Origin of the sequence: Microvirga sp. 2TAF3 (genome assembly GCF_052114965.1) — a bacterium.
Lineage (GTDB): Bacteria > Pseudomonadota > Alphaproteobacteria > Rhizobiales > Beijerinckiaceae > Microvirga.
Genome location: NZ_JBFRFT010000015.1, coordinates 1 through 57,671 on the forward strand (window position 1 = coordinate 1; position 57,671 = coordinate 57,671).

Annotated in this window: 46 protein-coding genes, 1 tRNA gene and 1 riboswitch; of the genes, 22 read left to right on the forward strand and 25 right to left on the reverse strand. The window is 62.2% G+C overall.

From position 1 onward, the window contains the following. The first annotated feature begins 405 nt into the window (after positions 1-405). Positions 406-1,782, forward strand: a complete 1,377-nt coding sequence (gene glmM / locus AB4Y97_RS14840) for a phosphoglucosamine mutase (RefSeq protein ID WP_441999816.1) — start codon at positions 406-408, stop codon at positions 1,780-1,782. Between the two features lie 236 nt (positions 1,783-2,018). Beyond that, positions 2,019-2,762, forward strand: a complete 744-nt coding sequence (locus AB4Y97_RS14845; protein ID WP_441999817.1) for an outer membrane protein — start codon at positions 2,019-2,021, stop codon at positions 2,760-2,762. 682 nt (positions 2,763-3,444) lie between these two features. On the opposite strand, the gene AB4Y97_RS14850 is transcribed toward AB4Y97_RS14845, so the two are convergent. Continuing rightward, a complete protein-coding gene (locus AB4Y97_RS14850) occupies positions 3,445-6,582 on the reverse strand; it encodes an efflux RND transporter permease subunit (protein ID WP_441999818.1) in 3,138 nt (1,045 codons plus the stop codon). Between the two features lie 162 nt (positions 6,583-6,744). Next, positions 6,745-8,013, reverse strand: a complete 1,269-nt coding sequence (locus AB4Y97_RS14855) for an efflux RND transporter periplasmic adaptor subunit (protein WP_441999819.1) — start codon at positions 8,011-8,013, stop codon at positions 6,745-6,747. Positions 8,014-8,268: 255 nt separating this feature from the next. Between AB4Y97_RS14855 and AB4Y97_RS14860 the strand changes: the two genes are divergently transcribed. Together AB4Y97_RS14860 and serA are read left to right on the forward strand one after the other, a co-directional pair. Further along, the gene (locus tag AB4Y97_RS14860; RefSeq protein WP_441999820.1) at positions 8,269-9,441 is read left to right on the forward strand and encodes a phosphoserine transaminase; all 1,173 of its coding nucleotides are present in this window, start codon (positions 8,269-8,271) and stop codon (positions 9,439-9,441) included. A 153-nt stretch (positions 9,442-9,594) separates the two neighbouring features. After that, the gene (serA, locus tag AB4Y97_RS14865) at positions 9,595-11,187 is read left to right on the forward strand and encodes a phosphoglycerate dehydrogenase (protein WP_441999821.1); all 1,593 of its coding nucleotides are present in this window, start codon (positions 9,595-9,597) and stop codon (positions 11,185-11,187) included. A 47-nt stretch (positions 11,188-11,234) separates the two neighbouring features. On the opposite strand, the gene AB4Y97_RS14870 is transcribed toward serA, so the two are convergent. Further along, positions 11,235-12,140, reverse strand: a complete 906-nt coding sequence (locus tag AB4Y97_RS14870; protein ID WP_441999822.1) for a DMT family transporter — start codon at positions 12,138-12,140, stop codon at positions 11,235-11,237. Between the two features lie 78 nt (positions 12,141-12,218). On the opposite strand from AB4Y97_RS14870, the gene AB4Y97_RS14875 reads away from it, so the two are divergent. The 4 genes from AB4Y97_RS14875 to AB4Y97_RS14890 all read left to right on the forward strand — a co-directional run bounded on the left by AB4Y97_RS14875 (position 12,219) and on the right by AB4Y97_RS14890 (position 17,068). Further along, positions 12,219-13,082 (forward strand): type 1 glutamine amidotransferase, encoded by an 864-nt coding sequence (locus AB4Y97_RS14875; protein WP_441999823.1) that lies wholly within the window; start codon positions 12,219-12,221, stop codon positions 13,080-13,082. Between the two features lie 80 nt (positions 13,083-13,162). Then, positions 13,163-14,356: a low temperature requirement protein A gene (locus AB4Y97_RS14880; RefSeq protein ID WP_441999824.1), complete on the forward strand. Its 1,194-nt coding sequence runs from the start codon at positions 13,163-13,165 to the stop codon at positions 14,354-14,356. Between the two features lie 199 nt (positions 14,357-14,555). Next, on the forward strand, positions 14,556-15,848 hold the full coding sequence (locus AB4Y97_RS14885) for an adenylosuccinate synthase (RefSeq protein ID WP_441999825.1): 1,293 nt from the start codon (positions 14,556-14,558) through the stop codon (positions 15,846-15,848). A 32-nt stretch (positions 15,849-15,880) separates the two neighbouring features. After that, positions 15,881-17,068: a histidine kinase gene (locus AB4Y97_RS14890; protein ID WP_441999826.1), complete on the forward strand. Its 1,188-nt coding sequence runs from the start codon at positions 15,881-15,883 to the stop codon at positions 17,066-17,068. 46 nt (positions 17,069-17,114) lie between these two features. Here AB4Y97_RS14890 and rpoH read toward each other — a convergent pair whose 3' ends face one another. Continuing rightward, positions 17,115-18,002: an RNA polymerase sigma factor RpoH gene (rpoH, locus tag AB4Y97_RS14895; protein ID WP_441999827.1), complete on the reverse strand. Its 888-nt coding sequence runs from the start codon at positions 18,000-18,002 to the stop codon at positions 17,115-17,117. Between the two features lie 195 nt (positions 18,003-18,197). Continuing rightward, positions 18,198-19,190 (reverse strand): RluA family pseudouridine synthase, encoded by a 993-nt coding sequence (locus AB4Y97_RS14900; protein WP_441999828.1) that lies wholly within the window; start codon positions 19,188-19,190, stop codon positions 18,198-18,200. Between the two features lie 94 nt (positions 19,191-19,284). Between AB4Y97_RS14900 and AB4Y97_RS14905 the strand changes: the two genes are divergently transcribed. Continuing rightward, positions 19,285-19,360, forward strand: a tRNA-Glu gene (locus tag AB4Y97_RS14905). An 806-nt stretch (positions 19,361-20,166) separates the two neighbouring features. Continuing rightward, positions 20,167-20,985 carry a molybdate ABC transporter substrate-binding protein gene (gene modA / locus AB4Y97_RS14910; RefSeq protein ID WP_441999829.1) on the forward strand — a complete coding sequence of 273 codons (819 nt, stop codon included), beginning with the start codon at positions 20,167-20,169 and terminating at the stop codon, positions 20,983-20,985. Here modA and AB4Y97_RS14915 read toward each other — a convergent pair. The 12 genes from AB4Y97_RS14915 to ggt all read right to left on the reverse strand — a co-directional run bounded on the left by AB4Y97_RS14915 (position 20,904) and on the right by ggt (position 33,824). Beyond that, entirely contained in the window at positions 20,904-21,329 is a 426-nt protein-coding gene (locus AB4Y97_RS14915; protein WP_441999830.1) for a hypothetical protein, read from the reverse strand. The genes modA and AB4Y97_RS14915 overlap by 82 nt on opposite strands. Positions 21,330-21,448: 119 nt before the next feature. Further along, the gene (locus AB4Y97_RS14920; protein ID WP_441999831.1) at positions 21,449-22,879 is read right to left on the reverse strand and encodes an aldehyde dehydrogenase family protein; all 1,431 of its coding nucleotides are present in this window, start codon (positions 22,877-22,879) and stop codon (positions 21,449-21,451) included. A 186-nt stretch (positions 22,880-23,065) separates the two neighbouring features. Beyond that, on the reverse strand, positions 23,066-23,989 hold the full coding sequence (locus AB4Y97_RS14925) for a GNAT family N-acetyltransferase (RefSeq protein ID WP_441999832.1): 924 nt from the start codon (positions 23,987-23,989) through the stop codon (positions 23,066-23,068). A 192-nt stretch (positions 23,990-24,181) separates the two neighbouring features. Next, positions 24,182-25,000: a metallophosphoesterase family protein gene (locus AB4Y97_RS14930; protein ID WP_441999833.1), complete on the reverse strand. Its 819-nt coding sequence runs from the start codon at positions 24,998-25,000 to the stop codon at positions 24,182-24,184. Continuing rightward, positions 24,997-26,184: a carboxylate--amine ligase gene (locus tag AB4Y97_RS14935; RefSeq protein ID WP_441999834.1), complete on the reverse strand. Its 1,188-nt coding sequence runs from the start codon at positions 26,182-26,184 to the stop codon at positions 24,997-24,999. The genes AB4Y97_RS14930 and AB4Y97_RS14935 overlap by 4 nt, the downstream gene beginning before the upstream one ends. Before the next feature lie 587 nt (positions 26,185-26,771). After that, positions 26,772-26,939 carry a hypothetical protein gene (locus AB4Y97_RS14940; RefSeq protein ID WP_441999835.1) on the reverse strand — a complete coding sequence of 56 codons (168 nt, stop codon included), beginning with the start codon at positions 26,937-26,939 and terminating at the stop codon, positions 26,772-26,774. A 310-nt stretch (positions 26,940-27,249) separates the two neighbouring features. Beyond that, positions 27,250-28,440: an O-succinylhomoserine sulfhydrylase gene (locus AB4Y97_RS14945; protein WP_441999836.1), complete on the reverse strand. Its 1,191-nt coding sequence runs from the start codon at positions 28,438-28,440 to the stop codon at positions 27,250-27,252. A 58-nt stretch (positions 28,441-28,498) separates the two neighbouring features. Next, on the reverse strand, positions 28,499-29,368 hold the full coding sequence (gene rfbA, locus AB4Y97_RS14950) for a glucose-1-phosphate thymidylyltransferase RfbA (RefSeq protein ID WP_441999837.1): 870 nt from the start codon (positions 29,366-29,368) through the stop codon (positions 28,499-28,501). Next, the gene (gene rfbD, locus AB4Y97_RS14955; RefSeq protein WP_441999838.1) at positions 29,365-30,273 is read right to left on the reverse strand and encodes a dTDP-4-dehydrorhamnose reductase; all 909 of its coding nucleotides are present in this window, start codon (positions 30,271-30,273) and stop codon (positions 29,365-29,367) included. The genes rfbA and rfbD overlap by 4 nt, the downstream gene beginning before the upstream one ends. A 13-nt stretch (positions 30,274-30,286) precedes the next feature. Then, entirely contained in the window at positions 30,287-30,844 is a 558-nt protein-coding gene (gene rfbC, locus AB4Y97_RS14960; RefSeq protein ID WP_441999839.1) for a dTDP-4-dehydrorhamnose 3,5-epimerase, read from the reverse strand. Positions 30,845-30,906: 62 nt separating this feature from the next. After that, positions 30,907-31,965: a dTDP-glucose 4,6-dehydratase gene (rfbB, locus tag AB4Y97_RS14965; protein ID WP_441999840.1), complete on the reverse strand. Its 1,059-nt coding sequence runs from the start codon at positions 31,963-31,965 to the stop codon at positions 30,907-30,909. A 101-nt stretch (positions 31,966-32,066) separates the two neighbouring features. After that, the gene (gene ggt / locus AB4Y97_RS14970) at positions 32,067-33,824 is read right to left on the reverse strand and encodes a gamma-glutamyltransferase (RefSeq protein ID WP_441999841.1); all 1,758 of its coding nucleotides are present in this window, start codon (positions 33,822-33,824) and stop codon (positions 32,067-32,069) included. A gap of 207 nt (positions 33,825-34,031) precedes the next feature. On the opposite strand from ggt, the gene AB4Y97_RS14975 reads away from it, so the two are divergent. Together AB4Y97_RS14975 and AB4Y97_RS14980 are read left to right on the forward strand one after the other, a co-directional pair. Further along, positions 34,032-34,277 (forward strand): hypothetical protein, encoded by a 246-nt coding sequence (locus AB4Y97_RS14975; RefSeq protein ID WP_441999842.1) that lies wholly within the window; start codon positions 34,032-34,034, stop codon positions 34,275-34,277. A 155-nt stretch (positions 34,278-34,432) separates the two neighbouring features. Beyond that, entirely contained in the window at positions 34,433-35,773 is a 1,341-nt protein-coding gene (locus AB4Y97_RS14980; protein ID WP_441999843.1) for an MFS transporter, read from the forward strand. Here AB4Y97_RS14980 and AB4Y97_RS14985 read toward each other — a convergent pair. Together AB4Y97_RS14985 and cobD are read right to left on the reverse strand one after the other, a co-directional pair. Further along, positions 35,728-36,903, reverse strand: a complete 1,176-nt coding sequence (locus tag AB4Y97_RS14985; RefSeq protein ID WP_441999844.1) for a transglycosylase SLT domain-containing protein — start codon at positions 36,901-36,903, stop codon at positions 35,728-35,730. The two genes, AB4Y97_RS14980 and AB4Y97_RS14985, sit on opposite strands and share 46 nt — an antisense overlap. Before the next feature lie 128 nt (positions 36,904-37,031). Then, positions 37,032-38,069 carry a threonine-phosphate decarboxylase CobD gene (gene cobD / locus AB4Y97_RS14990; RefSeq protein ID WP_441999845.1) on the reverse strand — a complete coding sequence of 346 codons (1,038 nt, stop codon included), beginning with the start codon at positions 38,067-38,069 and terminating at the stop codon, positions 37,032-37,034. Positions 38,070-38,089: 20 nt separating this feature from the next. On the opposite strand from cobD, the gene cbiB reads away from it, so the two are divergent. Beyond that, the gene (cbiB, locus tag AB4Y97_RS14995; RefSeq protein WP_441999846.1) at positions 38,090-39,067 is read left to right on the forward strand and encodes an adenosylcobinamide-phosphate synthase CbiB; all 978 of its coding nucleotides are present in this window, start codon (positions 38,090-38,092) and stop codon (positions 39,065-39,067) included. Between the two features lie 5 nt (positions 39,068-39,072). Here the strand turns inward: cbiB and AB4Y97_RS15000 are convergent, their stop codons facing one another. Beyond that, positions 39,073-41,043, reverse strand: coding sequence for a TonB-dependent receptor plug domain-containing protein (locus AB4Y97_RS15000; protein ID WP_441999847.1), 1,971 nt, complete (start codon positions 41,041-41,043; stop codon positions 39,073-39,075). Between the two features lie 37 nt (positions 41,044-41,080). Further along, positions 41,081-41,297: riboswitch (cobalamin riboswitch) on the reverse strand. Positions 41,298-41,312: 15 nt separating this feature from the next. Between AB4Y97_RS15000 and AB4Y97_RS15005 the strand changes: the two genes are divergently transcribed. Beyond that, positions 41,313-42,167 carry an ABC transporter substrate-binding protein gene (locus AB4Y97_RS15005; RefSeq protein ID WP_441999848.1) on the forward strand — a complete coding sequence of 285 codons (855 nt, stop codon included), beginning with the start codon at positions 41,313-41,315 and terminating at the stop codon, positions 42,165-42,167. On the opposite strand, the gene AB4Y97_RS15010 is transcribed toward AB4Y97_RS15005, so the two are convergent. From AB4Y97_RS15010 to AB4Y97_RS15020, 3 genes are all read right to left on the reverse strand, one after another. Further along, complete coding sequence (locus tag AB4Y97_RS15010) at positions 42,168-43,634, reverse strand: cobyric acid synthase (RefSeq protein WP_441999914.1); 1,467 nt, start codon at positions 43,632-43,634, stop codon at positions 42,168-42,170. Beyond that, on the reverse strand, positions 43,634-44,179 hold the full coding sequence (gene cobU, locus AB4Y97_RS15015) for a bifunctional adenosylcobinamide kinase/adenosylcobinamide-phosphate guanylyltransferase (protein ID WP_441999849.1): 546 nt from the start codon (positions 44,177-44,179) through the stop codon (positions 43,634-43,636). The genes AB4Y97_RS15010 and cobU overlap by 1 nt, the downstream gene beginning before the upstream one ends. Before the next feature lie 189 nt (positions 44,180-44,368). Then, a complete protein-coding gene (locus tag AB4Y97_RS15020; protein ID WP_441999850.1) occupies positions 44,369-45,766 on the reverse strand; it encodes a sensor histidine kinase in 1,398 nt (465 codons plus the stop codon). A gap of 339 nt (positions 45,767-46,105) precedes the next feature. Between AB4Y97_RS15020 and AB4Y97_RS15025 the strand changes: the two genes are divergently transcribed. Next, positions 46,106-47,056, forward strand: coding sequence for a lysylphosphatidylglycerol synthase domain-containing protein (locus tag AB4Y97_RS15025; RefSeq protein ID WP_441999851.1), 951 nt, complete (start codon positions 46,106-46,108; stop codon positions 47,054-47,056). 73 nt (positions 47,057-47,129) lie between these two features. Further along, positions 47,130-48,440 carry an ATP-binding protein gene (locus AB4Y97_RS15030; RefSeq protein ID WP_441999852.1) on the forward strand — a complete coding sequence of 437 codons (1,311 nt, stop codon included), beginning with the start codon at positions 47,130-47,132 and terminating at the stop codon, positions 48,438-48,440. Positions 48,441-48,452: 12 nt separating this feature from the next. On the opposite strand, the gene AB4Y97_RS15035 is transcribed toward AB4Y97_RS15030, so the two are convergent. Then, entirely contained in the window at positions 48,453-51,248 is a 2,796-nt protein-coding gene (locus AB4Y97_RS15035) for a PAS domain S-box protein (RefSeq protein ID WP_441999853.1), read from the reverse strand. Between the two features lie 275 nt (positions 51,249-51,523). Here AB4Y97_RS15035 and pstS point away from each other — a divergent pair, with 275 nt between their 5' ends. Genes pstS through phoB form a run of 6 tightly spaced genes read left to right on the forward strand, consistent with a single transcriptional unit; the run spans position 51,524 to position 56,746 of the window. Next, positions 51,524-52,567, forward strand: coding sequence for a phosphate ABC transporter substrate-binding protein PstS (pstS, locus tag AB4Y97_RS15040; protein ID WP_441999854.1), 1,044 nt, complete (start codon positions 51,524-51,526; stop codon positions 52,565-52,567). Between the two features lie 35 nt (positions 52,568-52,602). Beyond that, entirely contained in the window at positions 52,603-53,574 is a 972-nt protein-coding gene (gene pstC / locus AB4Y97_RS15045) for a phosphate ABC transporter permease subunit PstC (RefSeq protein WP_441999855.1), read from the forward strand. A gap of 11 nt (positions 53,575-53,585) precedes the next feature. Next, entirely contained in the window at positions 53,586-54,479 is an 894-nt protein-coding gene (pstA, locus tag AB4Y97_RS15050) for a phosphate ABC transporter permease PstA (protein WP_441999856.1), read from the forward strand. Then, positions 54,476-55,294 (forward strand): phosphate ABC transporter ATP-binding protein PstB, encoded by an 819-nt coding sequence (gene pstB / locus AB4Y97_RS15055; protein WP_441999857.1) that lies wholly within the window; start codon positions 54,476-54,478, stop codon positions 55,292-55,294. Before pstA ends, pstB begins: the two co-directional genes overlap by 4 nt. Positions 55,295-55,319: 25 nt before the next feature. Continuing rightward, positions 55,320-56,030 carry a phosphate signaling complex protein PhoU gene (phoU, locus tag AB4Y97_RS15060; RefSeq protein ID WP_441999858.1) on the forward strand — a complete coding sequence of 237 codons (711 nt, stop codon included), beginning with the start codon at positions 55,320-55,322 and terminating at the stop codon, positions 56,028-56,030. A 2-nt stretch (positions 56,031-56,032) separates the two neighbouring features. Further along, positions 56,033-56,746 (forward strand): phosphate regulon transcriptional regulator PhoB, encoded by a 714-nt coding sequence (gene phoB, locus AB4Y97_RS15065; protein WP_441999859.1) that lies wholly within the window; start codon positions 56,033-56,035, stop codon positions 56,744-56,746. A 150-nt stretch (positions 56,747-56,896) separates the two neighbouring features. Here phoB and AB4Y97_RS15070 read toward each other — a convergent pair whose 3' ends face one another. After that, positions 56,897-57,430: a GcrA family cell cycle regulator gene (locus tag AB4Y97_RS15070; RefSeq protein WP_441999860.1), complete on the reverse strand. Its 534-nt coding sequence runs from the start codon at positions 57,428-57,430 to the stop codon at positions 56,897-56,899. Positions 57,431-57,671: the final 241 nt, after the last annotated feature.

Genomic DNA, 57,671 nt, shown 5'->3' on the forward strand with positions numbered 1-57,671 from the left:
CTGCTCGAATACGAGACCCTGACCGGCGACGAGATCCGCAACCTGCTCGACGGTCAGCCGCCGATCCGGGATACCGGCGACACGGTCTCGGCGAGCCGCGGCTCGGCCGTGCCGACCGCCGGACGCGGACGGCCCAAGGAAAGCGGCGGCGGGATGGAGCCCCAGCCGCAGGCCTGACCCTTCGGAGGCACCTCCTAAGCATTAAGACGCCCGCCACTCGGCGGGCGTTTTGTTGTGGAGCCTTCAAGTTTTAACTTTCTCAAAGTCCTTTTGGTGTGTGCAGTGTAACAATTGCTCATCACTTGTGATGGCCGGTCCGGTGCGAAAGCCTTGACCCGATTCATGGAGGTTGCTTTGAGAAAATCAAAGCGCGCATCGGCGCTACGGAATGCGGAGAAACAACACGTGCGCAAATACTTTGGAACCGACGGTATCCGCGGCCGCGCCAACGGGATCATCACGCCGGACCTTGCCCTCAAGGTGGGACAGGCGGCGGGTCTCATGTTCCAGCGCGGCGATTATCGCCACCGGGTCATCATCGGCAAGGACACCCGCCTGTCCGGCTACATGATCGAAAATGCGCTTGTTGCTGGGTTCACCTCGGTCGGCATGGATGTGCTGCTTCTCGGGCCGATGCCGACGCCGGCCGTGGCCATGCTCACGCGCTCCATGCGCTGCGATCTCGGCGTCATGATCTCGGCCTCGCACAATCCTTACGAGGACAATGGCATCAAGCTGTTCGGCCCCGACGGGTTCAAGCTCAACGACGACGTAGAGCACGAGATCGAGTCGCTCATGGATTCCGACCTGGCGCATCGCCTTGCCGGCTCCTCCTTGCTCGGCCGCGCCAAGCGCATCGAGAGCGCGGATGCGCGCTATATCGAGTTCGCCAAGCGCACCCTGCCGCGCCAGCTCGATCTCGAGGGAATGCGCGTGGTGATCGATTGCGCCAACGGCGCGGGCTACAAGGTCGCTCCCGAGGCCCTGTGGGAGCTGGGCGCCGAAGTCATGTCCATCGGCGTCGAGCCCAATGGCTTCAACATCAACCACGAGGTCGGCTCCACCGCACCCGAGGCCCTGGTCCACAAGGTGCGCGAGTTGCGCGCCGATGTAGGCATCGCGCTTGACGGCGATGCGGATCGCGTACTCATCGTGGACGAGAAGGGCCAGAAGGTCGACGGCGACCAGCTCATGGGCGTCGTGGCCCGCTCCTGGCAGGAGGACGGCCGCCTGACTCAGGCCGGCATCGTTGCCACCATCATGTCCAATCTCGGCCTCGAGCGCTATCTCGGCGGTCTCGGTCTCAATCTCGTGCGTACGGCGGTCGGCGACCGTTACGTGCTCGAGCACATGCGCGCCCATGGCTTCAATCTCGGCGGCGAGCAATCCGGCCACATCATCATGTCGGATTACACCACCACCGGCGACGGCCTGATCGCGGCGCTCCAGCTTCTCGCCGTGGTGAAGCGCCTCGACAGGCCGGTCTCGGAAGTCTGCCACTGCTTCGAGCCTCTGCCGCAGGTTCTCAAGAACGTGCGCTACAAGGCGGGCCAGCCCCTGCAGGCCGATTCCGTCGTCAAGGCGATCGAGGCCGGACGCGCCCGTCTTGGCGCCAACGGCCGCCTGGTGATCCGCCCCTCCGGCACAGAGCCGGTGATCCGCGTGATGGCCGAGGGCGACGATGGCGATCTCGTCGCCCTCGTCGTTGACGACGTGGTCGATGCCGTTTCCCGCGCCGCGACGCAGGTTCTGGCCGACGCCCCGGTCAAGGGCGCTGCGTAAGATCCGGCTGCGTTCCTTGTCATCCCCGGCGATCCGCAGGGCCAGGAAGGGGATCCGGTGTCCAGCGTGGCGCGATGGATTCCCTTTCGCTCCAGACGGGAATGACGGAGGGCGCCTGCGATACGATCCGTTAAGGTTAAGCGCCACTTAACCTCTCCGCATTAGGGTCACGGCAAACGGCATCCGGCGCCTTTCGCCGGGTGGATGCATAGTGACACCAACTGCGGAGATACCGCTTGCGCCTAACGATATTCGCGCCGGTCGGCCTGGCCCTGGGACTGGCTGGCCCCGCCGCCCATGCCGCCGATCTGCCACCAGCTCCGGTTCTCGACGACAGCGACGAGTCCGTCGGGTCAGGCTGGTATCTGCGCGGCGATATCGGGGCCGTCGATCCGATCACGGTCCGCCATGGACGCGACGGCGGCACGGCAGCCGTGCCACCTCTGGTCAAGGCGCGGTTCGACCGAGGTTTCGTTCTCGGCGTCGGTGCCGGTTATCAGGTCTCGCCCTGGTTCCGCACCGACCTGACCATCGATCACCGCTTCGGAGCGAGCTATAAGGGAGTGCGCTTCGGCACGGATTCTGGCTTTGCCCTCGACCGGGCGGATTTCGAGACCACGACCTTCCTCGCCAACGGCTATATCGATCTTCCGCTCTGGAGCGGCGTCACGCCCTATCTCGGCGCTGGCATCGGCGTCGGCCTCAACCGGTTCGACAATGCCGAACGCGCGCTCGTCGTCGCGGGCGCGTCCCCTTCCGCCTCCATGCTCCTGCCTTCGCGCACCGAGACTGTCCTGGCCTGGGCCCTGGTGGGCGGCATCGCCATCGATCTTACCGCCAATCTCAAGCTCGATTTCGGCTATCGCTACAGCCATCTTGGCGCTGTCCGCACGCAATCGGACGGCACCGAACCGTCGATCCGCGCACGAGGAATCAGCACTCACGAATTCCGCATCGGCGCGCGCTACATGTTCGACTGAGCAAGAATTTCGAACAGGTTCAGCACCCGATCGAACCGGTCGGGCAGGTAGGGTTTACGAGGGCCGGGCCGGGTGACGTTCCTAACGCTGGAACACCAGTCACGCGTGGCCCCGCAAGGATATTGGTCTGGTTCGTGTCGAACTGGGCTTGCTCGTCGGACTGGAGAGTTTGCTCCATCTGTTGGAGCGAGCTGTTGATGCCTGGAATCAATTGATCGGCTGTAAGGGGATTAGTGCTTGTCGTAGGCGCCAGCACGTTAGGCGTGGGCGTAACGGTGGACAAGGGCGTCGTTGTCGTCGTTGGTGCAGGTGTAGTCGTGGGCGTAGCGGTCTGAGCGACGGCGGCACCAGCCGTCAGGGCCGAGGCTCCGAGCGTTGCGGCGAGGATGAGCATGCGCATAGCGGCATCTCCTCTGGTCTGCCCCCATCCATTCTCAATCTTCCAACATGCGCGTATTCCAAGACGACACCCGGTCGAGGCGATAGTTCCGCCTCTCGGTCGGTTGAGAAAATCCGTCGCAGGCGGACAGGGGCGCGCCTTGCTTCCAGCGGTCAAACGCTCCCTTTGCTGACCTGGATCAGTGCACAGGACAGCCCAGAATTGATCCCGATCCGCGAGTCGGGCCTCGCTCTTTCGAGCGAGGCTGCCGTCGGATCCTGCACCGGAAAACCCTTGCGCTTTCTACTCCGCCGGATGGGCCGGAGTCCGTTCCTCGCCGTGAGGCCTGAGGCCGGTCTTCTGGCGCAGCTCCTCGAGCAGTTCGCTCACATATGTGGCGGGCTTGGTGAAGCCGCCGAGGAGCAGATAGATCGATGGCACCACGAGCACGGTAAGAAGCGTGGAGAGCGTCACGCCGCCGACGATCACTGAGCCGATGGCGTTACGCGCTTCCGCGCCGGCGCCCTCCGACCAGGCGAGCGGGATCGCGCCGCCGATCATGGCGATCGAGGTCATCAGGATCGGGCGCAGACGCAGCACGGAAGCCTCGACCACCGCATCCCTCACCGAATAGCCGCGCTCGCGCAGCTGGTTCGAGAATTCGACGATCAGGATGCCGTTCTTCGTCATCAGGCCGATGAGCAGGATCATGCCGATCTGGCTGTAGATGTTGAGCGACTGCCCGGTGATCGCGAGCGCCGCGAGACCGCCGGTAACGGCGAGCGGCACCGTGAGCATGATGATGAACGGGTTGATCCAGCTTTCGAACTGGGCCGCCAGCACCAGGAACACCACGAGCAGCGCCATGGCGAAGGTGACATAGATCGCGTTCGAGGACTCGCGGAAATCCTTCGACTGCCCGGTATAGCCGATGCGAACCTCCGCCGGCAGGTTTTCCTGCACGATCTTCTCCAGGGTCGCGAGACCTTCGCCGATGGAAACGCCCGGCCGCAGCGACGACTGGATCGTGATCGAGCGCAGGCGGTCGAACCGGTTCAGGGTCTGCGGCGCGGCGGATTCCGTCAGCGTCACGAAGGAAGAGAGGGGGACGAGATCGCCGGTCCCGGAGCGGATGAAAGTATTGGTCAGGTCGTTCGGGGTCGCCCGATCTTCCGGACGGCCGCGGATGATGACCGCATATTCCTCGCCGCGATTGACGAAGGTGGAAATCTGCGTTTCGCCGAACATCAATTCGAGCGTACGACCGATATCTTCGATCGACACACCGAGATCGGCGGCGCGGGCACGATCTATCTGCACGCGGATATCGGGCTGGGATTCCTTGTAGTTCGAATCTATGTTGACGAAGAGGCCCGTTTCCTGCGCCTTCTGCATCACGATATCGCGCCAGTCGCGCAAGGTATTGTAGTCCGGCCCGCCGAGCACGAACTGGATCGGCTGCGAGTTGCCGCGCTGTCCGAGCGAGCCCGGATTGGTCGGGAAGGCGCGCGCGCCGGGGAAGTTGGAGACTTTCGCGATGAGTTCCTGCGTCAGGTCCTGCTGCTTCATGCTGCGCTGGTCCCATGGCACCAGACGCACGATGATGAAGCCCGCATTGACCGGCGAGGGACGCGCGAAGCCGGGCGCGACCTGGCTCGTGATCGAGGCGACGATGCCTTTCTCCTGATAGGGCAGGAGCTGGCGCTCGATTTCCTTGATGCGCTCGCGGGTATAGTCCAGGCTCGCGCCTTCGGGCCCGTTGACCTGGATGATGATCGCGCCGCGATCCTCCGTCGGTGCGAATTCCTTCGGAATCATCTGGAACAGCCCATAGGCCGAGAAGGATACCGCGACGCCCATCGCCAGGATCACGAGGGGGGCTTTCAGCGCCCGCGACAGGATGCGGCGATAGACGTTGTTCATGCCCGTGAAGAACGGCTCGGTCATAAGCTGGATGCGGCCATGGGCGGGCACCATCAGCTTGGAGCAGAGCATCGGGGTGAGCGTGCGCGCCACCACGCCGGAGAAGAAGATCGCGGCGGCGAGCGTGATCGCGAATTCGCGGAACAGCTTGCCCGTATTGCCGGTCATGAAGGCGAGCGGCACGAACACGGCCATGAGGGTCGCCGTGGTGGCGATGACGGCGAAGCCGATTTCGCGCGCGCCGTCGAACGAGGCGAGAAGCGGCGGCTGTCCTTCCTCGATGCGGCGATGGACGTTCTCGATCTCGACGATGGCGTCATCCACCACGATGCCGATGGCGAGCACGATGGCAAGGAGCGTCAGCACGTTCACGGAGGCGTTGAAATAGCTCATCACCATGAAGGCGGCGGTGATCGAGACCGGGATCGCCACCATGGCGACGATGGTCGAACGCCAGTCACGCAGGAAAAGCAGGATCACCAGGATCACGAGCACGAGACCCTCGATGAGGGTGTGCAGCACACCGTTGATGGAGGCGCGAATGAACTGGCTCTCGTCGTAGGATACATCCGCCGACGTGCCGGGCGGCAGGGATGTCTTCAGCCGGCTCAGCTCCGCGCGCACGTCGTCGGCGACCGAGAGGGTGTTGGCGGTCGACTGGCGGACGATGCCGACACCGACGGCAGTCTTGCCGGAATCGTAGAACTCGAAACGGGTATCCTCCGCGCCGACCTCGACTTTCGCGACTTCGCCGAGACGCACGAGATAGCCGTTCTTGTTGGAGACGATGACCTGCTCGAAATCGCGCGGGCTGGCGAGGCGCGAATCCGTCTTTACGGTAAATTCGCGCTGGGACGATTCGATGCGTCCGCCCGGCAGTTCCACGTTCTGCTTCTTGATGGCGGTTTCAATGTCCTGAACCGTCAGGTTGCGTGCGGCGAGCGCGGCGCGATCCACCCACACGCGCATGGCATAGCGCCGCTCGCCGGCGAGATAGACGTTGGCGACGCCGGGCACGGTCGAGAGGCGGTCCACATAGACCCGTTTCAGAAAGTCGCTGAGTTCGAGCGCATCGAGCGTCGTGGAGGTGACGCTGATCCACAGGATTGCGGAGGCGTTGTCGTCCACCTTGCGAATGACGGGTTGATCGACGCCGTCCGGCAGGCGGCCTACCACGCGGAACACGGCGTCGCGCACGTCCGAGGTCGCGCCTTCCGGATCACGCGACACGTCGAACTCGATCGAGACCGAGGAGCGCTCGTTCTGGCTCTGCGAGTTGATCTGGCGGATGCCCTCGATGCCGGCGACCGCGCCTTCGATGACTTCGGTCACCCGGCTTTCGATAACCTCGTTCGACGCACCGCGATAGATCGTGGAGATGGAAACGACGGGCCGGTCCACGCTCGGATATTCCCGCACCGGCAGGTTCATGAGCGAGGCGAGGCCGCCCACGATCAGCAGCATGCTGACCACGATGGCGAAGACGGGGCGGCGGATGAAGAGGTCGGAAACCTGCATGGCTCTGTTCGATCCGGGTTAGAGCAGATCTTCTAAAAACTCGACGTCCCTGTCATCCTCAGGCCAAGCCGAAGGCGATGGAAGAGGATCCGTAGCGTTGAGCCCGATCATGGATCCCTTTCCCCTCACTGCGTTCGGCCGGGGATGACATGGGGTGCATTCTCAATTCCGCTCGGCCGCGATGGCGCTGCCGATGGCCTGCGGAAGATTCAGCGAGCTGCGGGACGGCTGCTCCCGGTTGGCGGCGGGCGGCTGCTGGACCGGCGCGCTGGAGCCGAGAGGGCGGGCGATGACTTCAGCGCCCGGACGCACGCGCTGAACGCCCAGAACGACGATGGTTTCGCCGGCTTTCAGCCCATCCACCACCTCGACCTTGCCGCCCTGGCGCTGGCCGATCCGGATGACGCGGCGCTCCACCTTGTTGTCCTTCACGGGATAGACGAGCTGGCGCAGGCCTTCGCTGACGATCGCCTCCTCGGGCACGACGACGGCATCCTCCTTGATCGTCACCTGGAGGGCGACGGACAGGAACATGCCGGGCTTGAGCGCTTCGTCCGGATTGTCGAAGTCGGCGGTGAGCCGCACCGTGCGGGTGGTCTGGTCGACGCGGGTATCGATCGTGGAGACCGTGCCCATGAAGGTCCGGCCCTGATAGGCGGGGGAGGTGGCATTCACCGTCTGGCCGGGCTTGAGGCGGCCGAGAAGGTTTTCCGGCACCGAGAAATCGAGCCGGACGCGGGAGAGGTCGTCGAGAGAGGTAATGCGGGTGCCGGGCGAGATATAGGCGCCGAGCGAAACCGAGCGGGTGCCGACCCGGCCCGCGAAGGGCGCACGGATCGTCAGATCCTCCAGGCGGGCTTCCGCCGCCTTGCGCTGGGCCTGTGCGGAAGCGATGGAGCCCTCGAGCGACTTCACCTGGGCGGTCAGGTCCTCGACCTGGGCCCCGGTGCCGGAGCCGGTGCGATTAAGCGCCTGAGCGCGTTCGAGCTTGATCGCTACTTCGTTGCGCAGGGCGACGGCCCGGTTGGCCTCCGCGGTCGTCTGTTCGATATCGGCCTTGCGCTCGGCGGCATCGAGCTGGACCAGCATGTTGCCGGCCTTGACCTTCTGCCCCTCTTCGAAACCGATTTCGCTGATGACGCCTGCTATTTTTGCGGTCACCGTGATGGATTCGTAGGCACGGACCGTACCCACCGATTCACGGCTTTCCACGATCCGCCCGGTCTTCACCGTATCGACCTCGACCGTGGCCGGGCCGGATGCGCCGCCGCGCCCTCCGCGTCCGGAAGGTGTGGCAGGGCCGCCCGTCGTCGTAAAATAGGAGCCGATCACAGGTGTTTTTGCGAGGTGGCCGCCCTGATAGGCGTACCAGCCGCCAAACCCTGCTGCCCCCAGCACGGCGATGACGGCGAGCTGACGGGAAACACGCATGCTCGCTCCTTGAAGCTTTTTTATATTGGAGTTCCCTAGCACATATTATGCCAGTCTCAGCCAGCATAGCGCAGGCTATGCGAGATTTTGAATTACGATTTCGTAATCTGGCGTGGCCGCGGGTATCATTGCGGGGCGCTGTCATTCCCGGCCTGGCGCCGCCGAATTGTCTTGACCGGCGAGTTCCGCTCCGTCATACCCGTCGGCGGGACACCTCTCCCCACCGAGAGGCGCCCATCTGTAAGGATGGATCACATGACAGACCTGCCCGCCGCGCGTCCGCGCGCGCCTTTCTTTTCGTCCGGCCCCTGCGCGAAGCGCCCCGGATGGTCTCTCCAAAATCTCAAGACCGATAGTCTCGGCCGCTCGCATCGCGCGAAGCTTGGCAAGGCGCGCCTGAAACTCGCCATCGATCTGACACGCGAAATTCTGGAAGTGCCGGCCGATTACCGCATCGGCATCGTGCCCGCTTCCGATACCGGCGCCGTCGAGATGGCCCTATGGTCGCTCCTCGGCGCGCGCCCGGTGGACATGGTTGCATGGGAAAGCTTCGGCGAGGGCTGGGTCACCGACGTGGTGAAGCAGCTCAAGCTTCCCGATGCCCGCGTCATCACTGCGCCTTACGGCGAACTGCCGGATCTCACGCAGGTCGACACCAGGACCCGGGACGTGGTCTTCACCTGGAACGGCACGACCTCCGGCGTGCGCGTGCCGAATGCGGACTGGATCGCGACGGACCGCGAGGGGCTGACCATCTGCGACGCCACCTCGGCGGCCTTCGCGCAGAAGCTCGACTTCTCGAAGCTCGATGTGGTCACCTTCTCCTGGCAGAAAGTGCTCGGCGGCGAGGCGGCCCACGGCATGCTCATCCTCTCGCCCCGCGCCGTCGAGCGGCTCGAGACCTACAAACCCGCCTGGCCGCTGCCGAAGATCTTCCGCATGACCAAGGGCGGCAAGCTGATCGAGGGTATCTTCGAGGGCGAGACCATCAATACTCCGTCCATGCTGGCGGTAGAGGATTACATCGATGCGCTCGAATGGGCGAAATCCATCGGCGGCCTGAAAGGTCTGCTCGCGAAGGCCGATGCCAACGCCAAGGTGATCCTCGACTGGGTCGCCAGGACGCCGTGGATCGCCAATCTCGCGAAGGATCCGAAGAACGCCTCCAACACCAGCGTGTGCCTCGTGGTCTCCGATCCCGACGTCGTCGCGAAAGGTCCCGAGGCTGTGGCGCAGGTCGCCAAGGGCATTACTTCCGCGCTCGACAAGGAAGGCGTCGCCTTCGATATTGGCGCCTATCGCGATGCGCCTCCCGGCCTTCGCATCTGGTGCGGCGCGACGGTGGAAGCCTCCGACCTCGAAGCCCTGACGCCCTGGCTCGATTGGGCCTTCGCACAGGAAAAGGCGAAGCTCGCGAAAGCGGCTTGATTTAACCCCTCTCCCCTTGCGGGAGAGGGTGGCCCTCGCGTTAGCGAGGGTCGGGAGAGGGGGGCGGCTATCTCCTTCTCCACGGCCCCTCTCCCGGCTCACTTCGTCCGCCACCCTCTCCCGCGAAGGGGGAGGGGCTATCCGGAGCCCATCATGCTTAAACCCCGCGTACTTATTTCCGACGCTCTTTCGCCCGCCGCCGTTCAGATCTTCAAGGATCGCGGCATCGAGGTCGATTTCCAGCCGGATCTCGGCAAGGACAAGGACAAGCTCGCCGCCGTGATCGGCGAGTATGACGGCCTTGCCATCCGCTCCGCCACGAAGGTGACGGCGAAGATCCTGGAAAAGGCGACCAGGCTAAAGGTCATCGGCCGCGCCGGCATCGGCGTCGACAATGTCGAGATTCCCGCCGCCACGGCGAAGGGCGTCATCGTCATGAACACGCCCTTCGGCAATTCCATCACCACCGCCGAGCACGCCATTGCGATGATGTTCGCGCTTGCACGCCAGATCCCGCAGGCGGATGCCTCGACTCAAGGAGGCAAGTGGGAGAAAAACCGCTTCATGGGCGTCGAGCTTACCGGCAAGGTGCTCGGCGTCATCGGCTGCGGCAATATCGGCTCCATCGTCGCTGAGCGCGGCATCGGGCTTCGCATGAAAGTGATCGCCTACGATCCCTTCCTGTCGCCGGAGCGTGCGATCGAGCTCGGCGTCGAGAAGGTTGAGCTCGACGACCTGTTGCGCCGCGCCGACGTCATCACGCTGCACGTGCCGATGACGGAAAAGACGAAAAACATTCTCTCCGCCGAGAATATCGCCAAGACGAAGAAGGGCGTGCGCATCGTCAACTGCGCCCGTGGCGGTCTCGTCGATGAAGTTGCCTTGCGCGCCGCGCTCGATTCCGGCCACGTCGCCGGTGCGGCCTTCGACGTGTTCACGGAAGAACCTGCCACCAGCAACCCGCTCTTCGGCCATCCCAACGTGATCTGCACGCCGCATCTGGGTGCCGCTACGACCGAAGCGCAGGAGAACGTGGCCTTGCAGGTCGCCGAACAGATGTCGGATTACCTGTTGCAGGGCGCCATCCAGAACGCGGTCAACTTCCCCTCGATCACGGCGGAGGAAGCGCCGCGCCTGAAGCCCTTCGTGGCGCTTGCCGAAAAGCTCGGTTCGTTCCTGGGCCAGCTCACGGAAGCGCCGATCAAGGGCATCCGCATCGAATACGAAGGCGACGTGGCGGAGATGAACACCCGCGCGCTTACCTCGGCCGCCGTCACCGGCGTGCTGCGCCCCTTCCTGCAGGACATCAACATGGTGTCCGCGCCCGTCGTCGCGCGTGAGCGCGGCATTACGGTGGAAGAGGTCAAGCGCGACAATGCCGTGCGGGACTATGAAAGCTTCGTCCGCATCGTTGTCGAGGCGGAGGACATGGCGCGCCATGCGGGCGGCACCGTGTTCCAGGACGGCAAGCCGCGCGTCACGGAAATCCGCGACATCATGGTCGACGCGGAGTTCGCGCCGCACATGATCTATGTGCGCAATGCCGACAAGCCGGGCTTCATCGGCAGCTTCGGCACCCTGCTCGGCGAAGCGGGCGTCAACGTCGCCACCTTCGCGCTCGGCCGCGACAAGCAGGGTGGCGACGCCATCTGCTTCGTCTCGGTCGATCAGCCGGTATCCGATGAGTTACTACGCAAGATCGAGGAGATCCCGCAGGTGAAGCGCGCACGCTCCGTGCGGTTTTGAGTGACGTCAACCTCACATCATCCCCGGGCTTAGTCCGGGGATGATGATCACGCCCTCCGCTCGCTCAGCCAGATGCCGCTGAGCACCAGCGCCAGACCCAGCGCATGATAGAACGCAAAGGGCTCGCCGAGCAGGATCACGGCGAGCAGCGCGCCGAAGACGGGAACGAGGTTCACGAACAGGCCCGCCCGCGCCGGACCGATCAGCTCCACGCCGCGAATGAAGAAGACCTGTGCCAGAAGCGACGGCAGGAAAGCGACGTAGAGCAGCACTGCCCACCCGTTGAGCGTCGGCCATTGCGCCGTGCCTTGTGCGATTTCGATGGCGACGAGGGGGAGGGAAGTGAGGAAGGCGACGACGGCCATGGCCGTGAAGAAGACGAGGCCCGGCAGGGCAGGCCTGTGCCGCAGGCCGAGAGTATAACCAGCATAGAACAGGCAGGCGATCAGCATCCACACGTCGCCGATGTTCAGCGCAAGCGTCCGCAGGATCGCGAGATCCGCCTTGACCGAGACGATGACCACGCCAACGACGGTCACGATCATGCCCAGAACCTGCAGGGGCCGGATGCGGGTTCGGAAGAAGAGTGCGATGCCGATGAGAACCAGCACCGGAATGGCGCCCTGGAAGATCGTGAGGTTCACGGCGCTGGTATGATGGGCAGCGGCGTAGAACAGGGCGTTGAATGCCGTGAAGCCGAAAGACCCCATGAGAGTGATGAAGAGCCAGCTTTTCCGTATGACGGGCCATTCGGCGGCGAGTTTCGGGCCTATTGTCGGGAGCAGTACCGAGACCACGATCACCCAGCGCAGGCAGGTCAGGACCATGGGCGATATTTCGCCGACCGCGAGGCGTCCGGCAATGGCGTTGCCGCCCCAGAAGAGCGTGGTCAGGACGAGCAACAGGTAAGCCTGCCCGAACAATCCCTTCCGGAGGGGATGCAGGAATTTCATGGGATGCAGCACCTCGGAGCGCTTGCCGTCGCGTGCCGTTCGGTTAAACCGGCGCTTAAACGGAGGCTAGGATAGCTCATGGCCTTAAGATTTCTGGTCATCGAGGGCAATACGCAGGGTGCAAGGCAGGCCCACAGGGAGGCCTATGGACTTATGCCGTCCGAGTCCTATGCAGCCGTGTTGCAGGATATCGAGCCGGACGCGATCTGCGATCTGGCTTTCCCGGCGGACGAGGGGGCAAACCTGCCAGATGCCGCAGGGCTCGAATCCTATGACGGCATCGTGCTGACCGGCTCCCATCTCAATATCTACGACCGGACCCCGGACATCCTGCGCCAGATCGACCTGATGCGCGCCGTCTATGCCTCCCGCACGCCGTCCTTCGGCTCCTGCTGGGGCCTGCAGGTGGCGGCCGTGGCCGCCGATGGCGATGTGCGGCAGAACCCGGCAGGCCGCGAGATCGGCTTTGCCCGGCGATTGATGCCGACCGAAGCAGGCGCTTCGCATCCCCTGCTGGCGGGACGGCCTGCGGTCTATGACGCGCCCGCCATCCATCTCGACATGGTCACGACGGTGCCGGCCGGCTGCACGATCCTGGCGTCCAATGCGGTGTCGCCGGTTCAGGCGGCGGAGATCACGGTGAATGGCGGCACGTTCTGGGGCGTGCAGTATCATCCCGAATTCAGCCTCGGAGAACTCGCCGTCATCCTCGGGCGGCGCAGCAAGATCCTGGTGGATGAGGGCTTTTGCCGCACGCCGGACGATGCGGCGTCCTATGTGGCGGATCTGACCGCCCTGCATAAGAACCGCGACCGCTTCGATCTGGCTTGGCGGCACGGGCTCGATACGGAAGTGCTCGAGAGCGAGCGTCGCACCCGCGAAATCGGCAATTTCATCGCCCATCGGGTCAGGCCGGAGAAGAGCGCGCGGGGGCGAGCCTGAGGCCGATCCGGCGCTCTCGCGTCTTTTGAACGGCGCGCCCTATAATCAGGCCCATCTGCCAACAGACGCGGCTTGAGTCCATGGTGATTGCCGGGGCGCGACAAAACTACTTGCGGGTCAGGCTGCCTAACGAGCACATCAGGGTGGCCTTTGCCGAGCTGTTCTTCGATCTCGTCTTCGTCTTCGCAGTCACGCAGCTCTCCCACTATCTGCTGCGGCACTTGAGTCTGGACGGCATCCTTCAGACCGTCTTGATGTTTCTGGCGGTGTGGTGGGTGTGGATCTTCACGACCTGGGTGACGAACTGGGCCGATCCGGAAAAGCTGCCTGTCCGCTTCATGCTGTTCGTTCTGATGCTCGCCGGCCTTGTGCTCTCGACATCCATCCCGAGGGCCTTCGAGGCGCGCGGTCTCGCCTTTGCCTCGGCTTATGTCTTCATGCAGGTCGGGCGCTCGGTGTTCATGCTGTGGGTGCTGAGGCACCATCACATCAGCAACTTCCGCAATTTTCAGCGCATCACCGCTTGGTTGGCTTTCTCCGGAATCTTCTGGATCGCAGGCGGCTTGGCCGAGCCGGATACCCGCCTCGTGCTATGGACGGTTGCCCTTGCGATCGAATATCTCGCGCCCATGGCTGGCTTCTGGACACCCGGTCTCGGCCGTTCGGCAACCAGAGATTGGAACGTCGAGGGCGGCCACATGGCCGAACGCTGCGGCCTCTTCGTCATCATCGCACTGGGCGAGTCGATTCTTGTCACCGGTGCGACCTTCAGCGCGCAGGAATGGGACCTGACCATGGTCACCGCGGCCGTCGTCGCTTTTCTGGGCAGCGTGGCGATGTGGTGGATTTATTTCAATATCGGCGCGGAGCGGGCCCGCTATCATATCTCGATATCGGATGATCCCGGGCGGCTGGCCCGTCTCATCTACACCTATATGCATATCGTCATCGTGGCCGGCATCGTCGGCTGCGCCGTTGCAGACGAATCCCTGCTGGCGCACCCGCATGGGGATGTCGACGCGGCGACGAAAGCGATCATGCTCGGCGGACCGGCGATCTTTCTCTTCGGCGACCTCCTGTTCAAGCGCTCGATCATCGGTCATGTGCCGCCCTCGCACTATCTTGGCCTGGCCCTGCTGCTCCTTCTCTTCCCGGCCTCGTTCGCGATCTCGCCGCTTGTTCTGAGCGCCGGCACCACGGTCACGCTGATCTTCGTGGCGACCTGGGAGACCGTCGCGCTCAGGTCGTTTCGGGCGGAGGTTGTCCCCGTGTAAGGAAGCTGGAGGGCTGGCAGTCGAGCCCTGATCCGATTTGGATTGTTCTTGGTTTGTTTTGTCGACTGGGACTCGACGCATGGGACAACAGCCATTCCGGCTTGACCTCGCGCGCTCGATCCACCATGAGAGTTTGCAAGGTTTTTCCACCCCAAACCCTGGCCTTGCGCCGGGGTTTTTTCATGTGAGGCTTTAAGCGATGGCGAACGTGGTTGTCGTGGGCGCCCAGTGGGGCGACGAGGGCAAGGGCAAGATCGTCGACTGGCTGTCCGAACAGGCGGATGTGGTCGTGCGGTTCCAGGGCGGCCACAATGCCGGCCATACTCTCGTCATTGGCGGCAAGGTCTATAAGCTCTCGCTTCTGCCCTCCGGCGTCGTACGCCCGGGCAAGCTCTCGGTCATTGGCAACGGCGTCGTGCTCGATCCGCATGCGCTCGCCGGCGAGGTGGAGCGCTTGGCCGAGCAGGGCGTCTCGATCACCCGCCGGAACCTGCGCGTTGCCGAAAACGCCACGCTGATTCTCTCCATTCACCGCGAGCTCGATGCGCTTCGCGAGAGCGGCAGCGCCGGCACCAAGATCGGCACCACCAAGCGCGGTATCGGCCCGGCCTATGAGGACAAGGCCGGCCGCCGCGCCATCCGCCTGATGGACCTTGCCGATCTCAGCTCTCTGCCGGAAAAGATCGAGCGGCTGCTGACGCATCACAATGCCCTGCGCCGCGGCTTCGGCCTCGCGGAATTCCAGCCCCAGGCGATCTACGAGGAGCTGGCCTCCGTCGCGCCGAAAGTCCTGCCCTACATGGACGCCGTGTGGCGGCTCCTCGACGAGGAGCGCCGTGCCGGCAAGCGCATCCTGTTCGAGGGCGCACAAGGCGCTCTGTTGGATGTCGACCACGGCACCTATCCCTTCGTCACCTCGTCCAACACGGTGGCCGGCCAAGCTGCTACCGGCTCGGGCCTCGGGCCGGGCGCGGTCGGCTATGTCCTCGGCATCGCCAAGGCCTATACGACCCGCGTCGGCGAGGGGCCGTTCCCGACCGAGCTGTTCGACGAGACCGGCGAGCTGATCGGCCAGAAGGGCAAGGAATTCGGCGTCGTCACGGGCCGCAAGCGCCGTTGTGGCTGGTTCGACGCAACCCTGGTGCGCCAGACCGTTCGCACCTCCGGCATCGACGGCATCGCACTGACCAAGCTCGACATTCTCGACGGTTTCAAGACCCTCAAGATCGGCGTCGGCTACCGCCTGGACGGGGAAACCATCGACTATTTTCCGGCAAGCCAGGGGGCTCAAGCGAGGGTCGAGCCGATCTACGAGGAAATGGAAGGCTGGTCCGGTTCGACGGCGGGTGCCCGCTCCTGGGCGGACCTTCCGGCGCAGGCGATCAAATATGTCCGCCGGGTCGAGGAGTTGATCGGTGCACCCGTTGCCGTTCTCTCCACCTCTCCCGAGCGCGACGATACAATCCTCATGAAGAACCCGTTTGAGGGTTGACGGCGACGCTTCGACGGGCCATCCCAAAAGAAATGGCTGATTATTACCCACTCATTGCCCGAGCCGTCGAAGGCTTATCCGACCAGACGCCCGAGATGCGGCGCGCCGTCTATGACCGTGCGCGGACCGCGCTCGTGGCCCAATTGCGCTCTCTCGATCCGCCTCTGTCGGAGGCGGATATCAACAGGGAAAGCCTCGCTCTCGACGATGCCATCGTCCGGGTCGAGGCCGATTTTGCCGCGCCGAAGGCGTTCGATTTCGATTTCGATCTCGCCGCCCCGTCTGCGGAGGCCCGGAGCCCTGCGGCAAGACCGCCCGCTTCCGAGCCGCCGCCTGTCGTGCCTCTCTCGGCCCCGGCAGCGTTCTCCCATGACGACGAGCCGGACGAGCCGCGACGCCCGTCTGATGATCCCATCCCGCGGCCACGGATCGAAAGCCGTCCCCATCCCGGCATGCAGGACAACAAGCGCCGGCGCACCATTATCCTGGGCGCCGTCCTTGCGCTCGTGATCGCCGGAATCGCTGTTTTCGCCTATTTCAAGCGCGACAGATCCGAAGACCTGACCCCCCTGACGCCGGTCGCGGAAGCGCCTCAGGCGGTGCCGGACGCCAGCAAGAACAACGATCGCGTCGGGGCGCCTGCCGCACCGACAGCAGGCACTGCCCGCCAGGAGATCGGCGTGACGCAGCGTGCGGTTCTCTATGAGGAGGACCCGGCGAATTCTCAGGCGCCGAAGGCTCAGACCGGCCGCGTGGTCTGGCGCCTCGAGGATATCAATCCCGGCCAAGGGCAAGCGCTGCAGCGGGCGGTGACCGCCAATATCGAGATTCCGGATGCCGGTATGACCATGAAGATGGTCCTGCGCCGCAATCTCGATGCGACCCTGCCGGCTTCGCACACGGTCGAGATCACCTTCACCACCCGCGCGGGCGATAGCGGCCGGGTGATCCGGGATGTCGGATTGCTGCAGTTCAAGGACGAAGAAGCCGCACGTGGGACCCCCGTCGCCGGCCTGCCGGTGCCGGTGCGCGAGAACCTCTTCCTCATCGGCCTGTCGAATCTGGCGGGCGATGTGGAGCGGAACACGGAATTATTCGTCCGCCGCAACTGGATCGATCTGCCGGTCCGGATGGCATCGGGACAGCGCGCCATTCTCAGCTTCGAGAAGGGCTCGTCCGGTGCGCAGATCCTGAACAGCGCCTTCAGTCAATGGCAATAAAAAAGCCGCGGGCCTGACCGCGGCTTTTTTCAACGATGTGAAAGGCTCAGTGCGCCTCTTCCGCGGGCGCCTCGATCTGGGCGAGATTCTTCTTCACCGCTTCCTGAATCTTCTCGAAGGCGCGCACCTCGATCTGGCGCACGCGCTCGCGGGAGACGCCGAACTCCGTCGAGAGATCCTCAAGGGTGATCGGATCGTCCGAGAGCCGTCGCGCCTCGAAAATCCGGCGCTCGCGCGGATTGAGCACCGAGAGCGCGTTGCGCAGGGCTGAGAGGCGGTTCTGCCCTTCTTCCTCCTGCACGAGCAGCTGCTCCTGGCTTTCGCCGCTATCGACGAGCCAGTCCTGCCACTCGCCTTCGCCTTCTTCGCGCAGAGGCGCGTTGAGCGATGCGTCGCCGCCCAGGCGGCGGTTCATATCCACTACGTCCTGCTCGTTGACGCCGAGCTGCGTCGCGATCTGTTTTACCTGCTCGGGATGCAAATCTCCTTCTTCGAGAGCAGAGATGCGGCCCTTGGCCTTGCGCAGGTTGAAGAACAGTTTCTTCTGGTTCGCGGTGGTGCCCATCTTCACGAGGGACCAGGAACGCAGGATGTATTCTTGAATCGCGGCTTTGATCCACCACATGGCATATGTGGCGAGGCGAAAGCCTTTCTCGGGTTCGAAGCGTTTGACGGCCTGCATCAAGCCGACATTGCCCTCAGACACCACTTCGCCGATCGGCAGGCCATAACCGCGATAACCCATCGCGATCTTGGCCACGAGGCGCAGGTGGGACGTCACAAGTTTGTGAGCGGCTTCGCGGTCACCATGCTCACGCCAGCGTTTGGCGAGCATGTATTCCTCATGCGGTTCGAGCATGGGGAAACGACGGATCTCGTCGAGATAGCGCGAAAGGCCCCCTTCATTGGCAAGCACCGGAAGCGCTGCAGCCATATCGATCTCCTCTTTGGGCTCCCTCTTTTCATGAGGCAAGCCTGAGGCGGCCCCCATCAATGGCCAGCCGCTTTTTTCTATATAAACGGTCGAACCTTGTCCGAACAGAGGCAGTCAGGCTTCAAGACGTGACAACGCGCAGAAATGACAAGGGTGCCGAATTAACCGAGCTTTGCGACGGATTGACGCGACGATTCAAGTGCGCAGGGCCGTCAGTAGAGCTGCCATATCCGCGGGGAGGGGACTCTCGAAGCGCAGGAATTCGCCCGTTTTCGGGTGCTCGAACCCCAGGATCGCCGCGTGGAGCGCTTGTCGATTCAAGGCCTTCAGCGCCGCCTGCTGCGGCTCCGACAGACGGTTTGCCTTCGTCTTGAAGCCCGAGCCGTAAAGCGTGTCCCCCAGAAGCGGATGGCCGATATGCGCCATATGCACCCGGATCTGGTGGGTGCGTCCCGTCTCCAGCTCGCAGCGTACGAGGCTCGCCGTCGGGACAGCCGGGGGCAGGGGCTCGATGAGCTCATAATGAGTAATGGCATAGCGACCGCGCTCCCCCTGGACCACGGCGATCTTCTCGCGGTTGTGCAGGCTGCGCGCCAGGGCGGCGTCAACCGTCCCGCGCTGCCGGTCGGGCACGCCCCAGACGAAAGCAAGATAGGCCCTCTCCAGGGGACCCGTACGGCCGTGGTCGGCGAACTGGTCGGCTAAGCCTTGATGGGAGCGGTCGTTCTTGGCGACGACGAGGAGGCCGGAGGTATCCTTGTCGAGACGATGGACGATGCCGGGCCGTTTCACGCCGCCGATGCCCGATAGACTCTCGCCGCAATGGGCGATGAGCGCATTGACGAGCGTTCCCGATTCGTGACCCGCCGCCGGATGGACCACGAGCCCGGCGGGCTTGTCGATCACGATGAGATCGTCATCCTCATAAACGACTGCGAGCGCGATCTTCTCGCCTTGAGGCTCGGCCGGCACCGGCGGCGGCACGACCAGGGCGATCCGTGCGCCACCGGCGATTTTCCGGCTCGGATCGAGCGCAGGCATGCCATCGACCTCGACCTGCCCCTCCCGAATCAGCGCTTGCAAGCGGCTTCGCGACAGATCGCTCGAGAGGCGCGCCATCACCCGATCAAGCCGTTCGGGTGCCGCGTCCGGCTCCAATATCCATTCTCTTTGCGTTTCGCCGCTCACCGCATCCTCATTGACGTCGTCCTTTCGCTTTTTTCAGCAAAAGGACTTGAAGGGTTTCCCCAGGGTGGTTATACGAGCGGCCTTCACCTTGCTAGCTCCCTTCGTCTAGCGGTCTAGGACGTCGCCCTCTCACGGCGAAAACAGGGGTTCGAGTCCCCTAGGGAGCGCCAAAGGTTTTAGGCACTTAGCTTTTGCTTGATGCCGGCCGTCGAATATTCATCAGATATATCATCCTGGATATTTAAGGGACTGAAGCGGATGGCCTTGGGCTCGTCCTGAATGGTCGAATCCACCGGATTCCGTGCCGACCCATCGTCGCGACTTCCCGACTTATCTGATTCCAGTCATGCGCTGGAGCGGAGGACGATTTCACGGAATCGCCCTCCGCTCTAGATTCTTTTTATGGCGCATCGTGTGGCCGCAAAACCGGATCCACTTTTGCGCACGATGCTCTAGGTGGCATGACTGTCATTGCCGCCCACGGCTTTCGCTCCCTTTCTGTCATCGGGCTGGCGAGCGGACAAATCATGCGCGCGAGGGAGTAGAGGTGGTTCTCGCGCACGTTTTGAAAAACAGGGGCGAGGCAGTTTTCGCGACGAAGATTGAGATGGGATCTTCCGGCTCAGATGGGAGATGCTGGAACACTGCCACCGCGCGATTCCAGCGAGTTCCTCTGACGATTAACCTTTCAGCAAGAAGCGATCCCTAGACGCGTCTTGACACTGCTTTCCTACCGAAACGCGGCGTCGCTGATTTCCTCTTCGGGAAGCAGGGGGCTGCTGCCAAGGTTCGCATCGCGCTCCTTGATGTCGCCTTCATCCTAAATCCAGGGCCGCTTCTCCTGCCGCCCCGCGGCGCGTTCAGACTCTGACCTGCTGGATCGTCTCCTCGGTCTCGGCTTGAAACGAGATCGGGCGCGGCTATCATGCTGCTCTACAATGAAATGGCGTCTCAATAAGCTATATCGGTCGAGAGGATGAGTATGAAGGCCACACGACGTTTCTGGCTGTCGCTCATGGCCGTCGGATGTCTGTCGCTTGGGCTTGGTGGTCTGGTCCCGGTGGCGCAGGCGCAGAGCCGGGATCTGGTCGTCTTTGCCGCCGCCAGCCTGAAGAACGCGCTGGATGAAGCAGCGGCCGGCTATGTCCGCGAGAGCGGGAAGCCCGCGCCGAAGATCTCCTATGCGGCCAGCAACGCGCTCGCCATGCAGATCGAGGCGGGTGCCCCCGCCGATGTCTTTGTCTCTGCCGATCTCGACTGGATGGATTATCTCGCCCAAAAAAAAATGATCAAACCTGAGACGCGGGTGAACCTGCTTGCCAACCGCATTGTCCTGGTTGCTCCCAAGGATGCCAATGTTCAGGTGACCCTTGCACCCGGCCTCGATCTCGCAGGGATCCTGAAGGGTGGCAGGCTGGCGATGGGCAATGTCGATGCGGTCCCGGCCGGAAAGTATGGAAAGGCCGCCCTTGAGAAGCTGGGGGCCTGGGAGGGCGTCAAGTCGTCGATCGCGCAGGCCGACAATGTACGGGCGGCTTTGCTGCTGGTATCGCGTGGCGAGGCCCCGTTGGGGATCGTCTATCAGACGGATGCCGCTTCCGATCCGAACGTCAAGATTGTCGGCACCTTCCCGGAGGACAGTCACCCGCCGATCGTATACCCCATGGCGGGACTTAAGGACTCGCACCATCCCGACGCGGCGGCATTCTTGAACTATCTGCGTTCTTCCGCTGCCAAGCCGGCTTTCGAAAAACAAGGCTTCACGATCCTGAACCAGCTGGTCTCCGGTTCGTGAGTGAACAGGCGGAGCCAGGCCCGATCATCCCCCATGCATGATCCTGCAGTGAGGGCGTGCATTGCCGAAGGGGGAACGATCAGGACTTCGAGGCGAGCAGCATCCTCAAATGGCGTGGCAAACTTGGCCTGCATGGTGCGGTAGGTCTTAGAGCATCGTGCGGAAAAGTGGACCCGGTTTTCCGGATACACCGATGCGCCGCTTAAGGAAATGAGCATCGGATTGATCCCAAAAGTGGAGTCCACTTTTGGGTCCGATGCTCTAGCAGCCGCATGGCAGGAATGGTCCGCCTCGACAAAGCGCGCCACCCGTGGACGCAGATCCAGCGAATAGGACTTGGTCATCACTCATCTCCTCCCAGAAAGAGAGTCGGGAGGAGTGAATCACGAAGACCTCACGCCGCATAGCCGCCGATTCAGTCAGAACCGCCGTTGCTCTAGCTCCGAAGTTCGAGGCGTCGGCCTCAAGGGGCGACGTATCCGAACATGGATTTGGTCTCCAGAAACTCCTCGAAACCGAAGCGTCCCCATTCGCGACCGTTGCCGGATTGCTTGTAGCCGCCAAAGGCGGCTGCCGTATCGCCGCGCGATCCGTTCAGATGCACCATACCGGCGCGGATGCGGCGAGCCACCCGGCGCGCCCGCTCGACATCGGCCGACGTTACATAGCTCGAGAGGCCATAGACGGTATCGTTGGCGATCCGGATCGCGTCCTCCTCGTCCTTGTACGGCAGGATCGACAGCACCGGCCCGAAGATCTCCTCACGGGCAATGCTCATATCGTTGCGCACATTCGCAAATACGGTCGGCTGCACGTAATAGCCTCGGTTCAACCCTGCCGGGCGGCCGGGGCCTCCTGCGACGAGGGTCGCCCCCTCCTTGATGCCGGCCTCGATGAGATTCTGGATGCGATCGAACTGGATCTGGCTGACGACCGGACCGATCATCGTGGCGTCGGATCCGGGATCGCCTACGATCGTTTCCGCAGCAATGCGGCCGGCAATTTCGCTCGCCTCCTGCTGACGATCGAACGGCACGAGGAGGCGGGTCGGCGCGTTGCAGGATTGTCCGCTATTGGCGAAGCAGGCGCGGGCTCCATGAGTCACCGCGGCATCGAAGTCCGCATCGTCGAGCAGGATGTTGGGGGATTTCCCACCCAGTTCCTGATGGACGCGCTTTACCGTATCCGCTGCCGCCTTGGCGACCAGGATGCCGGCGCGGGTCGACCCGGTAAACGACACCATGTCGATGCCGGGATGGCTTGCAATGGCTTGGCCGACATGCGGCCCATCTCCGTTGACCAGATTGAAGACCCCCGCAGGCACACCGGCCTCGTGCAGAATTTCCGTGAAGATCACGGCCGAAAGCGGCGCGACTTCGCTCGGCTTCAACACCATCGTGCATCCGGCGGCCAGGGCCGGGCCGACCTTGCAGGCGATCTGATTCAGCGGCCAGTTCCAGGGCGTGATGAGGCCGACCACGCCGATGGGCTCGCGAGTGATGAGTGTGGCGTTGATCGTCTCGTCGAATGCATAGGTCTTCAGAACCTCGATGGCGCGCTGGAGATGGCCGAGCCCGGCGGGCACATGCCGTTCACGGGCGAAGGCGAGGGGAGCCCCCATTTCAGCTGAGATCGCCTCGGCAAGCTCCTCGGAGCGCTGCCGGTAGATATCGGTAATCGCAGCCAGCAGCTTGAGTCGTTCGTTTCGACCGGTTTGCGCATAGGATACGAAGGCTCGCTGCGCGGCGGCCACGGCCCGATCGACATCGGCCGGACTGCCCGCCGCGATCGTCGCAACCGGCTCTTCCGTGGCGGGATTGATGACGTCTATATGGCGCTTCTCGGACGGGTCGACCCATTGGCCGTCGATATAGAACTGGTGATAATGATGCACGTGAAGGCTCCCCGTTTTTGAGGCTCTTAGGTCTATAGAGTTTTATCGCATCTGTCTCAGTGGAGAGCGAATGCCGTCGACGGACTGTCCCATCTGGTCTTTGTCGATGATGAGATCGCCGGGCGACGCGCCTGCGTGGGATGCCGGTTCCATCGCGTTGTCTCGTTGACCTGATGACGATGCATTCTATCGGAAGCGAGTTCTTTCCTGAGCCCGCCAAATGACCTTTCTCGCCCGATCCGGAACGAGACGGAGAAGGGGCGACTTTCGCACCCATTGTAGCAGGTTTGCTCGACTTTGAGACAGAACCAGCAGAGAGCGATGTGTGACCACCGAACCCTCGATTAGAGGCACGGTGCGGTTGGCGAGCCGTAGCTTGTAAGTCGCATCGCCCTTCCCGAAGTCGATCGTCTTGATACCAAGTTTCGAGGCGCCGGAAATCATGGCCAGCAGCAGGAGCATTCCTGGCGAGTAATGATTGAACTGGGGATCGTAAGCGGGAAACCAGTAATGCCATACGGACTTGGACCGCATGCCGAAATGGACCGCGACGGGCTGGCCGCCTGCACGAAGTACCGAGACCGTTCCGGCGAATTCCGTCTCGCACCATGCGGCAATCGTCTTGGCCAATGTTTGCGCCCAAGGCCTGGCGAAGAGGTCGATGCTTCCGGTCCGACGATACTGGGCCGATTTCCAATCGAGGCAAAGGCGAAGAATCTCCGGGTCCTTCGTTTCCAGCTCGACCTCAACCGGACCAACTTCACGTGCGAGTTGGCGCAGCCTGCGATTATAGAGAGAATGCAACTGGCTCGAGCCGATGGGAGCATTGCTCGAGATGTCCACGACGGGGGAGCCCGCTTCCGTTGCTCCCCAAGGGGTAAACACAGCCTGTTCGGCAGGGACGTGGTCAAAATCCCATCTTCGTAACTGGCAGGCCCGAACGAGGGCTGCAGCATCGCACCTGTAATCAGGCGAGGCAATGAGGCCATGATAGTCGGAGACAGGCCCACCGATAGGCCGCCCGAAGCCCAGGAAATTACGCTGGAAGGGAAAAAAGGCTTCGCCGCCGTCGATCACGGCCACGAAGGCGTCTTCCCGAACAGCGGACACGGCCTGCGTGAATTCAGGGCGAAAGAAAGGGCTATGGAGACCCGGGTTGTGTTGTTGGATTTCCGCCCAACGCACAATCAGATCCTCTGAAAGCCGCTTTGCCGGGAAGACTGTAATACTCATCGATCACCGCGAGTGACGTTTCTTTCCAATGCTCAGCGTATAGTTAAATCATCCATTCCTATGCGCCCTCTAAAGACCGAGAGCTTTTGCCATTCCTTTGAGAGTGTTTCGAATGGGTTTGGGAAGCCGCTTAAGCGAAACTTGGGCAGGCTCAGGGAGAGAGGACCAGATAGGCACCAGACGTGCCCTTCGCGTCTTGGCGAATGGTATGGTCGCGTCGTAATCGACCCTGTGCGTCGTTACTGTGTTGTGCGTGGAATCATGAACGAGGTATGTCGCCCTGAGATCGGTTGTTCTCGGCTGTCCGACCGTTCCGGGATTGATCAGATACCATCCATCTTCCTGTAGAGAGATATGATCGTCGGTCAGTTTTCGAACGAAGCCATTCCGGAGCTCGAATATGCCGAGCTGATGTGTATGCCCGAACGCGCAGACACGCGCTCCGGACGGATGCGCGACGAGGGCTTCAAAGCTCAGTCGCCGACGCTCATCGTTATCGAGCCGCACGGTCTCATTTCCCTCCTTGGGATGGAGCGCCCCATGCACGGCAACAAGGCGGTTTGAAAGACTGGCCTGTACCGGCAGCTCCGCGAGATATCGACAAGCCTCATCACCAAGGCGCCGACGTGTCCAGTGGACGGCCTTCGCGGCGGTCTCGTTGAATCCTTCTGTCGTGATCTGTCCGGTAACGGCCCGGTCGTGATTGCCGGCCACGCACAGAGCATTGATCCCTTGCAGCAACTCTATGCATTCGGCAGGGTTCGCATTGTATCCGACGATGTCGCCAAGGCACACGATTCGATCGACGTTCCTGGTTGAAATATCCCGCAAGGTCGACTGCAGCGCCTCCAAATTAGCGTGAACGTCGGAAATGATCGCCGCTCTCATCGAGGCTTCCATCTGCCGTGGGCACTCATATCGGAACCACTTTTCCTACGCTGCGCGGAACCCTTTCGTAATACGCGTCTCAGGAGGGGGACTCTTGTCATTACCTCCCGCAGGAAGGGCATCGGATCATCCCAACTCATGGCGGACTTCGCTTCGCAACGGAGTGCCCACGACATCCAGCTCGTGATTGGGACACCGGATGCCCTGGCAGCACGCGCATCCGGCAGCAGCTTTCCCCAGCGCGTTCCGGCGCGGGCAACAAGATTGGTCGACCGGGGTAATCCTACCAAGTCCGCATAGACCAGCGCAGGCAGATTCACGCCGGCGACAGCTCCAAGATGGTGCCACAGGTTGAAGCGCGGATTGATCTCCAGAAGATGAAGCATACCTTCCGGCCCCCGTTTGAAATCGAGTTTGGCCACTCCGCGTAAGTTAAGCCTTTGTGCGATTTCCCGACCTAATGCTCTTACGTCGAGGGCATCGGTTATTTCGAGTGCAGTGCTGTGGCCGCAATCCACCGGGAGAGTGCGGATCTTGCGCCCGGTGAACTCGGCGACGGTCGTCCCCGTCTGGTCTATGTAGACATGGTAGCTTTCGATGCGGCTCTCCGGTCCAGGAATAGCTTCTTGGATCAGGAGGTCGAGGCTGACCGCGGTCAAGCGAGGCCAAAGCTCCTTGAAGGCATCTTTCGTCTCGATGAGCAATGCCTTGTGCTGAGCACCGATGGACTCCCAGGAGCTGCGGTCCTGGACTGGCTTGATGATGATTGGAAAACGCAGATCGATTTCATTGGTGTTATCATCCGAAGGCCGAATTCGGCGAGCGGCCGGTACCGGTAAATTCAGACGCTGGGCAAGCTCCTGAAATCTGGCCTTATCGACCAGATCTTCCACCAGATCGGGGTCTGCGATGACAAAACGGAAAATCTCCGCCAGTCGCTCCCGATAGCGAGACACGAGGAGCAATTGCCAATCGGATTGGTAGAAGAGGACAGGCGGCTCCGGCTGGGAGGCTCCAAAGCGCATAAGGGTATCAATGCGGTCTTCAGCGCCTGCTTCGGTATCCACCCAGGAGAGTTCTTTACGAGTATGTCGTGAATAGAAGGCCGGATCGCCGGGAGGAGCCGCCACGACAGAGCTTATGCCAGCCAATCCAAGTGCCCGTACCAAGTCTATATCGCCCATGACGCATGCCCGCGCCTTTTGCCGAAGTGGGAGCATGGCTTTCACCTCCGTGCGATTTCTCTTCCGAGGACGCACTACTGAGTGCGGGCGAACTCCTCGGCAGCGAGGCGAAAGCGGTCCAAGATTATGAGATATGTCCCAAAGAACGAGGATTGCACGGGTTTTTGTCCTTCATGCTTACGCTTCAGGAATTTATTGAATTGTCTTTCTCGTTGCGGGTCTTAATTGTACTGATTGTATACGGCTAGGGTTGTATTGTACTAATCGTATACTGCTAGGGTTGTTTGATTTTAATTCATTGACATAAACGAACACCAGTATTTGCATGTCATGATTTTCAATCAACGGCAAATAAAAGAATACTACCTAGTGGGTATTACTAATGGATTGTCTGCTCTATCGTGTGTCATCTAAAATTTGCCGGACATGGCACGAGCGGGGATTGAGCCGTCCCGGCTGCAGTGACCAGGATCGCCTCACGCAAACTCGCTCGACGCAGAGCCTTCAAAAAGCTTCTTCGCCGTCTCCCCGGGCAGCGCTTGGGGTGATTTCCGTTTCAGTCCTTGCCGCCCATGCTGGGTCGATGGCTACGACTCGACGGGGGGCGCAAGACCAAGATCGTTCAACTTGGTCAGGACCTCGGCAAGTGAGCGCTTCAGTTTCAGGCTGATTACCGAAACCGGCATACCTTCCTTGGCGAGGGACACGAGAGTGTGGGTTTCCTCGAGACTCCAGTTTGGCCCTGTCGCGTTCATGTCGTCTCCTCCGATCGAGAAGGCGGAGCCTCGGGCTCAACTGTGGCGAGACGATGAAAGGGCCAGGATCCGCCAAAGTCTCGGGCTTCTAAATCCTCGGACCAAAAAGTGGCTTCCACTTTTAGGATCATCCGATGCTTTCTCTTTTTGGTGAGAGCATCGTGTGGCCACAAAACCGGGTCCACTTTTGCGCACGATGCTCTGGAGCGCATTCCGCCGAAGATTCCTTGGGCGGCGACAACTCGTGCGATACCTCAAGCGTTAAGAGCTTGGTCGGGAGAAGCCGGGCTCTCCATTTGCCGGTCACGCCTTAGACGCGATCGAGGGCCTGGATGAGATCCGCGAGGAGATCGTCACGGTGCTCCAGGCCGACGGAGAAGCGCACCAGACCGTCGGTGATTCCCATCTCGCCGCGCTGTTCCGGCGTAAAGCGCTGATGCGTGGTAGTGGCCGGGTGGGTGACAAGGCTCTTGGCGTCGCCGAGATTGTTCGAGATGCGGATGAGTTTGAGTGCATTCATGAACCGGAAGGCGCCGGCTTTGCCGTTTTTGACGTCGAGGGCGATCATCGTGGAGCCGCCGCGCATCTGGCGTTTGATCAGATCTGCCTGGGGATGGTCGGGCCGGCCTGGATAAGTCAGGCGCCGGACCTTGGGATGATCGTGGAGAGAATCGGCGAGGAAGCCCGCCGTCTCAGTCTGCCGCTCGACCCGCAAGGAGAGGGTCTCCAGACCTTTCAGCAGGACCCAGGCATTGAAGGGCGAGATGGAAGGGCCTGTCATGCGCAAGAATTGCTGTACCTTCGTCTCGATGAACTCGGTCGAGGCGAGAATGACGCCGCCAAGACATCGGCCCTGGCCATCGATATGCTTGGTCGCCGAATAGACCACGCAATCGGCGCCGAGTTCGAGCGGTTTCTGCCACAGGGGCGTCCCGAAGACGTTGTCGACGGTCAGCGTCGCGCCGGCATCGTGTGCGATCTTTGCAACGCCTGCGATGTCGATGATCTCAAGACTCGGATTTGAGGGCGTCTCAAGAAGAAAAGCCTTCGTCTCGGGCCGGACAGCCCGGCGCCAGGCGTCGAGGTCGGGCCCATCCACGAGGGTGCAGCCGACGCCGAAGCGAGGAAAAAGGTCCTCCACGATCCAGCGGCAGGAGCCGAACAGGGCGCGCGCCGCAACCACGTGATCCCCGGCCTGAACTTGGCCCATCATGGCTACCGTGACCGCCGCCATGCCCGTCGCCGTCGCCTGGGCCGCCTCCGCCCCTTCCAGGGAAGCGATGCGCTCCTCGAACATGGTGATGGTGGGATTGGAGTAGCGGGTGTAGCTATAGCCCGGCTCCTCGTTGAGGAAGCGGTTCTCGGCACTCTCCGCACTTTCGTAGACGAAACCTTGCGTCAGGAAGAGCGCCTCCGACGTTTCACCGAAGGCCGTGCGGTGCTGGCCTTCGTGAACGAGGCGGGTTTCAAGCTGATATTCTGGACGATCAGGTATCTTCATATCAAAATGCTAGAGCCGTTCTCTAAAAAGAACAATCGTCTTTTTTGTGAGATTTTCTCTAAATTCCCTGTGCGACCCGTAAAAGATATTGTCCATAGCTGCTTTTGGAGAGTTCCTGTCCCAGCCGGATCAATTGCGCTTGGTCGATCCATCCAAGGTTGAAGGCGATTTCCTCGGGGCAGGCGATACGGAAGCCCTGCCGCCTCTCCAGCGCGCGGACGAATTCCGTCGCGTCGACAAGGGCGTCCGGCGTACCCGTATCGAGCCAGGCGAAGCCACGCCCCATGCGCTGAACGTGAAGCTGTCCTCGCTCCAGATAGGCGCGGTTGACGTCCGTGATCTCCAACTCGCCCCGGGCGGAGGGCTTGAGGCCTGCCGCGATCTCGACGACCTGCTCGTCATAGAAATAGAGACCTGTGACCGCCCAGCCGGATTTCGGCTTGAGCGGCTTTTCCTCGATGGAAATCGCCTTGCCGTCCTCGTCGAATTCCACGACGCCGTAACGCTCCGGATCGGTGACGTGATAGGCGAAGACGCTTGCTCCCGATGCCTGGTTCCGTGCCGCCTTCAAAAGTTCCGGAAGGCCGTGACCGAAATAGACGTTGTCGCCAAGGATCAGAACGGAAGGGCCTCCGGCCACGAATTCCGCGCCGATGATATAGGCCTGCGCCAGCCCTTCAGGCCTGGGCTGCGCGGCATAGGAGAGGCGGATGCCCCAGCGCTCGCCAGTGCCGAGCAGCTGCTTGAATTTCGGCAGGTCTTCAGGCGTTGAAATGATCAGGATATCCTGCACGCCCGCCAGCATCAGCGTGGTGAGTGGGTAATAGATCATCGGCTTGTCGTAGATCGGCAGAAGCTGCTTCGACGTGACATAGGTCATCGGATGCAGGCGCGTGCCTGAGCCTCCGGCCAGAATGATGCCTTTCATCGACGGTTTTCCTGATTATGAGCCTCATCGAGGAGGCGTCGGACGCAAGTCCCCAGGGACGAGCGCCAATGGGGAAGAATGACTCCATGGACGGCCGAAAGCTTGGCGCAATCGAGCCGCGAATTGGCTGGCCGCTTCGCAGGCGTGGGATATCCGGCCGTGCTGATGGGACGGATGCGCGCTGACGGTCCTCCGAGACGGGCGGATTGCTCGAAAATCTCGGTGGCGAATTCCGCCCAGCTGGCGGTGCCCGTTCCCGCCATATGGAAGATCCCGCGCAAGGAGGGATCGTCCGGGCCTGCAAGAAGGTTGCGGCAGACGGTTATGATGCCGTCGGCGATATCGAGTGCGCTCGTGGGCGATCCGACCTGATCGGCAACCACGGCAATCTCGTCCCTTTCGCGTGCGAGCCGCAGCATGGTTTTCACGAAGTTCTTGCCGAAGGGGCCGTAGATCCAGGCCGTGCGCAGGATCGCATGATTCGCCGTCTCGGCGGCGACGGCCTGCTCCCCTAAGAGCTTCGAGGCGCCATAGGCTCCGAGAGGGTTGGTCGGATCCTCCTCCCGATAGGGGCGGGAGGCCGTACCGTCGAAGACATAATCGGTCGAGAGCTGGACGACGGGAACGTTCATCGCCGCCGCAGCCCCGGCAACGGCTCCGGCTCCGATGCCGTTGATCGCCTCCGCCAACTCGGACTCGCTCTCCGCCTGGTCGACGGCGGTGTAGGCTCCGGCATTGACGATCACGTCGCCGCCGGTCTCGACGAGGATATCCTCGATGCCTGACGGATCGGCCAAGTCGAGCATGGGACGACCGATCAGGACGGATGTCGCGCCATGCTCCGGAGCGCGCTCGGCAAGCGCCCGAGCCACTTGACCTTCTTTGCCGATGACGAGAATGCGCACGGGATCGAAAGCCTTATGGGAACGAGGTTGGGAGCGCGGCGAGCAGCGGATGACGGGTGTCCTTGTCGGAGAGGATGGCGCGCCCGGCCTCGACCGGCCACGCGATTCCGAGCGCAGGATCGTTCCAGGCAAGACCGCAATCATGAGCTGCGGAATAATGCGCGGTGACCTTGTAATGCACCTCGGTGTTCGGTTCGAAGGTACAGAAGCCGTGGGCGAAGCCGGCGGGAATCAGAAGCTGAAGCCGGTTCTTGGCGGACAATTCGACAGCCACGTGCCGGCCAAAGGTCGGGGACGAACGCCTGAGATCCACGGCCACATCGAGGATGCGGCCACGGCCGACCCGCATGAGCTTGGCCTGGGCGAAGGGCGCGGTCTGGAAGTGAAGGCCGCGCACGGTGCCGGCCTCGACCGACAGGGAGAAATTGTCCTGGACGAATTCATCGTGGATCCCGGCCGCGGCAAAAGCCTGACGGTTATAGGTTTCCATGAAGTAGCCGCGCGAATCGACGAAAGCCCTGGTCCGGACGATCTTCACATCAGGCAGGGCTGTGGGCTCAATTTCGACCACGGCAGGCTTGCTCCTTAGCGGTGAACGGCTTCAAGGTTACGTTCCAGTGCCACAAGTGGGGCTCAGGCGACAATGCCCAGCCGCTCGCCGCGGTAAACGCCGGAGCGGACCCGTTCCCACCAATCCCGGTTGGCAAGGTACCACTCCACCGTCTTGCGCAGGCCGGATTCGAACGTCTCGGCGGGACGCCAGCCGAGGTCCCGCTCGATCTTCGAGGCATCGATGGCATAGCGCAGGTCGTGCCCGGGCCGGTCCGTCACATAGGTGATGAGCTTTTCGCGCGGGCCGATATCCTTGCTCGGCGCCAGTTCATCGATCAGGGCGCAAATCTCGCGAACGACATCGATGTTCCTGCGCTCGTTATGCCCGCCGATGGCATAAGTCTCGCCAGGGCTGCCCCGCTCCGCGGCAAGGATCAGCGCGCGGGCGTGATCGTCCACGAATAGCCAGTCGCGCACGTTCTCGCCCCGGCCGTAGACGGGAAGAGGCTTGCCCTCAAGCGCGTTGAGAATGATCAGCGGAATGAGCTTCTCGGGGAAATGGTAGGGGCCGTAATTGTTCGAGCAGTTCGTGACGATGGTCGGCAGCCCATAGGTATGGTGCCAGGCGCGGACGAGATGATCCGACGCGGCCTTAGAGGCCGAATAGGGAGACGTCGGCTGATAAGGGTATTCCTCATGGAAGAAACCATCCTCTCCCAGCGAGCCGAAAACCTCGTCGGTCGAGATGTGATGGACGCGGAAGGCGGATTGGCACTCGGCGGAGAGGCAGCGCCAGTAGCCGAGCGCCGCTTGAAGCAGAGCATAGGTGCCGACGATGTTGGTCTGAATGAACTCGGCGGGCCCGTCGATCGAGCGGTCCACATGGCTCTCGGCCGCCAGATGCATGATCACGTCGGGCCGGTAGGCGCCGATAATGGTGCGCATCCGGTCGAGATCGGCGATATCGGCGCGCTCGAACTTGTAGCGAGGATTGTTGGCGACCGGCTTCAGGGAGTCCAGATTGCCCGCATAAGTCAGCTTGTCGACGACCAGCACTTCGTGGGGCGTATCGCGAACGAGCATACGCACGACCGCAGAACCGATGAAGCCTGCGCCGCCTGTCACAAGAAACCGCTTCATAATGCCCTTTCAATAACCCGCAATCTTTTGAATTGAATGACAGGTAAGGGAGGTTGGAGCCCCCGCCGTCAAGCGGCGAGGGCCGTGATTCGATGTCGTCTCTAGTTGTTGCCGATGGCGACGCCCTCGCGCCGGCTGTCGGCACCGCCGACGAGGCCGGCAGGCGTCACGACGATGGCGTGGATGCCGGAATTCTGGTCGATCAGCTTGACCTCGTGGCCCTTGGCCTCGAGCGCCGCCTTCCAGCCCTCGGCCTCCGTTCCGGCCTCCAGCTCCGTCGGGCCGTTGCGGCTGCCGACATTAGGAAGGTCGGCCGCGACCTGGGGATCGAGCTTCCAGTCCAGAAGGCCGACCAGGGTTTTGGCGACATAGTTGATGATCAGGCTGCCACCCGGCGAGCCCACCACCGCATAGAGCTTGTTGTTGCTGTCGAGCACGATGGTCGGCGCCATAGAGCTGCGGGGGCGCTTGCCAGCCTCGACCCGGTTCGCCACTGGCTTGCCGTCCTCCACCGTCGCGAAGGAGAAGTCGGTCAGCTCGTTGTTGAGCAGGAAGCCGCTCTTGGTCATGAGCCTCGCGCCGAAGCCATCCTCGATCGTCGTCGTCATCGAGACAGCGTTGCCGTTGCGGTCGACGATCGACATGTGGCTCGTGCCGAACTCGATGCCGTCCGATGCGCCCCAGAGGAAGGTTTTCTGGAACGGCGGATCGCCGGGCTTCGCCTTGCCCATGGACTTGTCGGGATTGACGAGGGCGGCGCGGCTCTTCAGATAGCCGGGATCGGTCAGCCCTTTGACGGGCACGCTCACGAAGGCCGGATCGGCCACATAAAGGCCGCGGTCGGCAAAGGCGAGGCGGCCCGCCTCCGCGATCCAGTGCACGGCCTCGGGGCCGGGCTTCAGGGAGGCCATGTCCCTGGTTTCGAGAACGCTCATGATCTGCTGAACCGCGATCTGACCGGAACTCGGCGGGCCCATGCCGCAGATCTTGTAAACCCGATAGGAGCCGCAGACTGCATCCCGCTCCAGGACCTTGTAGCTCTTCAGGTCGTCCAGGGTCACGTCGCCCGGATTGGTGGCATGGCCGGTGACTGTCGCCACGATGTCCTCCGCGACCTCGCCCGTATAGAAGGCATCGGAGCCTTTCTCGGCGATGCTGCGCAGGGTTTTGGCGAAGGCCGGGTTCCTGAGAACCGTGCCCACCGCTTTCGGCTTGCCCTCGGCATCATAGAAATAGGCGCGGGCTACCGGATCGTTCTGGAGATATTTTTCCTGGGTGAGAAGGCCGTTGAGGCGCGGCGAGATGGTAAATCCCTCTTCCGACAGGCGGATTGCGGGTTCGATCACCTGCTTCCAGGGCAACTTGCCCCAGCGCTTATGCGCGGTCTCAAGAAGCCGCACGGTGCCGGGAACCCCGACCGAGCGACCGCCGACCACCGCATCGTAGAACTTCATCGGCTTGCCGTCCGGGCCGAGGAAACGCTCGGGCTTCGCCGCGGCGGGGGCCGTCTCGCGGCCGTCGAGGGTCGTCATGTCCTTCCCGTCCCAGAGGACCATGAAGGCGCCGCCGCCGATGCCGGAGCTTTGCGGTTCGACGAGATTGAGAACCAGCTGAACGGCGACCGCCGCGTCGACGGCGCTGCCGCCAGCGGCTAGAATTTCCCGGCCCGCCTGAGCGGCCAGAGGGTTCGCCGCCGCGACCATGTCCTTCGTCGCCGTGCCGATGGATTTGGCGACGCGCCCCGTCGGGGCTTCGGGAGCTGGGGCGACAGATTGGGCGAGAGCGGGCCACAATGTCGGTGCTGCAGCGAGAAAGCCAAGCCCGACAAGGCTTCGCCACAGCGTTGCTTGAGCGGTCATATGTACTACTCCCTCTGGGTCCTTTTGCGCCCGGTCAAGGTCGGGCTAGGATGCAACCTAACAAAAGAACCCCCGCCACCGCCACTGCCTTCCACCTCAGCTACGGCGCAACAAGACCACACTCCTGCTATGTGTCTCAACACACTCTCGCCCATGTTCCCCGTAAGTATTACGATTCGCGCCGAGAATTGACCGAGGAGGATCGGCATGTCTGCTTACAATCTATTCCGGAGTACGGGGCCTGACGGATTGTCCTGTGCCGTGCCCGAAGAGCGTTCGGTTCCGCGTTTCGTCATTGGTCCCCAATGGGAATTCGCCGGGAAGGTGGACAGCCCTCGCAACGGTCCGCTCGGTTTTGACGGCAAGGCAGCTGCCGCCGGCGTTCGCTTCAACGGTTTCTATCTCTTCGCCAGTTTCCAGAAGAATGCTCAGGCGCTCAAGCAGGCGTCCTGATCCTGTGCGTTTTTGGGCGTTGCGATTCCAGGTCTGAGCGCTCCATCCCCTAAAGACATGGCGGTATGCGATAACGGCTCTTGATCTCTTGCAGGCGCTGGAGTCTTTTAAAAGACATCCCGCGCCTGCGGCCCGTATCGCCCCTGCTTCGAATCGTGAACTCCTCCCTCTCCCTCATCTGGACGATTACGGCCGCAACAAGCCTGCTGCAGGTGGGTAACGGTCTGCTCCAAGCCATGATGCCCCTGCGCATGCAGGCGGAAGGCCTGTCCATTTCGTCCATCGGCATCGTGGCGGCAGCCTACGGGCTTGGATTTTCCTCCGGGTGCTTCCTGGCACCGGCCTTCATTCGCCATGTGGGCTATATCCGCGCCTTCGCGAGCCTCGCCGCCATTGCCGCCGTCGTCATTCTGGCCATGACGCAGGCGCATTCGACTCTCGCCTGGGCCCTGCTGCGCGGCTTGAGCGGCGTGACCTTCGCTTGCATCTTCACCGCGACGGATGGCTGGATCAGCGCCCGCGCGACGTCCAGCCATCGAGGGCGCATTCTCTCGATCTACATGATCTGCACGAAAATCGCCCTGATGCTGTCTCCCTTGGGCATCGCTCTCGGCGACATCCAAGCCGATGGGCTCTTCATGGCGGTCAGTGCCATGATGTCCCTGTCGCTGTTGCCCATCGCTGCGACGACGACCGAGGAGCCGCCCGCTCCGCGCAGCGTGCGGATCAGGGTCAGGAATCTCTTTTCAGTAGCGCCTTCGGCCGTGGTCGGATCCTTCGTCGTCGGATTGGTCAACGGTCCCGTCATTGCCATCACGCCCGTCTTCGGCGTCAGTATCGGATTGAGCCAGGACAAGGCTGCTGCGCTTCTGTTTGCGCTTCAGGCGGGAAGCCTCCTGCTCCAATGGCCGCTTGGCTGGCTGTCCGACCGCTCCGACCGGCGTTACGTGATCGCGGGACTTGCCGCTGGAACGAGTCTTGTCTCGCTCGTGATCCTGCTGGCCAGCATGCAGGGCGCGGGAATGCTCATCCTGTTGGCCTTCGCGGCTTGGGGCGGGTTCTCGCTTTGCATCTATTCCGTCTGCGTCGCGCATGCCTGCGATATCGTGGAGCACGATCAGATCATATCCACCGTCGGCACGCTTCTATTCTCCTGGGCGACGGGCGTCACGATCGGCCCTCTCTTGGGAGCGATGGCCATGGCCTTGCTCGGGCCTGGGGGATTATTCATTTATTCCGCCGTGGTTAGCCTCGCCTTCACGGTCTTCGTCGTCGTGCGGATCAGTCAGCAGCGGCGCGCGCCCGTCAAGGGCGGGTTCGTCGACATTTCGCCCACAAGTTCCGCGGCGGCAACCTTGGCGCCCCGGGCCGAAGTCGGAGGGGCCGGGCCCGAAGCCCATTCCCTCCCTGGAGAATCGGCTCCCGTCGAAGGAGCCGACCGTAAGCCGCCTCAGAGATCGACTGCAGAGAATGCGACGGTCGAGACGTCCTCATAGCGATTGAGGCGTTTGTCGATCATCTCGTCGATCTTGCCATAGACCTCGGCGACCGAGAGTTGGCGGGTCTTGCGGCCCTGCTTGACGAAGAATAGCGACCGGTTGGCCTTGGCTGCGGCCGGGAAGACCCGTGGTGCGCTCTGCTTCGGTTTGTCGTCCATCAGCGAAATGAACTTGCTGGCGCTGTCCACACCGAAGAAATGCGAGAGGTAGAATTCCGACCGCGTGATCTTGCGGCCGAGCTTGCTCTCGATCTTGGCCCGGTCGCGCTTCATCATCTCGGCTGCCATGAGCGCGGAGATATAGGGATTGCGGCGCAGGCCCAGGATATGCTCGCGCATAGGGCCTTCCGGCACGGTCAGCTGGCCATCTGCCATCTGGATAGCATTCGCTTCCGCATCGAGGCCGTGCTTCGCTCCGAAGGAGCGGACGACCTCAAGCCATGTTCCCGTAATGAACTGGAAAAGGCCCTCTGCCGAGGAGGTGGAGGCCTTGTTGCTCGGCAGAAAGCTCGATTCCTTGTCCGCGAGAGCCATCATGTAGACCGGGTCGACACCGGTTTCGTCGGAGGCGCGGAGGATCGTGTCGACGATCCAGCGCGGCACCCGCATGGTGTCGAAGGTCATATGATTATCCGCCCTCGAAGGCCCGGGATCGGAAAGGTCCGAGGCCGGACTGTCCGGAGTGGGCGTCAGCGGCATGAAGGTTATGATCTGCGCTCTGACGTCGCGCGTATCGGCTGCCTGGACGGGGACGATGGACTTCAAGGGATCGTACCCAGTCGAGAAATCGACCGGCGCAGATTCCAGAGAGGTCACCCGGATCGTGCCCGTGTTCTCGATTTCGGACAGGTCGACAGCAGCGGGAGCAGGCAGTGCAATTTGCAGCTCGAGCGCGGAGAGGGGCTCCTTATCGGCTGCAACCGCCGGCGCTACTGCCGCCGAGGCGGTGGCGACCGTCAGGCACGCGCCAAGGCCGAGACTTGTGGTGAAACGGACCAGAGAGCGAAGCGCAGCGGAGTTTTTACTCCACCCCGCATAGCGTGGGGTCAGCCAGTAAATAGGTTCATTCTGATCACAGAAGGAGAGTGGCTGGCGAGCGTCTTGAGACGCTGTCAGATCGGCAGACATGTAGGGAACCCCCGAAGAAATGCCGCGTCGCCGCAAAGCGGGTGTGCGGTCCTTTTTGGTTGGAAGCGAGGGCTAAGTGGCCTCCTGTTATGTCAAGAATAGGTCAGCTTGACCTTAGTGGTTCCAATTTAGTTCCATATGCGACGCCAAGTCGCCCTTTGAACATGGAGGGTGGGCATAATGCTTTGGTTTATCAACACAGCCTCTAAACGAGACCATTCTTTTTCTTCTGGGATACCAAAACGCAGAATTGTGGGATCGAAGCCGAACTTCCGAACCCATATCCCCTTCCGTGCAAGATGCTCGAACGAGGCATGAGCCCATTCGTGACGGGCGAGGCGAAAGAGCTTGGTACCGCCTACGACGCTGAAGCCCGCTTTTGTGAGAATTTCGTCCAGCCAGAGGGAGGATTCCCGCAGACGGCTTTTCTGGCTGGAAAGCCAAGCTCCATCGGCCAGGGCTGCAGCCCCGATGTCGAGTGCGGGGCCGGAGATGGCCCACGGGCCGAGCTCTTCCCTCAGGCGCAGACCTAGTTCGGGCCATGTCACGGCGAAGCCGAGCCGAATCCCGGCAAGGCCATAGGCCTTGCCAAGAGAGCGCAGGACAATGATGCCCGGAATGTCCCTGTCCGCGACCGAAACACCATCCTCCAAGTCGGCAAAGGCTTCGTCGATTACGAGCCATCCGTCCCTTGAACGAAGCTCTGCTGCGGCTGCGATCAGCGGCGGCGCTGCGACAATGCGTCCGTCCGGATTATTCGGATTGACGAGAACGATCACGTCCGGCTGCGTCGCAAGGGCGCCTGCGATATCTGGAACCGGAATCACATCGTGTCCTTGTCGGGTCCAGCTTCGCGCGTGCTCGCTATAGGTCGGCCCTACAACGGCAACCTTGCCGAGCGGGCGAAGACGCGGCAGCAGCCCGATCAGGGCCTGGGAACCGGGAGCCGCGACCACACGGGACGCGTCGTCCACCCCATAGGCCCGCGCCGCGATGCATTCCACCTCTTGCACCTGTTGGGGCGAGGGCAGGCGCCTGAACGCGTCCGGTCCCGGCAGGGCGAAGGGATATGGCGTGGGATTGATGCCAGTGGAGAGATCGAGCCAAGGCTCCGGCGCTTCCGGAAAGAGCGCTTTTGCGTCATGAAGGTTGCCGCCGTGATCCATGGCTGGTTTCTCCGAGCCCGATGTTTCTGATATCCGCTGCACTGCCGGTCGCCTTGACCGCACTCGCCGTCGAGGCCGTCGCCGGCTATCCCGCCGGACTTTTTGTCCGTATCGGCCATCCGGTTACGTGGATCGGAGCGTTGATCGACGTTTTGGAAAAGCGTCTCAACGATCTCGATCTTTCGCCAAGGATCCGCCGCATGCGCGGCATCGGTGCCCTGGCCTGCCTGATCGCCACGGTCATATTCGTCTCCATTCACACCGAGACGCTTCTGCATTCCATGCTCGGGAGCGGGGCTTTCATTCCCCTGGGCGTCCTGGCGAGCAGCCTGATCGCCCAGCGCAGCCTTCATGATCATGTGGCTCGCGTGGCCGATGGGCTCGATCTTGGCCTCGCTGAGGGGCGGCTTGCCGTGTCGCACATCGTCGGACGCGATCCGCAATCCCTCGATGAGGCGGCTGTTGCGCGAGCGGCGATCGAGAGTCTGGCCGAAAACTTTTCCGATGGGGTGGTCGCCCCGACATTCTACATGGCTCTTGCCGGCCTGACGGGCGGCGCGGTCTACAAGGCCATCAATACGGCCGACAGCATGACCGGACATCGCACACCGCGTCACGAGGCGTATGGCTGGGCGGCGGCAAGATTGGACGATTGGATCAATCTCCCGGCATCGCGTCTGTCTGCCGGCCTGATCGTCATGGCGGCGGCGCTCGTGCCGGGATGCCGGGCCCTGGAAGCGGCAAAGGCCGTCTGGCGCGATGCACGTCATCATCGCTCGCCCAATGCGGGATGGCCCGAGGCCGCGATGGCGGGCGCGCTGGGGCTGCGGCTGGCCGGGCCGCGCGTCTACGGTGGGGTCGCCGTCGAGGATCATTGGATGGGGCAGGGCACGGCGGTGGCTGGAACCTGCGACATCCGCCGTGCGCTCAATGTTTATCGGATCGCTTGCATCATGCAGGCGGGCCTCATGGTCCTCCTGATGCTGATCGCGATTTAGGCCCGCTACCAGGTCGCGCGCAGGCCGGCATAGAAGGAGCGGCCGGCGGTGCCGTAATTGTAGATATCCTGATAGCGCGCATCGGTCAGGTTCTCGGCTCGCACATACATGCTGAACGTGTCGCTAATCTTGTAATCGGCATAGACGTCCAGTCGCGCGTAAGGCGCGAGCTTGTTCTGTTCGCCCGGCGACGAGAAGCGCGTGCCGACGAAAACCACGGAGGGCTCGATGGACAATCCTGTGATCGGCGTCACGATGAGACCGATGCGTCCTTCATCCTGTGGGCGGCGTGCGAGGCGCAGGTGGGTTTCCTGGTCGAACGCATCGAGATGCGTATAGACAGCCTTGACGCGCAGCCATGACGGAATCACGTCCACATCCGCCGACAATTCGACGCCCGATGTGCGCGCCCGCGCCACGTTGAGATAGCAGCCGAACGGATTCGTGGGCGGGCATGACGCCGGATCGAAGCTGAAATCGATGAGATCGCGGAAGCGGTTTGCGAAGACCGTGGCCGACAGGGTCAGGCGATCGTCGAGCAGGCGCTGATCGATGCCGATATCGGCGCCTATGGAACGTTCGGGGCTAAGGTTGGGCGTGCCGTAAATCGGGTCGAATTGCTGGAACAGGCTCGGTGCCTTTCCGCCCGTACCGAGACTTGCCCGCAACGTAGTGCCGGAGTTCGGAATTTCATAGGCCGCCGTCGCGCGCCATGTGCCGAAGCTGTCGCTATCCTGGACATCGTCAAGGCGGCCGCCGAACGAGAGATACAGATTTTCGAGGGGGCTGAACTGATACAGCGCATAGATCGAGCGGGTATCGCGCGATGCGTCGTTCGTCTCCCGCTGCGCGCTAGGGAAGGGCAGGACATCGCGCGTATTCGAAAGGAACCGCTCCCGCTCCAGTTTCGCTCCGAAGGTGAGCAGGCCGAATGTACCGAGCTTCAGATCGCCTTGATACTCAGCCGAGACCCGGTCGCCCTGATAGCCAGAATTGGACCAGAAGGTGCTGAGCGGAAAACCGAAATAGCTCACATCGCGATAGTGGCGGTTCGTCCGGCTGCCGGAGATGATGAACGAATTGCGCAACAGGCCGTCGAAAGCGTTGGTGCTCAGGCGCGTATGGCCTTCGAACAGGCGCTGCTGCGATTGCGAGGGCGTATCGGGAGCCGCGCCGAAGGCGGCATCGTATTGCGCGCCGGTGTAGCTCGTGTAGCCGCCGATCTCGAGCTCCGTGTCCGGTGACAGGGCTATCCCGACGCGGCCCGTTGCGCCCAGGCGTTCGGCGGAATCCGCTTCCAGGGGCCACGGTTGCATGCGCTCGATCCGCCCGATGCGGTAGCCGTAGCGCGAGAAGCCGGCCGTCTCGAAACCGGTGGCGGAGAAGGCATAGTTCACCGGACCTGAGCTGCCTGAAACCGCGGCGCGTCCCGCCTTGGTGCCATAGGAGCCGCCTTCCACGCTGGCAAAGCCGCGCGGTGTGGTGCCCTTGCGGGTGATGATGTTGATGACGCCGCCCATGGCATCGGATCCGTAAAGGGCCGATTGCGGGCCGCGCAGAACCTCGATGCGCTCGATATCGACCGCAGCCAGATTGGCGAAGTCGAATTCGCCCGCGCCTGCCGCCGGGTCGTTGACGCGGATGCCGTCGATGAGAACGAGTGTCTGGCGGGCTTCGGCGCCACGGATGCGCACCGACGTGGTTCCGCCCGGACCGCCGGTCTCCGAAACGGTGAGGCCCGGCACGCGGCGCAGGACTTCGGCGACATTCTTGGGGGATACCGTGGCGATTTCCTCGCCCTTGATCACGGAGATGGCACTGCCGGCCCGTGTAATCGCGAGCGGCGTGCGTGTCGCCGTAATGACGATGTCGGGAACGAGCGTTGGTTCGGTGATGGATTGAGCTTGGGCCGCGCCGAGCGAGAGAGCCCAAAGGGAGACGGACGCCGCCAGAAGGCGACGCGAAGGCGTAAACATGAAGACCTCCTACCCGCCCCACCGGCGAGCATCTGGGTTAAGCGTTCAGACGCAGGCCGGTCTCCTGGCTCGCGGGTCGTCGCGTACGGTCCGCCTTCCCAAATCATCTCGAGCTTTCGCGCCCGAAGATTCAGTGGCATGAAGGACCGCCGCTCGCCGCTTACAGTTGCGGGGGCAGCCACGGATTAGGAAAATTCCGCACCGTGTTCCCGTTTCACCTCGATTGCTCGAGGACCAACGTCTGATCCTCTCTTAGTGGTTCACCTTCGATGCCGCAACTCTGTCTCGGGCGATTTCCCAAATGGATTTTGCTGGCAGGCCTTGCCCTGGCCGTCAGCGGGGAAACCGCCGTAGCGCAAGCGCCACATCGGGTCGTGTCCCTGAATCTCTGCGCCGACCAGCTGCTTCTGGCCCTGGCGGACAGGAGCCAGATCGCGTCCTTGAGCCCTCTGGGGCGGGATCCCTCGATTTCCTTTTTGGTGGACAAGGCGGCGGGTATTCCCGTGAACGAAGGGAAGGGGGAGGCCATTCTGTTCAGCGGTGCCGACCTCGTTCTGGCGGGCTCCTTCGGCCAACAGAACCGGACGGCTTTGCTGCAGCGGCAAGGTCTGGATGTGTTTCCGCTGGCGCCGTGGCTCAGCCTCGAGGATGGGCGCGAGCAGATCAGAACGGTGGCGCGCCGCCTCGACCATCCGGAGCGGGGGGAAGCCCTTATTGCCGATATTGACGCGGCGCTCGAACGCACGAAGGACATCGTACCGGCGAAGCGCAGCATCCTGACCTATTACCGGCGCGGATGGGTACCGGCCTCGGATTCCCTTATCAGCGAGCTTCTGCGCCATATGGGCTTCGTATTGCATCAGGATGCACTGGGCCTCAGCCAGGGCGGCATGGCGCGGCTCGAGAGCATCATCGCGTCGCCACCGGATTACCTGCTGATGGATGACGATGCTGGAAAGTTGGTCGACAACGGTTCCGCGCTTCTGAGCCATCCGGCTCTTGCACAGGCCGTGCCCTGGGACCGGCGTCTGGTGATCCCGGGCAAGCTCGCCATCTGCGGCGGACCTTCTACGCCCGCCTTCATCGATGCCCTGGGCGCGCAGGTGCGCGAAAAGGTGCGCTGATCAGAGCCCAGCCCGCGCGATGGCAAGGATGCGGTCGGCGTCGAGATGGGCGTCGAGATGATCGGCCAGGGCATCGAGGGTATTCTCGATCTCAGCCTCGTAATGCAGGCTGCCGACGACAAGGTCCGGATGAAGCATCCGCAGAAAGGCGTGCCTGAAGTCGTCCGTCGAAAAGAGGCCATGCAGATAGGTGCCCATGACGCGCCCATCCTTGGAGACTGCCCCTTCTTTTTCTCCGTCCAGTGAAAAGGGCGCACAGGCGGTATCCGGGCCCGTCGTTCGTCCAAGATGGATTTCATAAGCCGTGAAATCGAGCCCGCTCATCTCATGCTGCGCCGTCACGGGCCGCACGGTCTTGTCGGCGGTCAGAATGGTCTCGACGTCGAGAAAACCTAAGCCCTCGACGGTGCCCGGCTGCCCTTCGGCCCCTTCTGGATCGGCGATGAGGCGTCCCAGCATCTGGTAGCCCCCGCACAGGCCAAGCACCCGCCCGCCGCGACGGATATGGGCTGCAAGATCGATATCCCAGCCTTGCGCGCGCAGGAATCCGAGATCCGCGACGGTCGCCTTGGAGCCGGGGATGATGACGAGGTCCACGTCCCGTGGAAGAGGCATCCCGGGTGGCACCATCGTCAGTGCGATGGATTGTTCGAGCTTCAGCGGGTCGAGATCGTCGAAATTCGCGATGCGCGGCAGAATGGGCACGGCGATCTTGAGAGCCGCATCGGTCTTCGCTTCCGAGACGATATCGAGGGCGTCCTCCGCCGGCAGCTTATGCGCACCGGCAAACCAGGGCACGGTGCCGAGCGACGGCCACTGCGTCATCCGCGCGATGGTCGCAACGCCTTCGTCGAAGAGGCGCACGTCGCCGCGAAACTTGTTGATGAGAAAGGCCCGGACGAGACTGCGATCACCAGGCTCCAGAACCGCATGAGTGCCTACAAGGCTTGCAATGACTCCGCCGCGGTCGATGTCGCCCGCGAGAATGACGGGCACCCGCGCCGCGCTCGCAAAGCCCATATTCGCGATATCGCCTTCCCGCAGATTGGTTTCCGCCGGACTGCCGGCCCCCTCGACGACGATGAGATCGGCGTTGGCGCCCAAGGCATGAAAGCTGTCGAGCACGATCGGCAGTAGCGTCCGGCGCTCGCGAAAGGCCGATGCTTCGAGATGGCCGAAACGCCTGCCCTGGACGATGATCTGCGACCGCCGGTCCGTCTCCGGCTTCAGCAGCACGGGGTTCATATGCACATTGGCCGGTACCCTAGCTGCGCGGGCCTGGAGCGCCTGGGCGCGCCCGATTTCGCCGCCCTCCACGGCCGCCGCATTATTCGACATGTTCTGCGGCTTGAACGGGTTCACACGAAGCCCGCGGCGCGCGAAGAGCCGACACAGGCCGGCGACGAGCAGGGATTTGCCGACATTGGAGCCGGTGCCCTGGATCATGATGGCTGGCGTGCGCGGCATCATGCGAGCGTCAGATCGAGGACCGGAGCCGGCTTGAGAAGGAGAGGGCAGCCTGCGGCGACGAAGATCACGGCTTCGCAGATCTCGGCCATGCGTTGGTTGAGCCTCCCTTGCGCATCGCGGAAAACGCGGCCGAGCGGTGTTGCCGGCACGATGCCATGGCCGACCTCATTGCTGACGAGGATGACCGGGCCCGTCACTTCCCGTACGGCCAGGGCCAACGCCTCCGTATCCTGCCCCGGGTCCCGCTCCGCCAGCAGGATATTGGACAGCCAGAGGGTCAGGCAATCGACGAGCACGACCCTGTCGGGCCCCGCCTCCCGCCGGATCGCTTCGGCCAGTTCGACGGGGGCCTCACAGGTTTGCCAGCGGCCGTCGCGCCCGGCCCGATGATGGGCGATGCGCTCGCGCATCTCATCGTCGAAAGCCTGGGCCGTAGCGACGAAGACGCGCGTTGCCGATGCCGTTTCGGCAAGGTTCTGCGCGGTCCGGCTCTTACCCGAGCGGGCTCCGCCCAGAACCAGGACGCGGCGATGGATGTTCATGAAAGATGAGCCCGACGATGCATGCCGCTTGTTAGAGCATTTTCCGCAGAAACGGGAACGGATTATGCGCGAGCCGAAGCGGCAGGCGAGAGTTTCCGGAGCACATTCCGATTCAATCGGGTCGGAATGTGCTCTTTGTTGACGCATCGCTTTTGCGAAGAACCGGGTTCCACTTCTTCGAACGATGCTCTAGCCGGCCAGCCGCGCGAGGGGCAAGTGCATATGCACGCAGAGACCCTCACGCCGCCACTCGCGCTCAAGGGTACCACCGAGCTGCCCGGCGATGCTTCTCTGCGTCAATTGGCTGCCGAAACCCTCGAAGTGAGGGGGGGCCTCGATCGACGGGCCGGAGGTTTCGATCCAGTCCAGTTTGACATTGCCGTCTTGCAGTGCCCACCGAATGGTAAGATGACCTTCCGCATTCGACAAACAGCCATACTTGGCCGCGTTGGTCGCCAATTCGTGCAACACGAGCGCAAGACTTGTCGTCGTGGACGAGCCAACCCGGATGTCGGGGCCTTCCACAGTGACCCTCTTGCCCTCTGTCTCCTTATAGGGCGCAAGAACGGCGTCGATCAGCTGGCCGAGGGCAACCTCCGCCTCTCCTCTTTGACCGGGTGCCGAGGGAGGTTGCACCAGTTCGTGAGCCCGGGACAGCGCCCCCAATCTGCCTCGCAGGGCAAGAGCCATTTCCTTGGGATCCTTGGCTGCGCGGGCTGTCATCGAGACCATGCCATTCGCGATGGCGAACAGGTTCTTGACCCTGTGATGCAATTCCCTCGTCAAAAGCTGCTGCGTCTCCTCGAAGGCGTGCTGCTCGGTGCTGTCTCTGACGACGCTTGAGAGCAGGGCGGTGTGACGGATGTTGTCTCCCCGGGGGAAAAAGACTTTTCCGCTCGAACGAATCCACCGGATGCCCCCGTCGGCCCGGATGACGCGATACTCGATCTCGTAATGGCCATCCGACTGCGGACCGGTCGCGGTCGCTATATGCTTGCGCATTACCTCCCGGTCGCTCGGGTGAACGAATTCCATAACCTCGTCCAGCGACATGCTTTCAGGCCGCGTGGACGGAATGCTCATCAATGTTCGAGTGGTTGCATCGAAGGTCGCGACATGGCTCTCGATATCGAGGCTCCACGTGCCGAGATTCGCCGCCTCGAGCGCCAGACGATGCTGCTCCTCGAGATGGCTAAGGGCGGCCTCCGCATGCTTCTGGGCGTCGATATTGGTGCTGGTGCCGAACCAGCGGATGATGTTTCCCTGGGTATCCCGATCAGCAAGAGCTCTGCTGAGCATCCAGCAATAGGTCCCGTCCGCCCGCCGGAGGCGATATTCCGCCTCGTAAAGCTCTTCGGCTTCGAGAGCCTGACGCCATCGGCTCCGGACAAGCCCGAGATCGTCCGGATGGACAGCCGTCTTCCATCCTTCGCCCCGGCACTGATCCGAGGTCATGCCCGTCAGGTTATACCACCTTTGATTGAAATATTCGTGATATCCGTCGGGTCGCGTAAACCAGACGAGCTGGGGTAAACGCTCCGCCAGAAGCGCGAGACGGTCGTCATTCTCCATTAAATCCACTCGCACCCCCTAGCACTCCGGGCCTTTCGGCCAAGCCTCCTATGATAGCCATAGTTGTAGGCCTTTTTTGAGCCTGACAACCCGAATCAACCTTAATCTGTGACTTATCGGGCACAAACGGTGGTCTCCGCCCCCGTGAGACGATAAGCATCCTCCGCCTCTGGCGGTTCTGCTCTCCAGCCCCTAGATGCAGGGCTGCCCTCGACGACCAAGATATGTTCCACGCTGAGGCTGATTGCCCTTTTCATGAACGAAATGAGACCTCTGCCGACCTCCCCGGACATCGCATCCGCCGAGTCCCTTCATCCTAAGGAGCGACGGTCCCGCCGTTTCGCCTGGATCGGGATGGCAGGAAGCCTCCTGCTGTTCGGAGCCTCGCTGGTCGTTCTCTGGCACATCGTCTCCGGCATCGATGTCAACGAGCTCAAATCGGCCTTCACGGCGGCAAGCCTGCGCCAGATCGGCCTCGCCATTCTCTTCACCATCGTCAGTTACAGCCTGCTGACCTGTTACGATGCGATCGCCCTGCGGCAACTCAAGCTGCACATTCCTTATCGCACCACAGCCTTGGCCTCGTTCACCAGCTATGCGGTCAGCTTCACTTTGGGCTTTCCCCTGCTGACGGCCGGCACGGTCCGCTACTGGATCTACTCATCGCGAGGCATCAGCGCGGGACGGGTGGCGAGCCTGACGGTGATTGCCGGCGTCACCTTCTGGCTCGGCATGGCGCTCGTTCTGGCTTGGAGCATGATCTACCAGGCGGAGGAGGTGTCAGGCCTCATCTATACCAATGTCTGGATCAACCGGTTCGTCGGGCTGATGGCAGCCGTCCTGGTCGCCGCCTATCTGGTCTGGGTCTCGATCAAGCGGCGCGCGGTGAAAATTCAGGGTTGGCGCCTCGATCTGCCGGGTTTCCGCCTGACGGTCGCGCAGATGCTGATCGGCGCCGTGGACGTCTGTGCGGGCGCGGCGGTGCTCTTCGTTCTTCTTCCCGGTGGCCACAATATCAGCTTCGAGACCTTCGTCGCCATTTACATTTTCGCGGTCATGCTTGGCGTCGCAAGCCATGCGCCCGGAGGGCTCGGCGTTTTCGAGGCCACTATTCTTCTGGCGCTGTCGAACTATCCCCGCGAGCCGGTTCTGGGCGCGCTGCTTCTCTACCGCCTCTGCTACTATCTCGTGCCCTTCGTGTTCGCCCTGGCCCTGTTGGGGGCCTACGAGATCCGCAATCGCATCCGCGCCATGCGCGATAAATTCAAGCCGGATGAGGACGAGAACCGGGTGGCCGATGCATGAGGCGCAGCGCGATCGCGGATGACTCATTCGGGCTCTTATCCTAGACAAGAAAAGCGACCCCACCGAGTTTTTGATGAACGAGCCCCCCGAGAATTGGGAGACATCCAACCCGCGCAGGCTTGGGCCGGAGCGCGGCGGCGCCCTGCGCGGTGCTGTCGTCGCAGGGCTGATCATCATCGCCGTTGCCGCGTTGCGCGGATACTGGGACGGTTGGCTTCTGGCGGGCGCCATTCTCGCGATCGCCCTTGGGGCGGCCGCGGGTGGGCAACGACGCGCTTTCAAGCACGGCGATCGCCTGCAAATGAAGGAGACCCGCCATTCCAGCCTCGCGGAGGCCGTTCTCGCCCATATTCCGGATCCAGTCATTCTTGTAGACCAGCGGTCGGTCATCGTGGAGGCCAATGAGGCGGCCCGCGCCCTTCTGCCCGGGTTGAAGATCGACCATCCGCTCTCGTTCGCCCTGCGCAGCCCCGATGTGCTCGACGGCATCGATGAGGTGCTGAACACGGAAGATCCCTTGAGGGTCGAATATTCCGAGCGGGTGCCGACCGAGCGGACCTTCGAGGTTCATATCGGTCCGCTGCGGGGCACGATGTCCGAACTCGATGGCCGTTCGGGCGTCGTTCTGTTCTTCCGCGATCTCACCTCCGCGCAGCGTCTCGAGGCCATGCGCGCCGATTTCGTGGCCAATGCCAGCCATGAGCTCCGCACGCCGCTCGCATCGCTGCTCGGCTTCATCGAGACTTTGCAGGGACCGGCGCGCAACGACCCGGCCGCTCGCGAGCGTTTCCTCGACATCATGCGCGGGCAGGCGCAGCGCATGAAGCGTCTGATCGACGATCTCTTGTCCCTGTCGCGGATCGAAATGCGCGCCCATGTTCCGCCGACGGCAACGGTCGACCTGACATCCATCGCCACGCATATGATCGAAACTCTCTCGCCATTGGCGAAAGAGCGGGGCGTCGCCATTCAGACAAAGCTTCCGGAAGGGTCGTTGCATGTGCGAGGGGATCGCGACGAGCTTCTTCGTGTTCTGGAAAACCTCATCGAGAATGCCGCGAAATATGGCGAAAGCGGCGGCAAAGTCGATGTGGAACTCGCTCGCCGCACAGCGCCGGATGGAAAGGCACAGGCGGTTCTGATCGTGCAGGATTACGGACCCGGCATCGCTCCGGAGCATCTGCCGCGCCTGACGGAACGGTTCTATCGGGTCGATGTGGCGCAGAGCCGCGACAAAGGTGGAACCGGCCTCGGGCTTGCCATCGTCAAGCACATCGTCAACCGCCACCGCGGCCATCTCGATATTGCAAGCGAGCTGGGGCAGGGGGCCCGTTTCACGGTGACCTTGCCCGAATTCACCGAAGAGGTTGCTCAGAGCCGGTAAGCGAAAAAAGCTTCAATAGCCCTGACCGCGCTCGATCATCTCGCGGATGCGTTTGGCCAGCCCGTCGACGGCGAAAGGCTTGGTGATCATTTCCATCCCCGGATCGAGGAAGCCGGAGGCCATGGCGGCATTCTCCGCATAGCCGGTGATGAACAGCACCTTCAGATCGGGGCGATGCTCACGTGCGGCATCGGCGAGCTGGCGCCCGTTCATGCCGGGCAGCCCCACATCCGTGACCAGGAGGTCGATACGCCGTTTCGATCTCAAAACTTTCAGGCCTGCCGGCCCATCGGCCGCCTCGAGAGCGTGATAACCGAGCTCTTTGAGCACGTCGACGATGAGGCTGCGGACCACTGGCTCATCCTCTACGACGAGAACGATTTCGCCGGATCCACTTTGTGGCGCTTCCACATGGTCGGTGAGTGAGGCATCCTCCTGAATGGAGCCGTCATGACGCGGCAGGTAAATCTCGACCGTGGTACCCCGGCCCACTGTCGACATGATACGCACATGGCCCTCGGATTGCTTGGCAAAGCCGTAGATCATCGACAGGCCCAGGCCCGTTCCCTGTCCTAGTGGCTTCGTGGTGAAGAAGGGATCGAAGGCCCTCGCCTGTACTTCCGGCGGCATGCCGACACCTGTATCGGAGACATAAAGAGCAACGTAGTGACCCGGCGTCATACCGTGTTGCGCCGCGATGAATGCCTTGTCGAGGCAGACATTCGCTGTTTCGATGGTGAGCGTGCCGCCGTTGGGCATTGCATCGCGGGCGTTGATAACGAGATTGAGCAACGCGTTCTCAAGCTGGTTGGGATCGCACAGGGTCGGCCAGATCTCATCTGTCGCCGCAAGCTCAAGTCGGATGGCTTCGCCCGTCGTGCGGCGCAGGAGATCCTCCATCGACGTGACGAGATGGCTGATGCTGACGGGTCTCGGATCGAGCGGTTGTCGGCGCGCGAAAGCCAGCAGGCGATGGGTGAGAGAAGCAGCCTTGTTCGCCGATGCGATTGCGGCTTTGGCGTAGCGGTCGATTTGTTCGTGCCGTCCCTGCGCGATCCGGATCTGCAGCAGGTCGAGGGAGCCGACGATGCCGGTCAGAAGGTTGTTGAAGTCATGGGCAATGCCGCCGGTGAGCTGGCCGATGGCCTCCATTTTCTGACTCTGCCGGAGCTGTTCCTCCAGTTCCTTGCGAGCGGTGATGTCGCGTCCTGCAGCATAGAAAATGTCGCCCTCTGTCACGCCCGTCCAGTTATACCAGCGATATGTTCCATCCACGGCCCTAATACGAAGGTCCGTCTCGGCCATGCCCGTTTGTGCGAGAAGATCGAACTCCCTTCCTGCCCGCGGGATGTCCTCGGGATGGATGAGGTCGAGGCATTGTCGGCCGATAAGCTCCTGCGAAGAATAACCCAGCGCATCCGTCCAGGCGGGGTTCACGCTTTGATAGAAGCCATCAATGCCGCAGATGCAGAACAAATCCCGCGAGACACGCCAGACCGAGTTGAGTTCCCGCGTCCGTTGCTCGACCTGCGCTTCCAAGGCATCGGCGGCCAGGCGAGTTTCCGTGATGTCGACATTGCAGCCCACATGACCGAGGAATTGCCCTGTGCCATCGAAGCGGGGCACGCCTTCGCATCGCAGCCAGCGCAAGCGCCCGTTTCTGTCCCATATTCGCACTTCGGCTTGAAACACCGAACGGCCCGCGACGGCTTCCATGAAGCTATCCTGGAACGGATCGAGGTCGTCCTCATGGACGACATGTCGCCAGCCGCCTTGCAGAATTTTCGCCAAAGTGAGATCGAACTCTGTCTCGTAACGCTTGTTGACGAAAGTGATCTGCGCCTGCGCATCGGTGGCCCAGATCAGAGCAGGGGCGCTATTGGCCATGAGACGGAATCTGGCCTCGCTTTCGCGAAGTGCTTCTTCCGCTTCCTTGCGCTCCGTGATGTCTTGAACCGCGCCGATGAAGCGCATGGGACGACCGGCGGCATCGCGAACGAACTTGGCCTTTCGCCCAACCCAGCGCAGATCTCCGGTATCAGGTCGGACGATACGATACTCGACCGAGGATGAAACCTGCCCCATTACCCGCGTTTCCATACGCGAGATGATGGACTTGTCCTCATGCAGGACGAGACGCTCGACCTTGGCGGCCGGGATCGTATCGACCGGGTCGAGCCCGTAGAGGCGGCAGAATGCCGGCGTCACGGTCATCATGTCGGTTGCGATATCCAGATCGAACATGCCGATCCCGCCGGCTTCCTGGGCAAGGCGAAGTTGCTCGTCCCGCCGCTCCAGGTTTCGTTGGGCTTTGACGCGCTGCGTCGTCTCGACGACGATGGCCAGAACACCGGCCGGGCGCTGGCTTTCATCCAGGATCGGGCTGTAGTTCAGATCCATCCAGACATCTTCGGGCACGCCGTTGCGGTGCAATACCAGGTGTTGATCCTGAAAGGACAAGGTTTCGCCGCGAAACCCGGCCTCCATGACTTTCCGGTTGAAATCCGCTACTTCGTGCCACCCCTCCAGCACCGGTGCACCAAGCGCCCGCGGATGCCGGCCACCGGCGAAGACGGAATAGGCATCGTTGTAAAGCATGATGCCGTCCACGCCCCAGAGCATGACCATGGGAACCGGAGATTGCAGGATGATGTCGAGGGCGGTCTTGAGGCTTTGCGGCCAGCGGGCGATCGGGCCAAGGCTCGTTTTCGACCAGTCGAACGCCCGGATCAGAGCCCCCGTTTCGCCTCCGCCGACCGGAAAAGCCGGTATTATCCGGCCGGCCATTCCATGGTCATGCGCATTCATCCGTCGCGTCGTTCCTGATCCGTACCGGCTGAGCCGCGTGGAGTCACTGAGGATTATTTAGTTCAAATAGCCCAAGTTCAACTCCGGTGGGCAAGATTGTTGCCGCGCCCTGAACCCCTTTCCGAAGGGGACGCATCCAAGCCGCTTCCGGGACGTTGTCATGTAAATGTCATCCGTTTGTCTTAGACCCGTAACGGGAAGGTCATAGCTGTCCGACGCGGCTTGGGTTTGCTCGGGTGCAAGCGGCCGCGCTTGTATAAACAAGGAGAAGTCTCGTGAAGTTCCTGTCCTTCGCCTTTGCGGCCGGCCTTGCCGCCGCCAGCCTTGCGACCCCGGCGGCCGCCGCCGAAATTACCGGCGCGGGCGCGACTTTCCCTTTTCCGGTCTATGCAAAGTGGGCTGAGGCCTACAAGAAGGAGACCGGCAACAGTCTGAACTATCAGTCGATCGGCTCCGGCGGCGGCATCAAGCAGATCCAGGCCAAGACGGTCGATTTCGGCGCGACGGACGCTCCCCTCAAGGGCGAGGATCTCGACAAGTCCGGTCTTCTGCAGTTTCCGACCGTGATGGGCGGTGTCGTCCCGGTGGTCAACATCGCGGGCGTGAATGCCGGCCAGCTCAAGCTGACGGGTGAGGTTCTGGCAGATATCTTCCAGGGCAAGATCGCCAAATGGAGCGATCCGAAGATCGCCAAGCTGAACGATGGCGTGAAGCTGCCCGACGCGGCCATCACCCCTGTCTACCGTTCCGATGCCTCCGGCACCACCAATGTCTTCACGACTTATCTTTCCCAGGTCTCCGGATCCTGGAAGTCGGATCTCGGTGCGAACACGACGGTCAACTGGCCGGTCGGCCAGGGCGGCAAGGGCAATGAGGGCGTCGCCGCGACGGTCAAGCAGGTTCCGAACGCGATCGGCTATGTCGAATATGCCTATGCCAAGCAGAACAACATTCCTTACGCCCTGCTTGAGAACAAGGCCGGCAAGTATCCGACGCCCGACGACAAGGCGTTCCAGGCTGCTGCCGCGAATGCGGATTGGACCGCGGCTCCGGGCTTCGGCATCTCCCTGACCAACCAGGCCGGCGATGCGGCTTGGCCGATCACCGCGCCGACATTCATCCTGGTCTACAAGGCTCCTGAGAAGCCGGAGCAGACGGCTGAAGTGCTGAAATTCTTCGCCTGGGCCTACAAGAACGGCGACAAGCTGGCGAGCGATCTCGATTACGTCCCGCTTCCGGACAACGTCGTCAAGATGATCGAGGCCGCTTGGGCGAAGGAGATCAAGGACAAGTCGGGCCAACCCTTGTTCAAGATGTAATCGGCTGACTCATTTGTAAAAACGGGGTACGGCGGATGGTTGCTTTGTCTGAACGGGTGTCCATTTCGAACATGCAAACAATCCGCCGCCCTTCCAAGCCTAACTTCGATAGCCTGTTCCGCTGGGCCAGCTACGGCTCCGCCCTGCTCGTGCTGTTCGTTCTGGCCGGTATTATTGGCTCGATGGTTTATGGCGGCTGGCCGGCCTTCCGTGCATTCGGCCCCGGTTTCATTACATCGAGCGTCTGGAATGTAGGTGGAGAGCAGTTCGGGGCATGGGTCGCCATCGCCGGTACGCTCACCTCGGCGCTCATCGCCCTCGCAATCGGCGTGCCGCTTTCCATCGGGATCGCGATTTTCCTGACCCAGTTCTGCCCGTCCTGGCTCAAGCGCCCGGTATCGACCACGATCGAGCTGCTCGCCGCGGTGCCGAGCATCATCTACGGCATGTGGGGCCTTTTCGTCTTTGCGCCTCTCTTCGCCAGGTTCGTCCAGGTGCCCGTGTCGTCCCTCGTCGAGGGCGTGCCGATTCTTGGTACGATCCTTTACGCGCGGGTGCCGTCTGGCGTCGGCGTGCTCACCGCCGGGATCATCCTGGCGATCATGATCATTCCGTTCATCGCCTCCATCACGCGCGACATTCTCGATCAGGTGCCGACGATTCTGCGTGAGAGCGCCTATGGCATCGGCTGCACCACCTGGGAGGTCGTGCGCCATGTCCTTCTGCCACAGGCCGGAGTCAGCATCATCGGCGCGATCATGCTCGGCCTTGGCCGGGCGCTGGGTGAGACCATGGCCGTCACTTTCGTGATCGGCAATGCGAACCGTCTGTCTCTCTCCATCTTCGATCCTGGCTCGACCATCGCGTCGCGGATCGCGAACGAGTTCAACGAGGCGTCGGACCTGCATCTCAATGCTCTGCTGGCGCTCGGCTGCATTCTCTTCCTGGTCACGTTCACCGTTCTCGTGCTCGCGCGCCTTCTGATTGCGCGGGTCCGGACGCAATGAGGGGATCGACGATGGATATCACGCCGCGGTCTTTTCCCATCACGAACGCTCCCGCCTGGGGGCGCGTGCGGCGCAGTCGGCGGGTCGCCGACCGGGCGCTCAAGGTCATCTGCGCGATTTTCACCGCCCTCGGAGTTTTCGTGCTCGGCTGGATCCTGCTGATGCTCGTCTACAAGGGCGGCAGCGCGCTGTCCCCGGCGGTGTTCACGCAAGTGACGCCGGGTCCTGGCACTGAAGGAGGCGGCATCGCCAATGCAATCGTCGGCAGTCTTATTCTTACCGTTCTGGGCATCGTCGTCGCAACACCTATCGGCGTGCTCGCCGGTACCTATCTCGCGGAATACGGTAAGGGCTCGAAGCTGGCCGAAATCATCCGTTTCGTGAACGACATTCTGCTCGCCGCCCCGAGCATCCTCATCGGCCTGTTCGTCTACACGCTTATGGTGCCGCCGATGGGCGGCTATTCCGGATGGGCGGGCGGTGTGGCGCTTGCCATCATTGCGGTGCCCGTCATCGTGCGGACCACCGAGGATATGCTTCGCCTCGTTCCAGGCTCTCTTCGCGAGGCGGGTGCGGCTCTGGGCGCGCCGCTGTCGACCGTGATCATTCATATCAGCTGGAAGGCCGCGCGGGCGGGAATGGTCACCGGTGTGTTGCTGGCCACCGCGCGCATCGCCGGCGAGACCGCGCCGCTTCTCTTCACCGCGCTCAACAACAATTTCTGGTTCAAGCCAAATTTGATGGGCGGCGTCTCCAACCTGCCGGTCATGATCTATCAGTTCGCCTTGGCGCCCTATGATAATTGGCGCGAGCTGGCCTGGGCCGGTGCTCTCATCATCACCCTGTCCATTCTGGCGCTGTCGATCGCGGCGCGCCTGCTCTTGAAGAAGGATCATGTCCGATGAGTCCGATTGCCGTCACCGCGAGCAGCGCCATCGGCCATGCAACCGCTGCCAATTTCGAAGCCCCGGTCCGCATCGCGGTCAAGAAACTCGATTTCTATTACGGCGACTTCCGTAGCCTGAAAGATGTTTCGCTCGATTTCTACGACCGGCAGGTCACGGCCCTCATCGGCCCCTCCGGCTGTGGAAAGTCGACATTGCTGCGCACCTTCAACCGCATCTACAGCCTCTATCCCGAGCAGCGCGCGGAAGGCGAGATTCTGCTCGACGGGCAGAACGTGCTGTCTTCCTCCGTCGACGTGAACGAGCTGCGCGCCCGCGTCGGCATGGTGTTCCAGAAGCCGACACCGTTTCCCATGTCGATCTACGACAACATCGCTTTCGGCATCCGCCTCTACGAGAAGCTGCCGAAATCGGAACTCGATGGGCGCATCGAGGAAGCCCTCCGCAAGGCGGCCTTGTGGGACGAGGTGAAGGACAAGTTGCGTCAATCCGGCATGGGCCTCTCCGGTGGTCAGCAACAGCGCCTCTGCATCGCACGCACTATCGCGCAGAAGCCGGAAGTCATTCTTCTCGACGAGCCGACTTCGGCGCTCGATCCGATCTCGACCGGAAAGATCGAGGAACTGATCGAGCAATTGCGGGCGGAGTTCACCATCGTCATCGTGACCCACAACATGCAGCAGGCGGCGCGCATCTCGCAATTCACCGCCTTCATGTATCTCGGCGAGCTGGTCGAGTTCGGGCCGACGAGCAAGATGTTCATGACGCCCAACAAGAAACAGACCCAGGACTACATCACGGGCCGCTTCGGCTGACCGAAGCGCTTCAAGGAGATTCTCCATGGCGGAGCATATCGTCAGCTCCTACGACAACGACTTGCAGAGCCTCCGGCGCCGCATCTCCGAGATGGGCGGCATCGCCGAGAAGATGCTCGTCGATGCCATCGACGCTCTGGTACGCAGCGACATGCCGCTTGCGCAAACCGTCATCGCTTCCGACAGCCGCCTCGACGTGCTGCAGCGCGAGGTGGAGGAAAGTGCGATCCTCACGATCGCCCGGCGCCAACCGCTCGCCGTCGATCTGCGTGAAACCATCTCCGCGATCCGTGTCTCCGGAGACGTGGAACGTATCGGCGATCTGGCGAAGAACATCGCCAAGCGGGCGCTCGCCATCGGCGGGCAGTTCCAGGCCCACAAGATCGTCGTCGGCGTGCAGCACATGAGCGACCTGGTGCTTGGCCAGCTCAAGGATGTGCTCGATGCCTATGCGCAGCAGGACACGGCGAAGGCGCTCGATGTCTGGCAGCGGGATGGCGCCATCGACGCGCTCTACACCTCCCTGTTCCGCGAGCTTCTCACCTACATGATGGAAGATCCGCGCAACATCTCGTTCTGCACGCATCTTCTGTTCTGCGCCAAGAACATCGAGCGCATCGGCGATCACACCACGAACATCGCCGAGACGGTGCATTATCTCGTCACAGGCGAGACCCTGGCGATCGATCGGCCCAAGAACGACCGCTCGATCGATGTGACCAAGGCGGGAGCCTGAGGATGGGACCGCGCGTTCTGATCGTCGAGGATGAGGAGCCGCTGACGCTCCTCCTGCGCTACAATCTCGAGGCCGAAGGCTACGATGTGGACAGCGTTGCACGCGGCGATGAGGCGGAGATCCGCCTGCGCGAGCAGGTGCCCGATCTCGTGCTGCTCGACTGGATGCTGCCCGGTTTGTCGGGCATTGAACTCTGCCGCCGCATTCGCGTCCGGCCGGAAACCGAGCGGATGCCGATCATCATGCTGACCGCGCGGGGTGAGGAGGGGGACCGCATCCGCGGCCTGTCCACCGGCGCAGACGATTACATCGTCAAGCCGTTTTCGGTGCCGGAACTTCTCGCGCGCGTCCGGGCGCTCCTGCGCCGCACGAAGCCTGCGCATATCGCGACGCTCCTGACGGCCGGCAACATGGAACTCGACCGGGAGACTCACCGGGTTCGGCGGAACGGCAAGGAACTGCACCTTGGCCCGACGGAGTTCCGGCTCCTGGAATTTCTGATGACGAGTCCTGGCCGCGTCTTCACCCGCGAGCATCTGCTCAATGCGGTCTGGGGGCACGATGTTTATATCGATGAGCGCACGGTCGACGTGCATGTGGGCCGGCTGCGCAAGGCGATCAACATTCCCGGAAAGCCCGATCCCATCAGAACCGTGCGCGGAGCGGGCTATTCTTTCGACGAAACCTTCGCCCGCGATGAACAAGCTGTGAAATGAAAGAGGCAGGCGTCAGGCCTGCCTCTGGAAATCTCGCCTTTAGAGCCGCTTCCGGTTCCATGAAACCAGGAGCGGCTTTTCAATTTTCAAGCGATCACATGTCCTTGGCGGCTTGGCGTCCACTTCGCTAAGGACATGCTCAGGGCGCGGTCAGGCCCGCGCCAGCTTACGCTCGCGCTTGCGGTCGGTGACCGGCTGATAGGCAATGCGGGCGTGATGCGTGCAATAGGGCAGGCCAGTGATCGAGCGGGCGCCGCAGAAGCGGAATTCCGGCTTGGTCGGATCGCCCATGGGCCAGCGGCACATGGATTCACGCAAATCCATGATGGTGACCCGCTCGGACATCGGAATGGCCAGGTCGTCCTCAATCATGATTTCAGGTTCCTCCTCCACCACCGGCGGACGGGGAATGGGAGCGATGACCACATTGCTCCGGTTTTGCGGCGCAATGGGGGCAGGAGCGCTGGGCGCGCGAGCAACCTTGCGAGGGCGCTGGGAAGCAGGCGAGGCCGCCTTATCCTTGGCCCGGCCGGACAGGCCGAGGCGGTGAACCTTGCCGATGACCGCATTGCGGGTCACGTTTCCGAGCTCGGCCGCGATCTGGCTCGCGCTCAAGCCATCGGTCCAGAGCTTTTTCAGAAGCTCGACCCTCTCATCCGTCCAGGTTGCGCCCGCATCTGTCATTTTTTACTGCCTCCATCGGGGCTGCTTTAACTGGTTCGAATCCCTTATGCTTCGCGGACAGAAAGATGTCCGACCGCGTCGCTAGGATCGCTCCTGAAGGTGAAAGCCGCCGCACGAATGCGTACTCGACGGCTCAGAAGTTACTAGATGGGTGGACTCCGGCGCAAGAGTCCCCGGACAAGCCTCGCCGTTTTCCCCAGGGAACTCGTTTTTGCCGAGCTCTTCCCCTTGTGATGATTTA

Excerpts from the sequence above, each read along its gene's own strand:
- AB4Y97_RS15000 (WP_441999847.1), bottom strand. The coding sequence starts at position 41,043 with ATGTTTACGCCTTCGCGTCGCCTTCTGGCGGCGTCCGTCTCCCTTTGG.
- AB4Y97_RS15025 (WP_441999851.1), top strand. The coding sequence starts at position 46,106 with ATGGCAGGAAGCCTCCTGCTGTTCGGAGCCTCGCTGGTCGTTCTCTGG.
- rfbA (WP_441999837.1), bottom strand. The coding sequence starts at position 29,368 with ATGAAAGGCATCATTCTGGCCGGAGGCTCAGGCACGCGCCTGCATCCG.
- AB4Y97_RS15010 (WP_441999914.1), bottom strand. The coding sequence starts at position 43,634 with ATGCCGCGCACGCCAGCCATCATGATCCAGGGCACCGGCTCCAATGTC.
- AB4Y97_RS14875 (WP_441999823.1), top strand. The coding sequence starts at position 12,219 with ATGGCCTTAAGATTTCTGGTCATCGAGGGCAATACGCAGGGTGCAAGG.
- pstC (WP_441999855.1), top strand. The coding sequence starts at position 52,603 with ATGGTTGCTTTGTCTGAACGGGTGTCCATTTCGAACATGCAAACAATC.
- rfbB (WP_441999840.1), bottom strand. The coding sequence starts at position 31,965 with ATGAAGCGGTTTCTTGTGACAGGCGGCGCAGGCTTCATCGGTTCTGCG.
- cobD (WP_441999845.1), bottom strand. The coding sequence starts at position 38,069 with ATGGATCACGGCGGCAACCTTCATGACGCAAAAGCGCTCTTTCCGGAA.
- AB4Y97_RS14855 (WP_441999819.1), bottom strand. The coding sequence starts at position 8,013 with ATGCGTGTTTCCCGTCAGCTCGCCGTCATCGCCGTGCTGGGGGCAGCA.
- AB4Y97_RS14880 (WP_441999824.1), top strand. The coding sequence starts at position 13,163 with ATGGTGATTGCCGGGGCGCGACAAAACTACTTGCGGGTCAGGCTGCCT.
- AB4Y97_RS14850 (WP_441999818.1), bottom strand. The coding sequence starts at position 6,582 with ATGCAGGTTTCCGACCTCTTCATCCGCCGCCCCGTCTTCGCCATCGTG.
- phoB (WP_441999859.1), top strand. The coding sequence starts at position 56,033 with ATGGGACCGCGCGTTCTGATCGTCGAGGATGAGGAGCCGCTGACGCTC.
- AB4Y97_RS14940 (WP_441999835.1), bottom strand. The coding sequence starts at position 26,939 with ATGAACGCGACAGGGCCAAACTGGAGTCTCGAGGAAACCCACACTCTC.
- AB4Y97_RS15030 (WP_441999852.1), top strand. The coding sequence starts at position 47,130 with ATGAACGAGCCCCCCGAGAATTGGGAGACATCCAACCCGCGCAGGCTT.
- AB4Y97_RS14930 (WP_441999833.1), bottom strand. The coding sequence starts at position 25,000 with ATGAGAGCGGCGATCATTTCCGACGTTCACGCTAATTTGGAGGCGCTG.
- pstA (WP_441999856.1), top strand. The coding sequence starts at position 53,586 with ATGGATATCACGCCGCGGTCTTTTCCCATCACGAACGCTCCCGCCTGG.
- AB4Y97_RS14870 (WP_441999822.1), bottom strand. The coding sequence starts at position 12,140 with ATGAAATTCCTGCATCCCCTCCGGAAGGGATTGTTCGGGCAGGCTTAC.
- serA (WP_441999821.1), top strand. The coding sequence starts at position 9,595 with ATGCTTAAACCCCGCGTACTTATTTCCGACGCTCTTTCGCCCGCCGCC.
- AB4Y97_RS14860 (WP_441999820.1), top strand. The coding sequence starts at position 8,269 with ATGACAGACCTGCCCGCCGCGCGTCCGCGCGCGCCTTTCTTTTCGTCC.
- pstB (WP_441999857.1), top strand. The coding sequence starts at position 54,476 with ATGAGTCCGATTGCCGTCACCGCGAGCAGCGCCATCGGCCATGCAACC.
- AB4Y97_RS14890 (WP_441999826.1), top strand. The coding sequence starts at position 15,881 with ATGGCTGATTATTACCCACTCATTGCCCGAGCCGTCGAAGGCTTATCC.
- AB4Y97_RS14885 (WP_441999825.1), top strand. The coding sequence starts at position 14,556 with ATGGCGAACGTGGTTGTCGTGGGCGCCCAGTGGGGCGACGAGGGCAAG.
- rpoH (WP_441999827.1), bottom strand. The coding sequence starts at position 18,002 with ATGGCTGCAGCGCTTCCGGTGCTTGCCAATGAAGGGGGCCTTTCGCGC.
- AB4Y97_RS14945 (WP_441999836.1), bottom strand. The coding sequence starts at position 28,440 with ATGAAGATACCTGATCGTCCAGAATATCAGCTTGAAACCCGCCTCGTT.
- AB4Y97_RS14935 (WP_441999834.1), bottom strand. The coding sequence starts at position 26,184 with ATGGGCGATATAGACTTGGTACGGGCACTTGGATTGGCTGGCATAAGC.
- cbiB (WP_441999846.1), top strand. The coding sequence starts at position 38,090 with ATGTTTCTGATATCCGCTGCACTGCCGGTCGCCTTGACCGCACTCGCC.
- AB4Y97_RS15070 (WP_441999860.1), bottom strand. The coding sequence starts at position 57,430 with ATGACAGATGCGGGCGCAACCTGGACGGATGAGAGGGTCGAGCTTCTG.
- AB4Y97_RS15005 (WP_441999848.1), top strand. The coding sequence starts at position 41,313 with ATGCCGCAACTCTGTCTCGGGCGATTTCCCAAATGGATTTTGCTGGCA.
- cobU (WP_441999849.1), bottom strand. The coding sequence starts at position 44,179 with ATGAACATCCATCGCCGCGTCCTGGTTCTGGGCGGAGCCCGCTCGGGT.
- AB4Y97_RS14915 (WP_441999830.1), bottom strand. The coding sequence starts at position 21,329 with ATGACCAAGTCCTATTCGCTGGATCTGCGTCCACGGGTGGCGCGCTTT.
- AB4Y97_RS14985 (WP_441999844.1), bottom strand. The coding sequence starts at position 36,903 with ATGTCTGCCGATCTGACAGCGTCTCAAGACGCTCGCCAGCCACTCTCC.
- modA (WP_441999829.1), top strand. The coding sequence starts at position 20,167 with ATGAGTATGAAGGCCACACGACGTTTCTGGCTGTCGCTCATGGCCGTC.
- phoU (WP_441999858.1), top strand. The coding sequence starts at position 55,320 with ATGGCGGAGCATATCGTCAGCTCCTACGACAACGACTTGCAGAGCCTC.
- AB4Y97_RS14975 (WP_441999842.1), top strand. The coding sequence starts at position 34,032 with ATGTCTGCTTACAATCTATTCCGGAGTACGGGGCCTGACGGATTGTCC.
- AB4Y97_RS15035 (WP_441999853.1), bottom strand. The coding sequence starts at position 51,248 with ATGAATGCGCATGACCATGGAATGGCCGGCCGGATAATACCGGCTTTT.
- ggt (WP_441999841.1), bottom strand. The coding sequence starts at position 33,824 with ATGACCGCTCAAGCAACGCTGTGGCGAAGCCTTGTCGGGCTTGGCTTT.